Origin of the sequence: Micromonospora solifontis, assembly GCF_003725545.1 — a bacterium.
In the GTDB taxonomy this organism is placed as follows: Bacteria; Actinomycetota; Actinomycetes; order Mycobacteriales; family Micromonosporaceae; genus Micromonospora; species Micromonospora solifontis.
The window spans coordinates 1-55,498 of sequence record NZ_RJLN01000028.1 but is presented as its reverse complement, the minus strand read 5'-3'; the positions used below and the strand labels follow the sequence as shown (position 1 = coordinate 55,498).

At 74.4% G+C, this 55,498-nt stretch carries 56 protein-coding genes and 1 pseudogene; 10 read left to right on the top strand and 47 right to left on the bottom strand.

Annotated features, from left to right (window positions below; genetic code table 11):
• Nucleotides 1-175: 175 nt before the first annotated feature.
• The 3 genes from trpA to trpC are packed head-to-tail and all read right to left on the bottom strand — an operon-like array spanning nt 176 to nt 3,060.
• Nucleotides 176-979 (bottom strand): tryptophan synthase subunit alpha, encoded by an 804-nt coding sequence (trpA, locus tag EFE23_RS12590; protein WP_123241092.1) that lies wholly within the window; start codon nt 977-979, stop codon nt 176-178.
• A 4-nt stretch (nt 980-983) separates the two neighbouring features.
• Complete coding sequence (trpB, locus tag EFE23_RS12585; RefSeq protein WP_123241091.1) at nt 984-2,219, bottom strand: tryptophan synthase subunit beta; 1,236 nt, start codon at nt 2,217-2,219, stop codon at nt 984-986.
• Nucleotides 2,220-2,256: 37 nt separating this feature from the next.
• Entirely contained in the window at nt 2,257-3,060 is an 804-nt protein-coding gene (trpC, locus tag EFE23_RS12580) for an indole-3-glycerol phosphate synthase TrpC (protein ID WP_199737043.1), read from the bottom strand.
• Nucleotides 3,061-3,504: 444 nt separating this feature from the next.
• Here trpC and EFE23_RS12575 point away from each other — a divergent pair, with 444 nt between their 5' ends.
• Entirely contained in the window at nt 3,505-3,792 is a 288-nt protein-coding gene (locus tag EFE23_RS12575; protein ID WP_123241104.1) for a hypothetical protein, read from the top strand.
• Here the strand turns inward: EFE23_RS12575 and EFE23_RS12570 are convergent.
• From EFE23_RS12570 to EFE23_RS12550, 6 genes and pseudogenes are all read right to left on the bottom strand, one after another.
• Complete coding sequence (locus tag EFE23_RS12570; RefSeq protein ID WP_123241089.1) at nt 3,785-4,339, bottom strand: Trp biosynthesis-associated membrane protein; 555 nt, start codon at nt 4,337-4,339, stop codon at nt 3,785-3,787. The genes EFE23_RS12575 and EFE23_RS12570 overlap by 8 nt on opposite strands.
• Nucleotides 4,336-5,889: an anthranilate synthase component I gene (locus tag EFE23_RS12565; protein ID WP_123241088.1), complete on the bottom strand. Its 1,554-nt coding sequence runs from the start codon at nt 5,887-5,889 to the stop codon at nt 4,336-4,338. Before EFE23_RS12565 ends, EFE23_RS12570 begins: the two co-directional genes overlap by 4 nt.
• Nucleotides 5,886-6,320 (bottom strand): phosphoribosyl-AMP cyclohydrolase, encoded by a 435-nt coding sequence (gene hisI / locus EFE23_RS28855; protein WP_373684007.1) that lies wholly within the window; start codon nt 6,318-6,320, stop codon nt 5,886-5,888. Before hisI ends, EFE23_RS12565 begins: the two co-directional genes overlap by 4 nt.
• Nucleotides 6,321-6,506: 186 nt before the next feature.
• A pseudogene (locus tag EFE23_RS28850) lies at nt 6,507-7,193 on the bottom strand (phosphoribosyl-AMP cyclohydrolase); the annotation flags it as partial.
• 152 nt (nt 7,194-7,345) lie between these two features.
• Nucleotides 7,346-8,350, bottom strand: coding sequence for an aldo/keto reductase (locus EFE23_RS12555; RefSeq protein ID WP_123241087.1), 1,005 nt, complete (start codon nt 8,348-8,350; stop codon nt 7,346-7,348).
• Entirely contained in the window at nt 8,347-8,739 is a 393-nt protein-coding gene (locus EFE23_RS12550) for a MerR family transcriptional regulator (RefSeq protein WP_123241086.1), read from the bottom strand. Before EFE23_RS12550 ends, EFE23_RS12555 begins: the two co-directional genes overlap by 4 nt.
• A gap of 109 nt (nt 8,740-8,848) precedes the next feature.
• Between EFE23_RS12550 and EFE23_RS12545 the strand changes: the two genes are divergently transcribed.
• The 3 genes from EFE23_RS12545 to EFE23_RS12535 are packed head-to-tail and all read left to right on the top strand — an operon-like array spanning nt 8,849 to nt 10,986.
• Nucleotides 8,849-9,586 (top strand): ABC transporter ATP-binding protein, encoded by a 738-nt coding sequence (locus EFE23_RS12545; protein ID WP_123241085.1) that lies wholly within the window; start codon nt 8,849-8,851, stop codon nt 9,584-9,586.
• Nucleotides 9,587-9,631: 45 nt separating this feature from the next.
• Nucleotides 9,632-10,387 (top strand): ABC transporter permease, encoded by a 756-nt coding sequence (locus EFE23_RS12540; RefSeq protein ID WP_123241084.1) that lies wholly within the window; start codon nt 9,632-9,634, stop codon nt 10,385-10,387.
• Nucleotides 10,387-10,986: a TetR/AcrR family transcriptional regulator gene (locus EFE23_RS12535; RefSeq protein WP_123241083.1), complete on the top strand. Its 600-nt coding sequence runs from the start codon at nt 10,387-10,389 to the stop codon at nt 10,984-10,986. The genes EFE23_RS12540 and EFE23_RS12535 overlap by 1 nt, the downstream gene beginning before the upstream one ends.
• Before the next feature lie 222 nt (nt 10,987-11,208).
• Here EFE23_RS12535 and EFE23_RS12530 read toward each other — a convergent pair whose 3' ends face one another.
• Nucleotides 11,209-12,996, bottom strand: a complete 1,788-nt coding sequence (locus EFE23_RS12530) for an ABC transporter ATP-binding protein (protein WP_373684006.1) — start codon at nt 12,994-12,996, stop codon at nt 11,209-11,211.
• The gene (locus tag EFE23_RS12525; protein WP_199737040.1) at nt 12,993-14,867 is read right to left on the bottom strand and encodes an ABC transporter ATP-binding protein; all 1,875 of its coding nucleotides are present in this window, start codon (nt 14,865-14,867) and stop codon (nt 12,993-12,995) included. The genes EFE23_RS12530 and EFE23_RS12525 overlap by 4 nt, the downstream gene beginning before the upstream one ends.
• 114 nt (nt 14,868-14,981) lie before the next feature.
• On the opposite strand from EFE23_RS12525, the gene EFE23_RS12520 reads away from it, so the two are divergent.
• The 3 genes from EFE23_RS12520 (at nt 14,982) to EFE23_RS12510 (ending at nt 18,632) form a co-directional block, all read left to right on the top strand.
• Nucleotides 14,982-15,611 (top strand): TIGR03085 family metal-binding protein, encoded by a 630-nt coding sequence (locus EFE23_RS12520; protein WP_123241102.1) that lies wholly within the window; start codon nt 14,982-14,984, stop codon nt 15,609-15,611.
• Nucleotides 15,612-15,734: 123 nt separating this feature from the next.
• Nucleotides 15,735-16,685: a terpene synthase family protein gene (locus tag EFE23_RS12515; RefSeq protein WP_123241080.1), complete on the top strand. Its 951-nt coding sequence runs from the start codon at nt 15,735-15,737 to the stop codon at nt 16,683-16,685.
• A gap of 120 nt (nt 16,686-16,805) precedes the next feature.
• Entirely contained in the window at nt 16,806-18,632 is a 1,827-nt protein-coding gene (locus EFE23_RS12510) for an AMP-dependent synthetase/ligase (RefSeq protein WP_123241079.1), read from the top strand.
• A gap of 78 nt (nt 18,633-18,710) precedes the next feature.
• Here the strand turns inward: EFE23_RS12510 and EFE23_RS12505 are convergent, their stop codons facing one another.
• Both EFE23_RS12505 and yczR read right to left on the bottom strand, forming a co-directional pair.
• The gene (locus EFE23_RS12505; RefSeq protein WP_199737039.1) at nt 18,711-20,024 is read right to left on the bottom strand and encodes a low temperature requirement protein A; all 1,314 of its coding nucleotides are present in this window, start codon (nt 20,022-20,024) and stop codon (nt 18,711-18,713) included.
• 50 nt (nt 20,025-20,074) lie between these two features.
• Nucleotides 20,075-21,532 (bottom strand): MocR-like transcription factor YczR, encoded by a 1,458-nt coding sequence (gene yczR, locus EFE23_RS12500; protein ID WP_123241078.1) that lies wholly within the window; start codon nt 21,530-21,532, stop codon nt 20,075-20,077.
• 58 nt (nt 21,533-21,590) lie between these two features.
• Here yczR and yczE point away from each other — a divergent pair, with 58 nt between their 5' ends.
• Nucleotides 21,591-22,253 carry a membrane protein YczE gene (gene yczE, locus EFE23_RS12495; protein ID WP_123241077.1) on the top strand — a complete coding sequence of 221 codons (663 nt, stop codon included), beginning with the start codon at nt 21,591-21,593 and terminating at the stop codon, nt 22,251-22,253.
• A gap of 304 nt (nt 22,254-22,557) precedes the next feature.
• Complete coding sequence (locus EFE23_RS12490) at nt 22,558-23,019, top strand: hypothetical protein (RefSeq protein WP_123241076.1); 462 nt, start codon at nt 22,558-22,560, stop codon at nt 23,017-23,019.
• A gap of 39 nt (nt 23,020-23,058) precedes the next feature.
• Here the strand turns inward: EFE23_RS12490 and hisF are convergent, their stop codons facing one another.
• The 12 genes from hisF to hisD all read right to left on the bottom strand — a co-directional run bounded on the left by hisF (nt 23,059) and on the right by hisD (nt 31,235).
• A complete protein-coding gene (hisF, locus tag EFE23_RS12485; protein ID WP_123241075.1) occupies nt 23,059-23,826 on the bottom strand; it encodes an imidazole glycerol phosphate synthase subunit HisF in 768 nt (255 codons plus the stop codon).
• Nucleotides 23,827-23,898: 72 nt separating this feature from the next.
• Nucleotides 23,899-24,897, bottom strand: a complete 999-nt coding sequence (locus tag EFE23_RS12480; RefSeq protein ID WP_123241074.1) for an NADP-dependent oxidoreductase — start codon at nt 24,895-24,897, stop codon at nt 23,899-23,901.
• Nucleotides 24,894-25,319: an organic hydroperoxide resistance protein gene (locus tag EFE23_RS12475; RefSeq protein WP_123241073.1), complete on the bottom strand. Its 426-nt coding sequence runs from the start codon at nt 25,317-25,319 to the stop codon at nt 24,894-24,896. The genes EFE23_RS12480 and EFE23_RS12475 overlap by 4 nt, the downstream gene beginning before the upstream one ends.
• A gap of 5 nt (nt 25,320-25,324) precedes the next feature.
• Nucleotides 25,325-25,771, bottom strand: coding sequence for a MarR family winged helix-turn-helix transcriptional regulator (locus tag EFE23_RS12470; RefSeq protein WP_123241072.1), 447 nt, complete (start codon nt 25,769-25,771; stop codon nt 25,325-25,327).
• 81 nt (nt 25,772-25,852) lie between these two features.
• A complete protein-coding gene (locus EFE23_RS12465; RefSeq protein ID WP_123241071.1) occupies nt 25,853-26,266 on the bottom strand; it encodes a RidA family protein in 414 nt (137 codons plus the stop codon).
• A complete protein-coding gene (priA, locus tag EFE23_RS12460; RefSeq protein WP_123241070.1) occupies nt 26,263-26,991 on the bottom strand; it encodes a bifunctional 1-(5-phosphoribosyl)-5-((5-phosphoribosylamino)methylideneamino)imidazole-4-carboxamide isomerase/phosphoribosylanthranilate isomerase PriA in 729 nt (242 codons plus the stop codon). The genes EFE23_RS12465 and priA overlap by 4 nt, the downstream gene beginning before the upstream one ends.
• A gap of 16 nt (nt 26,992-27,007) precedes the next feature.
• A complete protein-coding gene (locus EFE23_RS12455; protein WP_123241069.1) occupies nt 27,008-27,331 on the bottom strand; it encodes a hypothetical protein in 324 nt (107 codons plus the stop codon).
• Nucleotides 27,324-27,950, bottom strand: a complete 627-nt coding sequence (hisH, locus tag EFE23_RS12450; protein WP_123241068.1) for an imidazole glycerol phosphate synthase subunit HisH — start codon at nt 27,948-27,950, stop codon at nt 27,324-27,326. The genes EFE23_RS12455 and hisH overlap by 8 nt, the downstream gene beginning before the upstream one ends.
• Entirely contained in the window at nt 27,950-28,120 is a 171-nt protein-coding gene (locus EFE23_RS28480) for a CG2302 family histidine operon protein (protein ID WP_199737037.1), read from the bottom strand. Before EFE23_RS28480 ends, hisH begins: the two co-directional genes overlap by 1 nt.
• 58 nt (nt 28,121-28,178) lie before the next feature.
• The gene (gene hisB / locus EFE23_RS12445) at nt 28,179-28,790 is read right to left on the bottom strand and encodes an imidazoleglycerol-phosphate dehydratase HisB (protein ID WP_123241067.1); all 612 of its coding nucleotides are present in this window, start codon (nt 28,788-28,790) and stop codon (nt 28,179-28,181) included.
• A 55-nt stretch (nt 28,791-28,845) separates the two neighbouring features.
• Complete coding sequence (locus EFE23_RS12440; RefSeq protein WP_123241066.1) at nt 28,846-29,916, bottom strand: histidinol-phosphate transaminase; 1,071 nt, start codon at nt 29,914-29,916, stop codon at nt 28,846-28,848.
• On the bottom strand, nt 29,913-31,235 hold the full coding sequence (gene hisD, locus EFE23_RS12435; protein ID WP_123241065.1) for a histidinol dehydrogenase: 1,323 nt from the start codon (nt 31,233-31,235) through the stop codon (nt 29,913-29,915). Before hisD ends, EFE23_RS12440 begins: the two co-directional genes overlap by 4 nt.
• Before the next feature lie 107 nt (nt 31,236-31,342).
• Between hisD and EFE23_RS12430 the strand changes: the two genes are divergently transcribed.
• Nucleotides 31,343-32,047 (top strand): LON peptidase substrate-binding domain-containing protein, encoded by a 705-nt coding sequence (locus EFE23_RS12430; protein ID WP_123241064.1) that lies wholly within the window; start codon nt 31,343-31,345, stop codon nt 32,045-32,047.
• On the opposite strand, the gene EFE23_RS12425 is transcribed toward EFE23_RS12430, so the two are convergent.
• From EFE23_RS12425 to EFE23_RS12320, 22 genes are all read right to left on the bottom strand, one after another.
• Nucleotides 32,013-32,981, bottom strand: a complete 969-nt coding sequence (locus tag EFE23_RS12425) for a DUF2567 domain-containing protein (protein WP_123241063.1) — start codon at nt 32,979-32,981, stop codon at nt 32,013-32,015. The genes EFE23_RS12430 and EFE23_RS12425 overlap by 35 nt on opposite strands.
• 48 nt (nt 32,982-33,029) lie before the next feature.
• Entirely contained in the window at nt 33,030-34,505 is a 1,476-nt protein-coding gene (locus EFE23_RS12420; RefSeq protein ID WP_123241062.1) for an AAA family ATPase, read from the bottom strand.
• Nucleotides 34,506-34,645: 140 nt separating this feature from the next.
• Complete coding sequence (locus tag EFE23_RS12415) at nt 34,646-35,506, bottom strand: hypothetical protein (protein WP_123241061.1); 861 nt, start codon at nt 35,504-35,506, stop codon at nt 34,646-34,648.
• A gap of 27 nt (nt 35,507-35,533) precedes the next feature.
• Nucleotides 35,534-36,478 (bottom strand): RluA family pseudouridine synthase, encoded by a 945-nt coding sequence (locus EFE23_RS12410; RefSeq protein ID WP_123241060.1) that lies wholly within the window; start codon nt 36,476-36,478, stop codon nt 35,534-35,536.
• The gene (gene lspA / locus EFE23_RS12405; RefSeq protein WP_123241059.1) at nt 36,475-37,077 is read right to left on the bottom strand and encodes a signal peptidase II; all 603 of its coding nucleotides are present in this window, start codon (nt 37,075-37,077) and stop codon (nt 36,475-36,477) included. The genes EFE23_RS12410 and lspA overlap by 4 nt, the downstream gene beginning before the upstream one ends.
• Nucleotides 37,078-37,143: 66 nt before the next feature.
• Nucleotides 37,144-37,563, bottom strand: coding sequence for a TraR/DksA family transcriptional regulator (locus EFE23_RS12400; protein WP_018785248.1), 420 nt, complete (start codon nt 37,561-37,563; stop codon nt 37,144-37,146).
• A 221-nt stretch (nt 37,564-37,784) separates the two neighbouring features.
• Nucleotides 37,785-39,287, bottom strand: a complete 1,503-nt coding sequence (locus EFE23_RS12395) for a potassium/proton antiporter (RefSeq protein WP_123241058.1) — start codon at nt 39,285-39,287, stop codon at nt 37,785-37,787.
• Between the two features lie 22 nt (nt 39,288-39,309).
• Nucleotides 39,310-39,618 (bottom strand): DUF167 domain-containing protein, encoded by a 309-nt coding sequence (locus tag EFE23_RS12390; protein ID WP_123241057.1) that lies wholly within the window; start codon nt 39,616-39,618, stop codon nt 39,310-39,312.
• Nucleotides 39,612-40,268 carry a hypothetical protein gene (locus EFE23_RS12385; RefSeq protein WP_123241056.1) on the bottom strand — a complete coding sequence of 219 codons (657 nt, stop codon included), beginning with the start codon at nt 40,266-40,268 and terminating at the stop codon, nt 39,612-39,614. Before EFE23_RS12385 ends, EFE23_RS12390 begins: the two co-directional genes overlap by 7 nt.
• A 70-nt stretch (nt 40,269-40,338) precedes the next feature.
• Nucleotides 40,339-41,142, bottom strand: coding sequence for a DivIVA domain-containing protein (locus tag EFE23_RS12380; RefSeq protein ID WP_123241055.1), 804 nt, complete (start codon nt 41,140-41,142; stop codon nt 40,339-40,341).
• A gap of 41 nt (nt 41,143-41,183) precedes the next feature.
• On the bottom strand, nt 41,184-41,489 hold the full coding sequence (locus EFE23_RS12375; RefSeq protein WP_123241054.1) for a YggT family protein: 306 nt from the start codon (nt 41,487-41,489) through the stop codon (nt 41,184-41,186).
• 28 nt (nt 41,490-41,517) lie between these two features.
• On the bottom strand, nt 41,518-42,213 hold the full coding sequence (locus tag EFE23_RS12370) for a cell division protein SepF (protein ID WP_123241053.1): 696 nt from the start codon (nt 42,211-42,213) through the stop codon (nt 41,518-41,520).
• A gap of 195 nt (nt 42,214-42,408) precedes the next feature.
• Nucleotides 42,409-43,155: a YggS family pyridoxal phosphate-dependent enzyme gene (locus tag EFE23_RS12365; RefSeq protein WP_123241052.1), complete on the bottom strand. Its 747-nt coding sequence runs from the start codon at nt 43,153-43,155 to the stop codon at nt 42,409-42,411.
• Nucleotides 43,156-43,164: 9 nt separating this feature from the next.
• On the bottom strand, nt 43,165-44,280 hold the full coding sequence (gene ftsZ, locus EFE23_RS12360; RefSeq protein ID WP_123241051.1) for a cell division protein FtsZ: 1,116 nt from the start codon (nt 44,278-44,280) through the stop codon (nt 43,165-43,167).
• A 240-nt stretch (nt 44,281-44,520) separates the two neighbouring features.
• Nucleotides 44,521-45,339 (bottom strand): cell division protein FtsQ/DivIB, encoded by an 819-nt coding sequence (locus EFE23_RS12355; protein WP_123241050.1) that lies wholly within the window; start codon nt 45,337-45,339, stop codon nt 44,521-44,523.
• Nucleotides 45,336-46,826, bottom strand: a complete 1,491-nt coding sequence (murC, locus tag EFE23_RS12350; RefSeq protein ID WP_123241049.1) for a UDP-N-acetylmuramate--L-alanine ligase — start codon at nt 46,824-46,826, stop codon at nt 45,336-45,338. The genes EFE23_RS12355 and murC overlap by 4 nt, the downstream gene beginning before the upstream one ends.
• A gap of 31 nt (nt 46,827-46,857) precedes the next feature.
• Complete coding sequence (gene murG / locus EFE23_RS12345) at nt 46,858-47,964, bottom strand: undecaprenyldiphospho-muramoylpentapeptide beta-N-acetylglucosaminyltransferase (RefSeq protein WP_123241048.1); 1,107 nt, start codon at nt 47,962-47,964, stop codon at nt 46,858-46,860.
• Entirely contained in the window at nt 47,964-49,379 is a 1,416-nt protein-coding gene (locus tag EFE23_RS12340) for an FtsW/RodA/SpoVE family cell cycle protein (protein ID WP_199737041.1), read from the bottom strand. The genes murG and EFE23_RS12340 overlap by 1 nt, the downstream gene beginning before the upstream one ends.
• A gap of 239 nt (nt 49,380-49,618) precedes the next feature.
• The gene (mraY, locus tag EFE23_RS12335) at nt 49,619-50,743 is read right to left on the bottom strand and encodes a phospho-N-acetylmuramoyl-pentapeptide-transferase (protein WP_123241046.1); all 1,125 of its coding nucleotides are present in this window, start codon (nt 50,741-50,743) and stop codon (nt 49,619-49,621) included.
• Nucleotides 50,740-52,137 (bottom strand): UDP-N-acetylmuramoyl-tripeptide--D-alanyl-D-alanine ligase, encoded by a 1,398-nt coding sequence (locus tag EFE23_RS12330; RefSeq protein ID WP_123241045.1) that lies wholly within the window; start codon nt 52,135-52,137, stop codon nt 50,740-50,742. The genes mraY and EFE23_RS12330 overlap by 4 nt, the downstream gene beginning before the upstream one ends.
• On the bottom strand, nt 52,134-53,696 hold the full coding sequence (locus EFE23_RS12325) for a UDP-N-acetylmuramoyl-L-alanyl-D-glutamate--2,6-diaminopimelate ligase (RefSeq protein WP_199737035.1): 1,563 nt from the start codon (nt 53,694-53,696) through the stop codon (nt 52,134-52,136). Before EFE23_RS12325 ends, EFE23_RS12330 begins: the two co-directional genes overlap by 4 nt.
• 52 nt (nt 53,697-53,748) lie before the next feature.
• Nucleotides 53,749-55,498 (bottom strand): peptidoglycan D,D-transpeptidase FtsI family protein (locus tag EFE23_RS12320; RefSeq protein WP_233600954.1); only part of this gene is annotated, 1,750 nt, incomplete at its 5' end.

The following is a 55,498-nucleotide window of genomic DNA, read 5'->3' as shown; positions in this document are numbered from 1 at the left end:
GGACGGTCGCCGGGGCCACCCGGGCTGATGTCGCAGACGACTCAGCTCGACAGGCGCTCAGCAGCAAGGTGGGTGCCGGGACGGCGCCTCGACGGACATCCGCCGGCACACGCAGCCGGGCGGGACAGCGGCCGGGGCGGGACAACGGCCGGGGCGGGACAGCGGCCGGGGCAGGTCAGCGGGCCGGGTTGCGGACGCCCTCGGCGAGTTCGGCGCTCAGCGCGCGCAGAGCGGCCAGGCCGGCGGCCTGGTCCGGGGCGTCCAGCACGCAGCGGACCAGCGCGCTGCCGACGATGACGCCGTCGGCGTAGCCGGCGACGGTGCCGGCCTGGGCGCCGGTGCCCACGCCGAGGCCGACGCCGACCGGCAGGTCGGTGACCTCACGCACGCGGGAGACCAGGACCGGGGCCGCCGCGGAGGTCTGCGCCCGGGCCCCGGTGACGCCCATGATCGCGGTGGCGTAGACGAAGCCGCGGCAGTGCTCGACGGTCATCCGCAACCGCGCGTCCGTCGACGACGGGGAGACCAGGAACGTCCGGTCCAGGCCGTACGCCTCGGAGGCGGCCAGCCACTCGTCGGCCTCGTCGGGGATCAGGTCCGGGGTGATCAGGCCGGTGCCGCCGGCGGCGGCCAGGTCGCGGGCGAAGGCGTCCACGCCGTACTGCTCGATCGGGTTCCAGTAGGTCATGGTGACCACCTGGGCGCCGGTCGCCGCGACCGCCTCGATGACCCGCAGCGTGTCGGCGGTCCGTACGCCGCCGGCCAGGGCGATGTCGCTGGCCTTCTGAATGACCGGGCCGTCCATCACCGGATCGGAGTACGGGATCTCCACCTCGATGACGTCCACGCCCTCGTCGACCATCGCCTTCATGGCGGCGATGCTGCCCTCGACGGTGGGGAACCCGGCCGGCATGCAGCCGACCAGCACGGCCCGCCCGTCGGCGCGGGCCTTGTCGAAGGCGACCCCGATCCGGCTCACGATCTCACTGCTCCTTGTCGAGGATGCCGAAGTATCCGCCGGCGGTGTGCACGTCCTTGTCGCCCCGGCCGGAGAGGTTGACCACGATGACCGGTTCCCGGCCCAGCTCGGCGGCGAGCCGCGGGGCGATCTTCAGCGCCCCGGCGAGGGCGTGCGCGCTCTCGATCGCCGGGATGATCCCCTCGGTGCGGCAGAGCAGCTCGAACGCGGCCATCGCCTCGTCGTCGTCGACCGGCAGGTACGTCGCCCGGCCGCTGTCGTGCAGCCAGGCGTGCTCCGGCCCGACGCCCGGGTAGTCCAGGCCGGCCGAGATCGAGTGCGACTCGATCGTCTGGCCGTCTTCGTCCTGCAGCACGTACGTCCGCGTGCCGTGCAGCACGCCCGCCCGGCCGCCGGTGATGCTGGCCGCGTGCCGGCCGGTCTCCACACCCTCGCCGCCGGCCTCGAAGCCGTACAGCCGCACCCCGGTGTCGGGGACGAAGGCGTGGAAGATGCCGAGGGCGTTCGAGCCGCCGCCCACGCAGGCCGCGACCGCGTCCGGCAGGGCGCCGGTCAGGTCGAGGCACTGCCGGCGGGCCTCCTCGCCGATGCCCCGGACGAAGTCCCGGACCAGCTCGGGGAACGGGTGCGGGCCGGCGGCGGTGCCGATCAGGTAGTGGGTGGTGTCGACGTTGGCCACCCAGTCCCGCATGGCCTCGTTCATCGCGTCCTTGAGGGTCCGCGAGCCGGTGGTGACCGGGACCACGGTGGCGCCGAGCATCCGCATCCGGGCCACGTTGAGCGCCTGCCGCTCGGTGTCCACCTCGCCCATGTAGACCACGCACTCGAGGTCGAACAGGGCGGCCGCGGTGGCGGTGGCGACGCCGTGCTGGCCCGCCCCGGTCTCGGCGATCACCCGCCGCTTGCCCATCCGCTTGGTGAGCAGGGCCTGGCCCAGCACGTTGCGCACCTTGTGCGCGCCGGTGTGGTTCAGGTCCTCCCGCTTGAGCAGGATCCGCGCGCCGGCCCGGGCGGAGAACCGCCGGGCCTCGTAGAGCAGCGACGGGGTGCCGGCGTAGTCGCGCAGCAGGGCGTCGAACTCGGCGAGGAAGTCCTCGTCGGTCATCGCCTTGCGGTAGGCCACGTCCAGCTCGTCCAGCGCGGCGACCAGCGCCTCGGGGACGAACCGGCCGCCGAACCGGCCGAAGTGCCCGGCGGCGTCGGGGAGCCGACCGGCGGGGGCCGCGGCGTCTGCGCTCATCGCGGGTGTCCTCTCCAGAGGTGTCGGGACCCGGCCGTCAGCGCACCGGGCGGGGCGTGGCCGGGTGGTTGCCGGCGTTGACCAGTTCGGCGACCGCCTCGCGGGGGCTCTTCTGGGTGACCAGGCCCTCGCCCACCAGCACCGCGTCGGCGCCGGCCGAGGCGTACCGGATCAGGTCGTGCGGGCCGCGCACCCCGGACTCGGCGATCTTGACGACGCTGCTCGGCAGGCCGGGCGCGATCCGCTCGAACACCGAGCGGTCGACCTCCAGGGTACGCAGGTCACGGGCGTTGACCCCGATCACCTGCGCGCCGGCCGCCAGGGCCCGGTCGGCCTCCTCCTCGGTGTGCACCTCGACCAGCGCGGTCATCCCGAGCGACTCGATCCGCTCCAGCAGCCCCATCAGGGCGTTCTGCTCCAGCGCGGCGACGATCAGCAGCACCAGGTCGGCGCCGTGCGCCCGCGCCTCGTGCACCTGGTAGCTGGAGACCACGAAGTCCTTGCGCAGCACCGGGATCCGCACCGCGGCCCGGACGGCGGCCAGGTCGTCCAGCGACCCGCCGAACCAGCGCCCCTCGGTGAGCACGCTGATCGCCCGGGCGCCCCCGGCGGCGTACTCACCGGCCAGGTCGGCCGGGTCGGCGATCTCGGCCAGCCGCCCCTTGGACGGCGAGGAGCGCTTGACCTCGGCGATCACGGCCACGCCGGGCCGGCGCAGGGCCGCGTACGCGTCCATCGGCGGCGGCGCGGCGGCGGCCAGCTCCCGGATCCGCTCCAGCGGAACCTGCTCCTGTCGCCGTGCCACGTCCTCGCGGACGCCGGCCAGGATCTCGTCGAGCACGCTTGCGGACGCCGCCGATCCGGCGTCGTCCCCCTCCGCGTGCGCATGCTCAGCAGTCACCAACGGACTCCCCTCTCCGGGTGTCATGGGCCGATGCTAGGTGGCGCCACCTGGCGACAAGTCCCGGGGGTATGGCGCTCCTCACGAAATGGGCTGTGGCATCATGGCGGACTTCTGGTGAACGCGGTGTCACGCAGCGCCACCGCTCCCATCGATCGCCGCGCATGCCCTATCTCATCACGGCCGCCCCGGCCGCGCAGGACCGCGATGGCTCTCGATGCTGTGACCAAGCTCAAGGACGAACGGCCCTGCCCAGGTCGGGTCCGCTGCCGCACAGTTGACCCGTACGTCACGGCGGCGAAACGCGAGTCGGGAAGCATTCTCCTCGGGCAGACTCGACGAGGCGCCTGCCAACCGTCGCCAACGATCTCGTACGGGGTGACCATGAGCACCAACGGGCCGCACCAGACCATCGGACTCACCACCATCTCCCGGACGGTCGCGTCGCTCGCCGTCGGCGTGGTGGAGACCCTCGAACGCGCCATGGCCGGCGACGGCCGGCTGCGGACCGCCCAGGGCAACGCCTGGGAGGCGGTCTGCGCCGACCGGGCCCGAGCCGCGCAGCGCCGCGAACTGGACCGCCTGGTGGCCGAGCTGGCCGCCGCCCGCGCGGCGGCCGGGGCCGCCGTCCGCGAGCGGCGCGACACGCGGGACACCCAGCCGGTCAGCTGACCGTCGGGTCCTCGCCCCGGTCCAGCGCCTCCCAGGCGTCCCGGGTGCCCCGCTCCACCGCGGGCCGGGCCGGGCCGGCCGGCTCCGCCGAGCGGGCCGCCGGCCGGTCGTACCGGGCCCCCATCGCCGGCCAGCCGCCGCCACGCCACCCGGTGAACGCCCCGCCGGCCGCCGCGAGCAGGCCGCCGGCCAGCACCAGCGCCGGCCACTGCCGGCTCACCCCCGCCTCGGTCAGGCCGTAGCCGCCGCCGGCCGCCACGGCCAGGCCGACCAGGGTGAGCAGGCCGCCGAGCAGCCGCCGGACCCGGCCCCGGGTGGCCAGCACCGCACCGCCGCCGGCCAGCCCGACCAGCGCCAGCGCGGAGACCCACGGGAGCAGGTCCGCGCCGGTGCGGGAATGCCGCGTCGGGGGCAGCGATCCCCGGGCGGTCAGTTCGACCGACCAGGTTCGGGTGACCGCCCAGAGGGCCAGGCCCGCGCCGGCCAGGCAGAGCAGCAACGCGTACGTCAGCTCGCGCCGCCCCCGTGCGGGCGGTGACCCGGTCATCGGGCCGGCCGCAGGGTCTCGGCGGCGGCGATGGCGGCGAGCACCGCGGCGGCCTTGTTCCGGGTCTCCTGGTCCTCGGCGGCGGGATCGGAATCGGCCACGACACCGGCCCCGGCCTGGACGTAGGCCCGGCCGTCGCGGATCAGCGCGGTCCGGATGGCGATGGCCATGTCCAGGTCACCGCCGAAGCCGAAGTAGCCGACGGTGCCGCCGTAGAGGCCGCGCCGGACCGGCTCCAGTTCCTCGATGATCTCCATGGCCCGCACCTTGGGCGCCCCGGAGAGGGTGCCGGCGGGGAAGGTCGCGGCCAGCGCGTCGAAGGCGGTGCGGTCCTCGCGCAGCTCCCCGACCACGGTGGAGACGATGTGCATGACGTGGCTGTACCGCTCGATGGTGGCGAACTCCGGCACCTCGACCGTGCCCGGACGGCAGACCCGCCCCAGGTCGTTGCGGCCCAGGTCGACCAGCATGACGTGCTCGGCGCGCTCCTTGGGGTCGGCGAGCAGCTCGGCGGCGAGCCGGGCGTCGGCCTCCGGGGAGCCGCCGCGCGGCCGGGTGCCGGCGATCGGGTGCAGCAGCGCCCGCCGCTGCCCGTCCGCGCCGGCGCTCACCTTGAGGTGCGCCTCCGGCGAGGAGCCTACGATGTCGAACCCGTCGAACCGCAGCAGGTACATGTACGGGCTGGGGTTGGTGGTGCGCAGCACCCGGTAGACGTCGAGCGGATCGGCGTGGGTGGCCCGCTCGAAGCGCTGGCTGAGCACGATCTGGAAGCACTCGCCGGCCCGGATCGCCTCCTTGGCCGCCTCCACCGCCTTCGGATAGCCGCCCTCCTCGGTCCGGCTGACGACCTCGCCGACGCCGGGCCGGGCGACCGTGGAGATCATGGGCGGAATCGGTCGGGACAGCGCGGTGGTCATCGCGTCCAGCCGCCCCACCGCGTGGTGGTACGCCGCCGCGACCAGCTCCGCCCGGTCGGGCGCGTCGAGCGGGGGCAGGACCGCGTTGGCGACCAGGATCGCCGAGCCGTCGTAGTGGTCGAGCACCACCAGGTCGGTGGCGAGCATCATGCCCAGCTCGGGCACGTTCAGCTCGTCCTCGGTCAGCTCCGGCAGCCGCTCGAAGCGGCGGACCAGGTCGTAGCCCAGGTAGCCGACCATGCCCCCGGTCAGCGGCGGCATCCCGCTGGCCGGGTCCCAGGCCGGGCCGGCCAGGGCGGCGACGGTCTCCCGCAGCACCGCCACCGGATCGCCGGTGGCCGGTACCCCGGCCGGCGGCGCGCCGGCCCAGACCGCCGTGCCGTCCCGCTCGGTGAGCGTGGCGGCGCTGCGGACGCCGATGAACGAGTAGCGGGACCAGGCCATCCCGGCCGAGCCGACGCCCTGCTCGGCCGACTCCAGCAGGAAGGTGCCGGGGCCGCCGGCGAGCTTGCGGTAGACCCCGACCGGGGTCTCCGCGTCGGCGAGCAACCGGCGGGTGACCGGCACGACCCGCCAGCGGGCCGCCAGGTCGGCGAAGGTGTCCTGGTCCGGGCTGACCGTGCCGTCCGTCATGAGGTGGCCTCCGGGGAGCTGACCGGCAGCTCGGTGAAGAAGCAGGTGTGGTGCCCGGTGTGGCAGGCGGCGCCGACCTGGTCGACGCTGACCAGCAGCGCGTCCCCGTCGCAGTCCAGGGCCACCGAGCGGACGTACTGGTGGTGGCCCGAGGTGGCGCCCTTGACCCAGTATTCCTGGCGGCTGCGCGACCAGTAGGTGGCCCGGCCCGTGGTCAGCGTGCGGTGCAGCGCCTCGTCGTCCATCCAGGCGACCATCAGCACCTCGCCCGAGTCGTGCTGGCGGACGACCGCGGCGACCAGGCCGTCGGGGGTACGGCGCAGCCGGGCGGCGATCTCGGGGTCGAGGCGGGAGGGGCGGGCCGGGCCGGAGGCCACGGCGCCGCCGGGGCTGGCGGAGGCGCCGGTCACCGGCGCGTCAGAGGCGGGCACGGTTGCCCATTCTCCCGCACGGGGCACCGGCACCGCCGCCGCGTCCCGGGAGACGGGCCCGGGGGCCTCCAGCGCCCGGGTCAACTGCGCCAGGTAGCGACCCAACCGGCCGTCCAGCAGCGCGTCCGCCAGGTCCGCGCCGGCCACCGCGGCGATCTCCTCGGCGTACGGCCGGATCAGCGGGACGGTCCCGCCGACCAGCCGGCCGGCGGCGGCCGCCACCTCGGCGGTGACGCCGGGCCGCAGCCCGAGGCAGAGCAGCATGTCGTCGCGGTATCCGGGTGGGGCGACCGGCAGCTCCAGCGCGGCGGCCAGCGCGGCCCGCCGGGAGGCCACCCGGACCGACGGGTTGGCCAGCCGCAGCACCGACGGGCAGAGCCGGGCCAGGTCGGCGGCGGCCAGCCGGACGCCCACGGTGTCGCGGGCCCATCGGGCGCCGGCGACCTTGCCGAGGGTGGCGATCAGCTCCTCCAGCCGGGGTTCGTCGGCGGGCTGGCAGAGCACCGGCAGGTCGATCCGGCGCCGCCACTCGGGCACCGCCCAGATCAACCGGGCCGGCGCGGTGACCGGCAGCCCGAACGCCCAGTCCGCCGGCTGCCCGAGCCGGCGCACCCAGGACCGGATGTCCCGGGCGGCCACGGAGACGTGCACCAGCCGGCCGGCGAACTCCGCGAGGTAGGCCCGCCGGGTCGCGTACGGGCCGCCGGCCACCCGCTCGCGGCCGGCGTCGGGAGGACCCGCCGGGCCGGGCGGCGACGCGGCGGGCCCGCCCGATCCGGCGGCCGGATGCTGCTCCTCGGTCGCGAGCAGCACGTCGACGTCGACGTCGCTGTGCTCGGTGGCGGCCCGTCGGGCGTGACTGCCCCGGAGCATGATGCCGACGACGGGCCGGTCGGCGGCCTGCCGCAGGCGGGCGGCCCACTCCTCCAGGAAGGCGTCCTCCGGCAGCGGAGCGTGATCCACTGCGTCATCGTGCCGGACGTCCCATGAGTGTGGCAATGACCGTTGCCGGACCCGGTGTCCGCCTAGTGCCCGACGGTTCGCATTCCTGCCTCGGTATACCTTTCCCCGGCGACCGCCCCCGCCGGCACCGCCTCGCGCAGCCGGCGCTGCTGCTCGGGGGTCAGCCGGACCTCGCCGGCGGCCACGTTCTCCGCCAGGTAGCGGACCCGCTTCGTGCCGGGGATGACCAGCACGTCCTCCCCCTGGTCCAGCACCCAGGCCAGCGCCGCCTGGGCCGGGGTGCAGCCGATCTCGGCGGCCACCTCGCGGACCGCCTCGACCAGCTTGAGGTTGGCGTCGAGGTTGCCCTCGGCGAAGCGCGGCACGGTGCGCCGCCAGTCGTCGTCGGCGAGCTGTTCCCGGCTGGTGATCGCGCCGGTGAGCAGTCCCCGCCCGATCGGCGAGTACGCCACCAGGGACACCCCCAGCTCCCGGCAGGTGGCCAGCATCTCCCCCTCGACGTCCCGGCTGAACAGCGAGTACTCCATCTGCACCGCCGAGATCGGGTGCACGGCGTGGGCCGCGCGCAGGGTCCGCGGGCTGACCTCGGAGAGGCCGAGCAGCCGCACCTTGCCGGCCCGGACCAGGTCGGCCATCGCGCCGACGGTCTCCTCGATCGGGGTGGCCGGGTCGCGCCGGTGCAGGTAGTACAGGTCGATCGTCTCCACCCCGAGCCGGCCCAGCGAGGCGTCGCAGGCCTCGCGGGCCCAGGCCGCGCTGCTGTCCACGTACGCGCCCGGGCTGCCGGTGCCGCCGAAGCTGTCGCCGCGGGTGCGGTTGCCGAACTTCGTGGCGAGGAAGACCTCGTCCCGCCGCGCCCGCACCACGGGGGCGAGCAGCCGTTCGTTCGCGCCGAAGCCGTACATGTCGGCGGTGTCGAGGTGGTCGACCCCGAGGTCGAGGGCCCGGTGCAGGGTCCGCGTCGACTCGGCGTCGTCGGCGCCGCCGTACGCGAAGCTCATGCCCATGCAGCCCAGGCCGATCGCCGAGACCGCCGGGCCGGTCGCGCCCACGCGTCGCTTGATCATCGAAGCTCCTCCTCCTCCGCCCTGCGGTACGCGTCGATCTTGTAGTCGAGCACCTTGAGGTCCTCCTCCAGCTCGGCCATCCGGGCCAGCACCCGGGCGCGGTGCGCCTCGAAGAGCGCCCGTCGCGCGCCGAGCGTCCGGTCGCCCTGGCGGGCCAGTTCGGCGTAGCGGCGCATGTCCCGTACCGGCATGCCGGTACGGCGCAGCCGGGTGAGCAGGAACAGCCAGTTGACGTCGGACTCGGTGTAGCGCCGGCGACCCGAGGAGTCCCGCCCGACCGGGGCGACCAGACCCTCCTGCTCGTACCAGCGCAGCGTGTAGGTGGTCAGGCCGACCCGTTCCGCCGCCTCACCGACGGTGAGGCTCATCTCCCGCGTGCTGATGTCCACGTCCCCCAGGCTTCCAGTTCGAGCGCACTCGAAGTCAACCATTGCCCGCGGGGCGGTAACTCAACTACCGTTGAGTTCAACAGTTGATGAGTTTTCCGGGAGGTGGGGCATGGACGACGCGGTGTCGGTCCGTGACCTGGTGGTCGACCGGGGCCGGCAGCGGGTGCTCCAGGGCATTTCCTGCGTGGTGCCGCGCGGCGCGGTCACCGGGCTGCTCGGGCCCAGCGGCAGCGGCAAGACCACGCTGATGCGGGCCATCGTCGGGGTGCAGACGGTCTCCTCGGGCACGGTCACGGTGCTCGGCCGGCCGGCCGGCGCCGCCGAGCTGCGCCACCGGGTCGGCTACCTCACCCAGGCGCCCAGCGTGTACGCCGACCTGACGGTCCGGGAGAACGCGCGCTACTTCGCCGTGCTGCAGGGCCGGGGTCGGGCCGACGCGGACCGCGCGGTGTCCGACGTCGGCCTGGCGAAGGCCGCCGACCAGCTCGTCGGCACCCTCTCCGGCGGGCAGCGCAGCCGCGCCTCGCTGGCCTGCGCCCTGGTCGGCGAGCCCGAGCTGGTCATCCTCGACGAACCCACCGTCGGTCAGGACCCGGTGCTCCGCGCCGACCTGTGGGCCCGGTTCCACGCGATGGCCGCCACCGGCACCACCTTGCTGGTGTCCAGCCACGTGATGGACGAGGCGGCGCGCTGCGACCGGCTGCTGCTGATCCGGGACGGCCGGCTGGTCGCCGACGACACCCCGGACGCGGTCCGCGCCACCACCGGCGTCGACGACCTGGAGGAGGCCTTCCTCCGGCTGATCCGGGCGAGCGAGCAGGAGGGCGCCGGTGAGCGCGAGGAGTGAGCCGGGGTTGCGAGCCCCGCAGTCGCGAACGAAGGAGAGACCAGCGTGAACCCCCGCATCCTGGCCGCCACCACCGGGCGGATCCTGCGTCAGCTGCGGCACGACAAGCGGACCGTGGCGCTGCTCGTCGTGGTCCCGACCGTGCTGCTCACCCTGGTCTACTTCATGTACGTCGACCAGCCCACGCCGCCGGGACGGCCCAGCGTCTTCGACCAGGTGGCCCTGATCATGCTGGGCTTCTTCCCGTTCATCATCATGTTCCTGGTGACCAGCATCGCCATGCTGCGCGAGCGCACCACCGGCACGCTGGAACGGCTGCTCACCACCCCGCTGGGCAAACTCGACCTGCTCTTCGGCTACGGCATCGCGTTCGGCCTGGCCGGCGTGCTCCAGTCCACGATCGCGTCGCTGGTGGCGTACCGGGTGTTCGGGTTGGACACCGCCGGCAGCCTCTGGCTGGTCGTCATGATCGCCGGGGTGAACGCGGTGCTGGCGGTGGCGCTCGGCCTGTTCTGCTCGGCGTTCGCCCGGACCGAGTTCCAGGCCGTGCAGTTCATGCCGGTGGTGGTGCTGCCGCAGCTGCTGCTCTGCGGGCTGTTCGTGCCGCGGGGCGAGATGGCCGGCTGGCTCCAGGCGATCAGCGACGTGCTGCCCCTGTCGTACGCCGTCGAGGCGCTGCAGGAGGTCGGCGCGCACGCCGACCCGACCGGGACGATGTGGCGGGACGTGGCGATCGTCGGCGGGGCGGCGGTGGCGGCGCTGGTGCTCGCCGCGGCGACGCTGCGCCGGCGCAGCGGGTGATGGCGCGGCGCACCGGCCGGCGGCCCGGCAACCCGGACACCCGCGAAGCCATCCTCGCGGCGGCGCGGGCGACGTTCGCCGAGCGCGGCTTCGACGCCGCCTCGATCCGGGCGATCGCCGCCGCCGCCGGGGTGGATCCGGCGCTGGTGCACCACTACTTCGGCACCAAGGAGGAGCTGTTCCGGGCCACCGTGTCGATCCCCGTCGACCCGGCCGAGCTGGTGCCGGGGGTGCTGGCCGGGGGCCGGGACGAGGTCGGCGAGCGGCTGGTCCGCACCTTCCTGGCGGTGTGGGACTCCCCGGTCGGCACCGCCGCGGTGGCCCTGCTCCGCTCGGCGGTGAGCAACCAGTGGACCGCGCGCCTGCTGCGCGAGTTCCTGGTCACCCAGGTCCTGCGCCGGGTCGTCGACCAGCTCGACCTCGACCCGGCCGAGGTGCCGCTGCGGGGCGCGCTGGTGGCCACCCAGATCGCCGGCCTGGCCATGATGCGGTACGTGATCCGCCTCGAACCGGTCGCCACCGCTTCCCCGGACACCCTGGCCGCCACGATCGGCCCCACCATCCAGCGCTACCTCACCGGCCCGCTCGACGCGGGCTGAGGTCCCTGGCGGCGGGCGGTCCCACCGTGCCGCCCGTCGAGCTGACCTCACCAACGACTCGCGGGGCCGCGTCGGCTGCCCGCGCCCGGCGTGAGTCGTTTCTGACGTCAACTCCAAAGGCGGACAGCAGACAACTCCCGCCCGTGTCGGCGACGGGCCGGCGGGAATCCGCTGGCACCCGCCGCCCGCGGCGCCGGGGCGGGCCGGGAGCGGCGGGGTGCGTCAGCGGGTCTGCTCGAGCCAGGAGGCGTACAGCAGGGCGTAGACGGAGTCCGGGTCGCGGAGCAGCTCGTCGTGCGGGCCGCGCTGGACGATCCGGCCCCGGTCCACCACGATCACCTCGTCGGCCGCCTGGGCGGTGGAGAGCCGGTGGGCGATGGCGAGGGTGGTCCGGCCCCGGGTCACCGCGTCCAGGGTGCGCTGCAGGCGTACCTCGGTGGCCGGGTCGACGGCGCTGGTCGCCTCGTCGAGCACCAGCAGGTCGGGGTCGGCGACGTACGCCCGGGCCAGCGCCACGAGCTGCCGCTCGCCCACGCTGAGCGCCTCGCCGCGCTCCCCGACCGGGGTGTCCAGCCCGGCCGGCAGCCCGTCCAGCCAGTCGGCCAGGCCCAGCTCGACGAAGGCGGCGGTGAGCTGCGCGTCGGTCAGCTCCGGTCGGGCGAAGCGGACGTTCTCCCCCACCGTGGTGTCGAAGAGGAAGCCGTCCTGCGGCACCATCACCACGCGGGAGCGCAGCGAGTCGAACCGCACCTGCCGCAGGGACACGCCGGAGAGCAGCACCTCGCCCTCGGTGGGGTCCATCAGCCGGGTGAGCAGCTTGGCGAAGGTGGTCTTGCCGCTGCCCGTCTCACCGACCACCGCCACCCGGCTCTTCGCCGGGATGTCCAGGGTCACGCCGTGCAGCACCGGCGGCCCGCCCGGGTAGGCGAAGGTCACCCCGGCGAACCGGATGTCCAGCGGACCGGGCGGCAGCTCCCGCCCCTGCTCCCCCGGGTCGGCCACGTCCGGCGCGACATCCAGCACGTCCAGCACCCGCCGCCAGCCGGCGATCGCGTTCTGCGCCTCGTTGAGCACCTCGGTGGCGATCTGCACCGGCTGGATGAACAGCGTCACCAGGAACAGGAACGCGGTGAGCTGGCCGATGGACAGGGTGCGGTCCACGCCGAGGTTGACCCCGACCACGACCACGCCGGCCAGGGCCAGGCCGGCGGCCAACTCCCCGACCGAGCTGCCCATGATGCTGATCCGGATGGCCTTCTGCTGGGCCTGCCGCTGCCCCTCGATCGCCGCGTCCAGCCGCCGGGCGGTCCGCCCGGCGATCCCGTACGCCCGGATCACCGGCGCGCCCACCACGCTCTCGCCGATGGTGCCGAGCAGGGTGCCCATCCGCTGCCGGACCAGCCCGTACGCGCCGGCCAGCCGGCGCTGGAGCAGCCGGATGACCAGCACCGCCGGGGCGAACGCGACGAGCACCACCAGGGTGAGCTGCCACGAGTACGCGAGCATCACCGCGGTGGTGACCACGAGCTGGCCCAGGTTGACGATGAGGATCACGCCGCCCCACTGGAGGAACTGGGTGATCTGGTCGACGTCGCTGGTGACCCGGGAGACCAGCGAGCCGCGCCGCTCGGACTGCTGGTGCAGCATCGACAGGTCGTGCACGTGCCGGAACGCCCGGGTGCGTACCCCGGCGAGGGCCGTCTCGCTGACCGTGAAGAGCCGGCGCATCATCAGGTAGCCGCAGGTGGTGGTGACCACCAGCACGGCGGCGGTGACCACCACGGTCAGCGAGACCACGTCCAGGTCGAGGCCGCCGACGATGCCGTGGTCGATGCCGCGCTGCACGGCCACCGGCACGGCGACCCGGCCGACCATGTAGACCAGCGCCAGCGCCACCGTGCCGGCCAGCCCGGTCCTCAGCTCCGGCGAGAGCGCCAGCCCGCGGCGCAGTGTCCGCCAGGTCGACTCGGTCGCCTCGGCCGGCGGGGCGGCCTCCACACTCGCGCTCACCGGTCAACCTCGACTTCCAGGCCGGAGGTCAGCGGGGTGACCTCGTCGTACGTGCGGGTCTGCTCGCGCTCCTGCTCGGCCTGTTCGTACGCGGTCACCAGGTCGGCGTAGCCGGGCACGGTGGCGAGCAGCTCGGGGTGGGTGCCGCGGGCCACCACCCGGCCGTGCTCGACGTAGATGACCTCGTCGGCGAGCGCGATGGTGGCCCGCCGGTACGCGACCACCAGGATCGACGCGGGCGCCACCCCGTCATCCGGGGCGCGCAGCCCGGCCAGGATGGCCGCCTCGACGCGCGGGTCGACGGCGCTGGTGGCGTCGTCGAGCACCAGCAGCCGGGGCCGGCCGGCGAGCGCCCGGGCCAGGGTGAGCCGCTGCCGCTGCCCGCCGGAGAGCGAGGTGCCCCGCTCGCCGACCACGGTGTCCAGCCCGTCGGGGAGGGCGGCGACGAAGCCGTCCGCCTCGGCCAGCCGCAGCGCCGCCCAGACCTCCTCGTCGCCGATGCCGGGCCGGTCCAGGGCGATGTTGGCCCGGACGGTGTCGTCGAAGACGAACGGCACCTGGGCGACCAGTGCCACGGTCGAGGCGAGCGAGGCGGCGGCCAGCTCCCGGACGTCGACGCCGTCCACGGTGACCGCGCCGGAGTGCGGGTCGACCAGGCGTACGGCCAGGGAGGCGATGGTGGACTTGCCGGCGCCGGTCGGCCCGACCAGGGCGACCGTCTTCCCGGCGGGCACCGTGAAGGTCACCTCGCCGAGCACCTCCGTGCCGGGCAGGTGCGCCTCGGCCGGCTCGTACCCGAAGTGGACGTCGTGGAAGGCGAGGGTGGCCGGCGTCGGGGTGGCCGGGTCGAGGGTGGTGTTCCCGTACGGCATCTCGCCGGTGGCGTCGAGGACCCGGCGCACCCGGTCCCAGCCGGCTACGCTGCGCGGCAGCTCGGCGAGCACCCAGCCGATCGCGCGCACCGGGAAGGCCAGCACGGTGAAGAGGAAGGCGACGCTGACCAGCTCGGTCACGTCGATCGCGCCCTGGCGCAGCCGGAGCGCGCCGACCACCAGCACGGCCAGGGTGCCCAGGCTGGGCAGGGTCTCCAGCATCGGGTCGAAGACGCCGCGCAGCTTGCCGACGGAGATCAGCGCGTCGCGCAGCTCGCCGGCGCGGGCGGCGAAGCGGGCGGTCTCCTGCGCCTCGCGGCCCATCGTCTTGACCACCAGCGCACCGTCGAAGCTCTCGTGGGCGATGCCGCTGACCTCGGCCCGCAGCCGCTGCGCGCGGGCCTGGCGGGGGGCCATCCGCCGGGAGTAGACCACGTTGAGCGCGAACAGCGCCGGGAAGACCGCCAGGCCGACCAGGGCGAGCGCCCAGTCGGTGAGGAAGAGCGAGACCACCGCGCCGACCAGCATCACCACCGTGCCGACCGCGAAGGGCAGCGGGGCGATCGGGTACCAGGCGGCCTCCACGTCGGAGTTGGCGTTGGAGAGCAGGGTGCCGGTGGCGTTGCGGTGGTGCCAGGCCAGCGGCAGGTCGAGGTAGCGGCGGGTGACCCGGCGGCGGTAGGCGGCCTGGAGCCGGTACTGCATGTAGCCGGCGCCGAGCCGGCGGCCGAAGATGCCGACCACCCGCAGCACGCTGATCCCGAACAGCGCGGCGGCGGCGAGCGCGAGCGTGCCGGTGGCCACCGAGCCGCGGGCGACGGCGGGGACCACCACCTTGCCGACCACCCGGCCGACGACGAACGCGCTGGCGATCACCATGAGGCCGAAGAGCACGCTGCCGGTCACCGCGACCGCGAAGATCCTCGGCTGTTCCCGGATGGCCCGGCCGAGCACCCGCAGCCCCCTGCCGAGGACGTCCCGACTTGTCCCGCTCGCCAACGCACTCCCCCGCCGTAAGCCGCATTTTTCTCCCTCATCCTTACCGCTCGGCGCCAGCTCTGCCGACCCGCCCGGGATATGTCCAGCGTCACGTCCGCGGCCTACCATCGACTGATGCCGCGGTACGCCCGATCGGAGCGCGAGGCGCTCGCCGACCTGCTGCTGGAACTGGGACCGGACGCGCCGACGGTCAACGAGGGGTGGACCACCCGGGACCTGGCGGCACACCTGCTGGTGCGGGAGCGCCGGCCGGACGCCGCGGGCGGCATCCTGCTGCCACCGCTGCGCCGCTACGCCGAGGGGGTCCGCCGCCGGGTGGCCGCCGGGCCGTACGCGGAGCTGGTGGCCCGGGTCCGCCGCCCGCCGCTGTGGAGCCCGCTGAGCAACCCGCTCACCGACGAGCTGGCCAACACCGTGGAGTTCTTCATCCACCACGAGGACGTGCGCCGCGCCCGATCGGGCTGGCTGCCGCGCGACCTGCCGGCCGGGCTGCAGGCGGTGCTGTGGAAGCGGACCGCGCTGCTGGCCCGGCTGGCGCTGCGCCGCTTCCCGGCCGCCCTGCTGGTGCAGGCCCCCGGGTTCGGCGAACTCGCCGTCGGCCGGGGCGGCGAACGGCTGCGGCTGGTCGGCGCGCCCGGAGAGCTGACTCTGTTCCTTTCCGGCCGGCAGCGGGTGGCCCGGGCGCAGGTGGACGGGGCGGCCGCGCCCGCCGAGCGGTTGCGGACGGCCGACCTGGGCTTCTGACCGAGTGTGCGGAATCGGTCACGCCGGGGATGTGAAACGGGATTCACCCAGCGACGGCAGCCGATCGCTGGTGCCGTACGCTCCTGCCCGCCGCCACACCTCGGGCGGCGGACAGGGAGCACGATGCGGAGCTTCGCCGTCTCGGCACTGCGCGAACCCCCCTTCCCGGCGCGCCGGCACGCCGCCGCCGACCTGGTCGCCACCGAGAGCGCCGGTTGGGTACGGGGACTGCGCCTGCTCGACACCCCGGCCGCGCTGCGCCGGCTGAGCGGCGCCAACCCGGCCGAACTCGCCGCCCGGGCCTGCCCGGACGCGCCGGTGGAGCGGCTGCGCCTGCTCGCCGACCTGATCTCCTGGCTGTTCGTGATGGACGACGCCTGCGACGAGGACGGGCTGGGCGCCAGCCCGACCCGGCTCGCGCCCACGGTGGCGCGCCTGCTGGACGTGCTCGACCGGCACGGCGACCCGGACGTCCCGGTGCCGGCCGACGCCGGACCGCTCGGCGTCGCGCTGGACGACCTCTGCCGGCGGGTCCGCGCCCGGCAGCGACCGACCCTGCTGCTGCGCCTGGTCAGCCAACTCCGGGAGTATCTGCTGGCGCTGCTCTGGGAGGCGGCCAACCGGGAGCACGGCCGGGTGCCCGGGGTGGCCGAGTACGTGCAGATGCGCCGGCACACCGGCGGGGTGCGGCCCAGCTTCACCCTGACCGACCTGGCGTACGACGGGCTGCCGGGGGCGGGCCGGCGGGCGGAGCCGGCGCTGGCCGCCCTGGACGCCCTCGCCGCCGACCTGGTCTGCTGGTGCAACGACCTCTTCTCCTACGGCAAGGAGCGGGACCGCGCGCCGGACGCGCACAACCTGGTCGCCACGCTCATGGGCGAGGGCGGGCCGGACGAGGAGGCCGCGCTGCGGGCGGCGGCCGCGCGGTTCAACGACGGCCTGGCCGCGTACGCGCAGCGGGAGGCGGAGTTCGCCGCGACGGGTGACGAGGGGGTCCGCGCCTTCCTGACCACCCGGCGCAACTGGATCCGGGCCACCTACGACTGGTCGCTCCAGGCAACCAGATACGCCTGACCTGCCCGATCCCGGCACAGTGAGGGCTAGCCGCTCCCCGGGTGCAGGCAATACTCTTCGGTAACCGCAAAAAGCCGTGACCCCCGTCACGTTCCCCCACCGTTGAAGGCGGCTGCAACGATGGCTCTCGATGTACCATACCGTTCCATCCCCGACATGTTCCTCAAGCGCGTGGCGGAGACCCCCGACCGGCCCGCGTTCGCCCACCCCGCCCCGGACGACTCGGGACCGGTCTGGCTGAGCTGGGAGCAGGTCGGGCGGCGCGCCAAGGCGGTCGCGGCCGGGCTGCACGGCCTCGGCGTCGGCCTGGAGGATCCGGTGGCGATCCTGGCGAACACCCGGCTGGACTGGGTGATCGCGGACTTCGGCATCATGTGCGCCGGCGGGGCGACCACCACCGTCTACCCGACCACCGAGCCGGAGGACGCGACGTACATCATCGCCGACTCCGGGTCGACGGTGCTCTTCGCGGAGAACCCGACCCAGGCGGCGAAGATCGCCGGCGCCACCCTGCCGGCGCTGACCCACGTGGTGCTCTTCGACGGCGAGCCCGACCCGGCCGCCGCCGTCCCGCAGCTGACCCTCGCCGAGCTGGAGGAGCGGGGCACTCGGGCGCTGGCGAACGAGCCGGACCTGATCGACATGCTGGTCGCCGGCATCGGCCCGGACCACCTGGCCACGCTGATCTACACCTCCGGCACCACCGGCCGGCCCAAGGGCGTCGAGCTGCTGCACGGCGGCTGGTGCTGGGAGGGGGTGGCGCAGGCCGAACTGGGCCTGCTGCACGCCGACGACCTGCAGTACCTCTGGCTGCCGCTGTCCCACTCCTTCGGCAAGACGCTGCTCTGCGGCGCCACCCACGTCGGGCTGCCCACGTACGTCGACGGCCGGGTGGACAAGCTGGTCGACCTGCTCGGGGTGGTCCGGCCGACGCTGATGTGCGGCGCTCCCCGGGTCTTCGAGAAGGTCTACAACAAGGCGGTCACCACGGCCCAGGACGCCGGTGGCGCGAAGGCGAAGATCTTCGCCTGGGGGGTCGCCGTGGGCAAGGAGAAGGTCGCGCTGGAGCAGGCCGGCAAGCCGGTACCGGCCGGGCTGCGGCTGAAGTACTCGGTGGCCGAGAAGCTGGTCTTCAGCAAGCTGCAGTCCCGGCTCGGCGGCCGGATCCGGGTGCTGGTCTCCGGGGCGGCGCCGCTGAGCAAGGAGATCGCCACCTTCTTCGCCGCCGCGAACCTGCCCATCTCCGAGGGGTACGGCCTCACCGAGACCAGCGCGGGCAACTTCGTCAACCCGCCCGACGGGCTGCGCATCGGCACGGTCGGCAAGGCGATGGGCGACCTGGAGTGCCGGATCGACAGCGACGGCGAGATCCTGGTCCGCGGCCGCCCGGTCATGCGCGGCTACCACAACCTGCCGGAGGAGACCGCCGCCGCGTTCACCGAGGACGGCTTCTTCCGGACCGGGGACATCGGCAGCCTCGACGACGACGGCTACCTGCGCATCACCGACCGGAAGAAGGACCTGGTCAAGACCTCGGGCGGCAAGTACATCGCGCCGTCGCACATCGAGGGCATGTTCAAGGCCATCTGCCCGTACACCTCGCAGGCGGTGGTGGTCGGGCAGGCCCGCAACTACTGCACCATGCTGGTCACCCTGGACCCGGACGCGATCAAGGGCTGGGCCGCCGGCGGCCCGCTGGAGGGCCGGGACTACGCCGACATCGTCAGCTCGCCGGAGGCGCGGGAGATGGTGGAGGGCTACGTGGCGGAGCTCAACGCCAAGCTCAACCGCTGGGAGACGATCAAGAAGGTGGCCATCCTTCCGCGCGACCTCACCATCGAGGACGGCGAGATCACCCCGTCGCTGAAGATCAAGCGCCGGAGCGTGGAGAGCAACTTCGCCGCCGAGATCGAGGAGATGTACGCGGGCACCCTCGCCGAGCTGTAGCGGTCCGCCCGGCGGCCGTGCCCCACCGTCCCGGGGCACGGCCGCCAGCGCGTACCGGACCGCCGGCCGCCCTGCCGGTCACAGGTGCTCCCGGCGCCACCGGCTCTGCTCCTCCTCGACGTCGAGCTGCTCCTCCAGCGCGAGCTGCCGGACCTGCCGCCGCCGGCCGTTCTCGCTGAGCGTCTCGGCGGTGATGGCGGCGACGGTGAGGACCGCCAGCACGGCGAGCGCGGCCAACTCGGGCAGCCGGGCGGCCAGCGGGGCGACGCCGACCAGCACCACGACCGCCAGCAGCAACGGCCAGCGCACCGTCCGCAGCGCCAGGTACGCGCAGGCGGCGACGCTGAGCAGGTGCAGGGCCACCCCGCCGTAGAAGACGCTGATCCAGAAGCCGCCCAGCGGCACGCCCCACGGCGGGCTGCCCGGCTCGGCCGCCTCGGCGAGCAGGTCCTTGAGGGCGAGGGCGAAGAAGATGATCCCGGCGATCATCGGCAGGTGCAGGAAGGTGTACGCGTCCCGGGCCAGGTGCAGCCGGGTGGCCGGGTCGCGGGCGTGGTGCAGCGCCTGCTCGAGGGCGAACGCGAGGGTGTCGAAGTACGCCCACCAGAGCATGGCGGTGACCACGATGCCGAGCACGGCGGCCACGGCCACCGGCAGGGTCAGCGGCAGGTCGGTGAAGAACCGCGCGCCCAGGCCGAGCGCGATGATCGTCTCGCCGAGCGCGATCAGCACCATCAACGCGTGCCGTTCCGCCCAGTGCCCGGCCGACACCACCACCCACCAGATCCGGGCCAGGATCACCCCGGCCACGTACTCGACCAGCAGTGCCATCGTCCAGAGGGCGAGCTGGAGCAGGGCGGCCGGCGTCCCGCTGGCCACCCGCTGCGGCACCGTGCCGGCCACCACCAGCAGCGCCGTGGCGGTCATCGGCACCATCAGCCGTGGCAGCAGCGAACGGCGCCGGGCCGGGTTGCCGCGCTCCACCGAGATGAAGATGGCGAGCTGGACGCCCCGGATCAGGAAATAGCAGCCGGCGAAGACCAGCGGCCCGTCCAGCCCGCCCGGACGGTCGACGAACGCCCCGGGGATGCTCAACACCAGCAGGAAGATCGCGGCGACGGTGACGAAGCCGAGCACCGGCAGCAGGCCCTGATCGGTGCGGACCGCGTTGCCGACCCGGGCGAAGCCGGTCCAGCACCACCAGAGCAGCGCCAGCACCAGCAGACAGCGGTACAGGTTCAGCGGGGTGGGCGTGGTGGCGGTCAGGCTGGTGACGTTGATGAACGCGAAGACGAAGACCAGGTCGAAGAAGAGTTCCAGCCGGGTGGTCCGGGAGCCCGGCGCGCCGCGCTGGACCAGGTTCGACCAGCGGCCCCCGGCACCGTTCCCCACCCGGGCAGTCTGTCAGCCGCCGGGCCGGTCCCGAGGGGGATCGGCGCAGGTCAGGCGATGACCGACGGCTCCCGCCACTGCGGGCGACCGGCCCGGTCCAGGTCGTAGCGGACGGCGGCGAGGCGCCCGACGGCTTCCACCAGGTCCGCGGCGGGCAGGGTGAAGGGCAGTCGGAGGAACCGCTCCAGGGTGCCGTCCAGGCCGAACCGGGGTCCGGGCGCCAGGCGTACGCCGACCTCCTCGGCGGCCCGCGCGAGGGCGCTGGAGACCGGGCCGTCCAGCTCCGCCCAGAGCGTGACGCCGCCGCGCGGCGCGGTGACCCGCCAGTCCGGCAGCCGCTCGGCCAGGGCGCCGACCAGGGCGTCCCGCTGAGCGGCGAGCTGCGTGCGACGGGCCGCCACGATGGCCGGCGCGTCGGCGAGCAGGTGCACCGCGACGAGCTGGTCCAGCACCGGGCTGGCCATGTCGACGCCCACCCGGGCGGCGGCCAGCCGCTGCACCTGCGGCGCGGACGCGCGCACCCAGCCGATCCGCAACCCACCCCAGTACGGCTTGCTCATCCCGCCGATGCTGATCACCCGGGAGTGCCGGTCGAAGGTCGCGACCGGCGGCGGCAGCTCGGTGCCGTCCAGCGGCAGGTCCACGAAGGACTCGTCGATGACCAGGTCGGTGCCGGCCGCGTGGGCGGCGCCGACCAGCCGCTCGCGCAGCTCGGCCGCCATCAGGTGGCCGGTGGGGTTCTGGAACTCCGGGATCAGGTACGCCAGCTTGGGCCGGCCCTGCCGGATGCTGCCCAGCAGCAGGTCCGCGTCCCAGCCCACGCCGTCGGCGGCGAGGCCGTGGGTGGTGATCCGGGCCCGGCGGGCGGCCAGCGCGGCGAGCGCGTTGGGGTACGTGGGCGACTCGACCAACACCCCGCCGCCCGGCGACAGGGCCAGCCGCAGCACCAGGTCCAACGCGTGCTGGGTGCCGCTGGTGACCATGATCTGTTCCGGACTGGTCGGCAGGCCGCGCTCGGTGTACGAGCGGGCCACCGCCTCGCGCAGCTCGATGATGCCGGTCGGGTGGTATCCGGCCCCGCCCAGGTAGCGCGGCAGGTCCTCGGTGGCCGCCCGGGCCGCCGGCACCAGCTGCGGTGGTGCGGCGAGCGCGGCCACCCCGAGGTCGATCATGTCCCGGTCGTCCAGCGGGGTCCAGAGGCCGGTGCTGGCCACCCGGTGGGTGCCCGGGAGCATGGTCCAACTGCCGGCGCCCCGCCGGCTGGCCAGGTGGCCGGTCTCGCGCAGCTCCCGGTAGGCGGCGGTGACCGTGGTCCGGCTGATCCGCAACGCCTCCGCCAGCTCCCGCTCGGCCGGCAGGCGTACGCCGAGCGGCAGCCGCCCGTCGGCGAGCAGGCCGCGGACCGCGCCGGCGAGCGCGGCGTAGTCGGGGCTGCGCCGGCGGCCGGGGAGGGCGTGCCACTGACCGAGGAGCCGAGCCAATTGGACGCCACGTACCTGGCTCGTCATGGCCACCCCTCCTAAATTGGCTCTGTCCCGGTCGAGATTGGCTCCTAGAGTGGCATGCATGGCACCGATTGGCAATCTCTGGTACCGGCCCGCCCGACGGCTGACCCAGCTCTACGCCGGGCTCACCCTCTACGGCGTCAGCATGGCGCTGATGGTCCGGTCCGGGCTGGGCCTCGACCCGTGGGACGTCTTCCACCAGGGCGTGGCCCGGCAGACCGGGCTCACCATCGGCACGGTCACCATCGCCGTGGGCGCCCTGGTCCTGCTGCTCTGGATCCCGCTGCGGCAGCGGCCCGGTCTCGGCACGGTCAGCAACGTCGTGGTGATCGGCCTGGTGGTGGACGCCACCCTGGCCCTGCTGCCGGACGGGGGCGGGCTGCCGGTCCGGGTCTGCCTGCTGGTGGTCGGGATCGTCGCCAACGGCGCCGCCACCGGCCTCTATCTGGGTGCCGCGCTCGGCCCCGGTCCGCGCGACGGCCTGATGACCGGGTACGTCGCCCGTCGACCCGGGCGCTCGATCCGGCTGGTCCGGACCGCCATCGAGGTGACGGTGCTGGCCCTCGGCTGGCTGCTCGGCGGCACCGTCGGCGTCGGCACCGTCGCGTACGCGCTGGCCATCGGACCGCTCGCGCAGCTGTTCATCCCGCTCTTCGCGGTGCCGGCGCGGCCGGCCGAGCCGATCGTGGCCGGTGTCCCGCGCCCGACCGGCGAGGCCGCCTGACCAGGGCTCCCCCGCTGGCCCGAGCAACTCCCACCGGACTTGCGGCACACTACGAACTTGATGACGTGAACGGATCGCGATCAACTCCACGCCGAGTCATCCACGTCATCAAGTTCGTAGCCGCTCAGGACTCCACCCTCGTCGAGGGGATCCGCCGCCGACAGCGGTCTTCCGGCACGCAGCGTCACCGTCGGGGCAGCCCACCGCCACGGGATGGGACGGGCCGCACCGCGCTGAGCTGCGACGACGGCCTGGGGCGAAACCGGGTGTTTTCTCCACGGTCGACGCCGGGCATCATTCCTGCATGGGGGAGAACGGATGGCGCTGGACCGACGCCTGGATCTTCGTCTCGCTGGTGATCGCCAGCGGTGCCGGCCGGCACCGCCGGTCGGCCTCCACGCGCCGGCCGGAGGGCGTACGCCTGGCCGACGTCCTCTCCACCGCCGACCACCTCAACCGGGCCATTCCGGAGCGGCAGGAGCTGGAGACGGCGGTCCGCCGGCTGGTCGGCGCCGGCCTGGTCAGCGTCTCCGACGGCTGGTTCCGGATCACACCGGACGGCGAGCGGCTCTGGCGTAGCCGGCCCAGCGCCGGGGTGGGGACCATGGTGGAAACCCTGCAGGGCGTGCTCAGCCGGCAGCACGTGCCCGGTGAGTCCGACTGGAGCCTGGCCGAGGACGACCACGCCGCCGCGGTGCAGGAGTACGTGGTCCGCTCGATCCCCATGCCGCGCCGCGCCCCCGAGGGCCACTCCGGCCGCCCCTGACCCGCCGGCCCCCCGGGGCGGGAGCGAGCAGGGGTCGGGTCAGCGGACCGGGTGACCGGCGCCGCGCAGGGCGTCCTTGACCTCGCCGACGGTCAGCTCACCGAAGTGGAACACGCTGGCCGCGAGCACCGCGTCGGCGCCCGCGCCGATGGCCGGCGGGAAGTGCGCCACCTCGCCGGCGCCGCCGCTGGCGATCACAGGCACGTCCACGACCCGCCGGACGGCCTCGATCAACGGCAGGTCGAAGCCGGTCTTGGTGCCGTCGGCGTCCATGGAGTTGAGCAGGATCTCCCCCGCGCCCAGCTCGGCGCCGCGTGCCGCCCACTCCACCGCGTCGAGGCCGGTGCCCCGGCGCCCGCCGTGGGTGGTCACCTCGAAGCCGCTGGGCGTGGCGCCGGCCGGGGCCCGCCGCACATCCAGGGAGAGGACCAGCACCTGACGGCCGAACCGGTCGGCGATCTCGGCGATCAGCTCGGGGCGGGCGATCGCGGCCGTGTTCACCCCGACCTTGTCCGCGCCGGCCCGCAGCAGCGTGTCGACGTCGGCCACCTGGCGGACGCCGCCACCGACGGTGAGCGGGATGAAGACCGACTCCGCGGTGCGGCGGACCACGTCGAGCATGGTCCCCCGGTCGCTGACGGAGGCGGTGACGTCGAGGAAGGTCAGCTCGTCCGCGCCGGCCCGGTCGTACGCCGCGGCCAGCTCGACCGGGTCACCGGCGTCGCGCAGGTCGAGGAAGTTGACCCCCTTGACCACCCGCCCGGCGTCCACGTCCAGACACGGGATCACCCGTACCGCCACCGTCATGCCGCGAGCCTATCCAACCCGGCGGGCCCGGCGGCCGGCCCGAGGGCCGGCCGCCGGGAACGGTGTCCGGGGTCACACCCGGACGAGCATCTTGCCCAGGTTCTCGCCGCGCAGCATGCCGAGGAACGCCTCCGGGGCGTTCTCGATGCCGTCGACCACCGTCTCGTCGTACGAGAGCTTCCCGTCGCGCAGCCAGCCGGCCATCTCCTGGACGAACTGCTCGCGCAGGTGGCCGTGGTCGCCGACCAGGAAACCGCGCAGGGTGAGCCGCTTGCCGATCAGCAGCGCCAGATTGCGCGGCGCGGCCGGCGGCTCGGTGGCGTTGTACTGCGCGATCATGCCGCAGATGGCGGCCCGGCCGTGCAGGTTCATCGCGCCGATGGCGGCCTCCAGGTGCTCGCCGCCGACGTTGTCGAAGTACACGTCGATCCCGTCCGGGGCGGCCGCCTTCAGCGCGTCCCGCACCGGGCCGTCGTGGTAGTCGAAGGCGGCGTCGAAGCCGAGGGCGCGGAGCCGCTCGACCTTGGCGGCGGACCCGGCGCTGCCCACCACCCGGGCCGCGCCGCGCAGCTTGGCGATCTGGCCGACCATGCTGCCCACCGCGCCGGCCGCGCCGGAGACGAAGACCGTCTCGCCCGACTTCATGGCCGCCACGTCCAGCAGGCCGGCGTACGCGGTGAGCCCGGTCATGCCGAGCACGCTCAGGTACGCGCTCACCGGCGCCAGGTTCGGGTCGACCGTACGGGCCCCCTTGGCGTCCACCAGCGCGTACTCGCGCCAGCCGAGGCCGTGCAGGACCGTGTCGCCGGGCTTGAAGCCGTCCGCCTCGCTCGCCACCACCTCGCCGACCGCGCCGCCGTCGAGCGGGGCGTCGAGCTGGAACGGCGGCACGTACGACTTCACGTCGTTCATCCGGCCCCGCATGTACGGGTCGACCGAGATGAACCGGTTGCGGACCACGATCTGGCCCGGCCCCGGGGTGGGCACGTCGGTGGTGACCAGGCGGAAGTTGTCCGCGGTCGGCCAGCCCTGCGGGCGGGAGGCCAGGTGGATCTCACGATTGACGGTCACTGCGCCTCCCGGACGGTGAGCGCGACCTCGATGTTGCGCCGGGTCGCGTTGGAGTACGGGCAGACCTGGTGGGCTGCCTCGACGAGCTGCTCGGCGGCGGTCCGCTCGACGGCGGGCAGGTCCACCACCAGGGTGACGGTCAGGCCGAAGCCGCCGGTGCCGTCCGGGCCGATGCCCACCTCGGCCTCGACGACCGAGCCGGAGACGTCGGCCTTCGCCCGGCGGGCGACCAGCCGCAGCGCGGAGTGGAAGCAGGCCGCGTAGCCGGCGGCGAAGAGCTGCTCCGGGTTGGCCGCGGCGCCGGCGCCACCCATCTCCTTCGGGATGGCCAGGTCCAGGTCGAGGGTGCCGTCCGAGGTGCGGACGTGGCCGTCCCGGCCGTCCCCGGTGGCCCGCGCGGACGCGGTGTAGAGCACCTGCATGGGGGTCACTGCTCCTTCTGTCGGTGGATCGTCTCGGTGACCCGGGTGAGGGTGTCGCGCAGGGCGACCAGCTCGGCCTCGGTGAGGCCGGTGGCGCGGGCCACCCGCAGCGGCACCTCGTCCATCCGCTCCCGCAGGGCCCGGCCCTGTGCGGTGAGGCCCACCTCGACCCGGCGCTCGTCCCGGGCGGCGCGGGTACGCCGCACGAAGCCGGCCGCCTCCAGCCGCTTGAGCAGCGGGGAGAGCGTGCCGGAGTCGAGCCGGAGCCGGGCGCCGAGCTCGGAGACGGTGGGTGCGTCGTCGCCGCGCTCCCAGAGCACCAGCAGCACCAGGTACTGCGGGTAGGTCAGGCCGTGCTCGTCGAGGATGGGCCGGTAGACGTCGGTGAGGGCGCGCGACGCCGCGTAGAGGGCGAAGCACACCTGCCGGCGCAGCACCAGGTCATCGGTCACTCCTGAACCGTAGCGCCCAATTAAGTTGTGCACAATCTATCTGCTCCGTGGCGTGACCACCCACACGCTCCGGAACGCGGGTCAGCGCTCGGGGAGCCACGCCTCCAACTCGACCTCCACCAGGTGGTCGGGGTCGAGCAGGCCGGCCACCACCACCATGGTCGCCACCGGGCGGACCGCGCCGAACACCGCGTTGTGCGCCCGGCCCACCTCGTCGGCGTACATCCGGTCGGTCACGTACATCCGGGTCCGGATCACGTCGGCCGGCTCCGCACCCACCTCGGCGAGCGCGTCGAGGCCGATCCGCAGCGCCTGGGCGGTCTGCGCCGCCGCGTCCCCGACGTGCGCCACCCGCCCGTCGACCGTGGAGGTGCAGCCGGCGGTCATCGCCAGGGGCCCGACCCGGACCACCCGCGAGTAGCCGTACACGGCCTCCCAGGGGCCGCCCGAGCCGAGGCGGGTGACGGCCCCGCCGTCACCCGCGAGGGTGGTCACGCCGCGTCCCGCAGGGTGGCCAGCGCCTCCGCGACGGTGAACGCGCCCGCGTAGAGCGCCTTGCCGGCGATCACGCCCTCCACGCCGACCGCCTCCAGGGTCGCCAGGGCACGCAGGTCGTCCAGCGTGGAGACACCGCCCGAGGCGATCACCGGCGCGTCGGTGCGCGCGCAGACCTCGCGGAGCAGGTCCAGGTTCGGCCCGCGCATGGTGCCGTCCTTGGTGATGTCGGTGACGACGTACCGGGCGGCACCGGCCTTGTCCAGCCGCTCCAGCACCTCGTACAGGTCGCCGCCGTCGCGGGTCCAGCCGCGCGCGGAGAGGGTACGGCCCCGCACGTCCAGCCCGATCGCCACCCGGTCGCCGTACTCGCCGCAGACCCGGTCGCACCACTGCGGGTTCTCCAGCGCGGCGGTGCCGATGTTCACCCGGGCCGCCCCGGTGCCCAGCGCGGCCTGCAACGACTCGTCGTCCCGGATCCCACCGGAGAGTTCGACCTTCACGTCGAGTTGCCGGACCACCTCGGCGAGCAGGTGGGCGTTCGAGCCGCGGCCGAACGCGGCGTCCAGGTCGACCAGGTGGATCCACTCCGCGCCGTCGGACTGCCAGGCGAGGGCCGCCTCGATCGGGTCGCCGTACGCGGTCTCGCTGCCGGCGGCGCCCTGCACGAGCCGGACGGCCTGGCCGTCGGCGACGTCCACGGCGGGCAACAGGGTGAGGCTCAACGCTCTTCTCCTCGGTTCAGGTCCGACGGTCCAGGGCGATCACCACGATCGCCGGCAGGACCAGCAGCAACAGCACGACCAGCGCCAGCCGCAGCGCCAGATCGTCGACGAAACTCCAGATGCCGGCCAGCGCCACCCCGGTGAGCAGCACGATCGCCGTGCGCTCGCCCCGGGTGTGCCGGCTCAACCGGCCGGTTCGTCCCCGGCGCAGCTTCGGGGTCAGCCGGCGTACCACGGCGCGGCGCCGCTCCCGGCGGGCCACCCGGCGCAGCCGCACGGCGCGCTCCGCCGCCAGCCGGGCCTCGCGGGCCGCCCGGCGGCGGGCCCGGTCCTTACTCAAGCGTGCCCAGCCAGTTGCGCAGCAGCGCGGCGCCGGTGTCGGCCGACTTCTCGGGGTGGAACTGGGCCGCGGAGAGCGGACCCCGCTCCACCGCCGCGACGAAGCCCGTCCCGTGCTCGGCGGTCGTCACCGCCGCGCCCGCGGCGGCCAGCCCCGTCAGGTCGGTCACCCCGTAGGAGTGGACGAAGTAGAACCGGGCATCCGCCGGCAGGCCGGCGAAGAGCACCGAGCCCGCCGGGGCCTGCACGGTGTTCCAGCCCATGTGCGGCAGCCGCCGCGCGGGCAGCCGCGTCACCCCGCCGGGCAGCAGGCCCAGCCCCTTGGTCACCACGCCGTGCTCGTCGCCGTGCTCGAAGAGCACCTGCATGCCGACGCAGATGCCGAGCACCGGGCGGCCCGCGGCGACCCGCTCGGCGATGACCGGACCGGCGCCGAGCGCCTCGATCCCGGCCATGCAGGCGGCGAACGCGCCCACCCCCGGCACCACCAGGCCGTCGGCCTCGGCGGCGGCGGCCAGGTCGTCGGTCACCGTGACATCGGCGCCGGCCCGCTCCAGGGCCCGCTCGGCCGAGCGCAGGTTGCCCGAACCGTAGTCGAGCACCACGACCCGCTTGCCCATCATCCCTCCCCGGGTAGCAGCCGGAGCAGCCCGCCGACGGTGGCCAGCACGGCCAGCAGGCCGGTGATCACCACCGCGGCCCGCGGGGCGCCCTGCTTGTGCAGCGACCACGTCCCCCCGACCAGCACGCCGGCCAGGATCAGCAGCAGCGTGGGCAGCGCCGCCCCCATCAGAGCCCCCTTCCATTCGCGACTGCGGGGCTCCGCTTCGCTGCACTCCTCGCGCTCATCAGAGCGCGCCCTTGGTGCTCGGCACCACGCCGGCGCTGCGCGGGTCGATCCCGACGGCCTCGCGCAGCGCGCGGGAGACGGCCTTGAACTGCGCCTCGACCACGTGGTGGGCGTCCGGGTGGCCGCCCGGACGGGCCGCTCGCAACACGTCCACGTGCAGCGTGATCCGGGCCGCCTGGCCGAAGGACTCCCAGATGTGCCGGGTCATGCTGGTCGGGTAGACCGGCCCGATGTACGGCGCGAGCGGCGGCTCGTCGTGCACCACGTACGGCCGCCCGGAGAGGTCGACCGCGGCCCGGACCAGCACCTCGTCCATCGGGACGGTGGCCGAGCCGTACCGGCGGATGCCGGCCTTGTCCCCCAGCGCCTGGTCGAACGCGGCGCCCAGGGCGAGCGCGGTGTCCTCCATGGTGTGGTGGGCGTCGATCTCCAGGTCGCCGACGGTGTGCACGGTCAGGTCGAAGCCGCCGTGCCGGGCGATCTGGTGCAGCATGTGGTCATAGAAGCCGACCCCGGTCTCGATGTCGGCCTTGCCGGTGCCGTCGAGGTCGATCTCGACGAGGACCTTGGTCTCCTTGGTGATCCGCTCCACCCGGGCGGTCCGGCTCATTGCTCGCCTTTCGGTCGCGACTGCGGGGCTCGCACGCTCACTCCCCGCGCTCCCACTACAGCTCCTCCATTGCAGACAAGAAGGCGTCGGTCTCGGCGGGGGTGCCGGCGGTGACCCGCAGCCAGCCGGGCAGGCCGACGTCACGGACCAGCACGCCGGCGTCGAGCAGGCGGCGCCAGGCGACGGCCTGGTCGCCGCCGACCTCGAAGAGCACGAAGTTGGCGTCGCTGTCGGCCACCCGCTGACCCCGGGCGCGCAGCTCGGCGACGATCCGGTCGCGCTGCGCCATGATCTCCGCGACCGTGCCGAGCAGGGCGTCACGGTGGGCGAGCGCCGCGCGGGCGGCGGCCTGGGTCAGCGCCGAGAGATGGTACGGCAGCCGGACGAGCTGCACCGCCCGCACCACCGCCGGGTCGGCGGCCAGGTAGCCGAGCCGCCCGCCGGCGAAGCCGAACGCCTTGCTCATCGTCCGGGTGACCACCAGCCGGGGGTGGCCGGGCAGCACGGCGAGCGCGCTGACCGTGCCGGGCCGGGCGAACTCCGCGTACGCCTCGTCCACGACCACCATGCCGGGCGCCTCGTCCAGCACGGCGGCGACCACGGCCGGGTCGAGCGCCGTGCCGGTGGGGTTGTTCGGCGAGCAGAGGAAGACCACGTCGGGCCGGTGCGCCCGGACCTGGGCTACCGCCTCGGCGGCGGTGAGGCCGAAGTCGACGCCCCGGGCCGCCGGGATCCAGCCGGTGCCGGTGCCGAGGGCCAGCAGCGGGTGCATCGAGTAGGACGGGGTGAAACCGAGCGCGGTGCGGCCCGGGCCGCCGAACGCCTGAAGCAGCTGCTGCTGGATCTCGTTGGAGCCGTTGGCCGCCCAGACCTGGTCGACGGTGAGCCCGTGGCCGAGGTATTCCGCCAGGTCGGCGCGGAGCGCCACGGCGTCCCGGTCCGGGTAGCGGTTGAGATCGCGCAGCTCGGCCGCGAGCGCCTTGCCGATCGCGTCCACCACGGCGTCGGGCACCGGGTAGGAGTTCTCGTTGGTGTTCAACCGCACCGGCACGTCGAGCTGCGGCGCCCCGTAGGGGGTCAGGCCCCGCAGGTCGTCCCGGATCGGCAGGTCGTCGAGGGTGGTCACGGGCGGACCCCCGGGAAGCGCGCGCTGACCGCCTGGCCGTGCGCCGGCAGGTCCTCGACGCCCGCCAGGGTGACCACGTGCGGGGCCACCTCGCGCAGCGCCTCCTCGGTGTATTCGACCAGGTGGATGCCGCGCAGGAAGGACTGCACGGACAGCCCCGAGGAGTGCCGGGCGCAGCCGCCGGTGGGCAGCACGTGGTTGGAGCCGGCGCAGTAGTCGCCGAGCGACACCGGCGACCAGGCGCCCACGAAGACCGCCCCGGCGTTGCGCACCCGCAGCGCCCACGCCCGGGCGTCCTCGGTCTGGATCTCCAGGTGCTCCGCCGCGTACGCGTCGACCACCCGCAGCCCGGCCTCGAGGTCGTCGACCAGGACGACGCCGCTCTGCTCGCCGCCCAGCGCGGTGGCGATCCGCTCGGTGTGCTTGGCCGCCGGCACCTGCCGGGCCAGCTCGGCGTCGACCGCGTCGGCGAGCGCCACCGACGGGGTGACCAGCACGCTGGCGGCGAGCGGGTCGTGCTCGGCCTGGCTGATCAGGTCGGCGGCGACGTGCGCCGGGTCGGCCGTGTCGTCGGCGAGGATGGCGATCTCGGTCGGGCCGGCCTCGGCGTCGATGCCGACCACCCCGCGCAGCAGCCGCTTGGCGGCGGTGACCCAGATGTTGCCCGGGCCGGTGATCATGTCGACCGGGTCGCAGCGCTCGGCGCCGGCCGGGTCGACGGTCGAGCCGAACGCCAGCATGGCGACCGCCTGGGCGCCGCCGACCGCGTAGACCTCGTCCACGCCGAGCAGCGCGCAGGCCGCGAGGACCCGCTGGTCGGGCAGGCCGCCGTTGTCCTTCTGCGGCGGGCTCGCCACCACCAGCGAGCGCACCCCGGCCGCCTGGGCGGGGACCACGTTCATCACCACGGTCGACGGGTACATGGCCAGGCCGCCGGGGACGTACAGGCCGACCCGGTCGACCGGCACCCAGCGCTCGGTCACCGTGCCGCCGGGCACCACCTGGGTGGTGTGGTCGGTGCGGCGCTGGTCGGCGTGGACCTTGCGGGCCCGGGTGATCGACTCCAGCAGCGCGGCCCGGACCTGCGGGTCGAGCGTCCCCTCCGCCTCGCGGATGACCTCCACCGGCACCCGCAGGTGCTCCGGGGAGACGCCGTCGAACCGTTCGCTGGCCTCCCGGATCGCCGGGTACCCATGCTCCCGGACCGCCTCGACGAGCGGGCGGATCCGCTCGACGGCCACGGAGACGTCGAGCTGGGCACGGGGCAGCAGGCGGCGCGGGTCACGGGCCCCGCCGCGCAGGTCGATCCGATTCAGCACCCTTGCGAGTCTAGGCGGCCGGCCCGCGAGCCGGCCCGCGCCGCCCGTACGCCGGGACGGTGAGCCGGGACACGCCGCCCGACCGAGATCGGGATACGCTCGGACCCGTGACCGCACGGCTGCCGGTGTTCCCGCTGGGGACGGTCCTCTTCCCCGGGCTGGTCCTCCCGCTGCACATCTTCGAGGAGCGCTACCGGGCGCTGGTGCGCCACCTCGTCGGGCTGCCCGAGGGGGCGCCCCGCGAGTTCGGGGTGGTGGCGATCCAGGCGGGCTGGGAGGTCGCCCCGGGCGGGCCGCCGGGCCGGCCGAGCCTGGGCGGCGGGGAGGTCACGCTGCACGAGGTGGGCTGCACCGCCGAGCTGCGGCAGGTCACCGAGCTGGCCGACGGCGGGTTCGACATCGTGACCGTGGGCCGGCGCCGGTTCCGCATCGCCGAGGTCGACTCCGGCACCGCGCCGTACCTGACCGCCGAGGTGGAGTGGCTGCCCGAGCCGGCCGGCCCGGACGAGATGGCCGGCCTGCTGGCGGCCCGGGTGATCTCGGTGTTCCGGCAGTACCTGAGCCTGATCCGGCCGGACCCGCAGGAGATCTCCGAGCAGCTGCCGGAGGACCCGACCGTGCTGTCGCACCTGGTCGCCGCGACCGCCGCGCTGACCGTCGCCGACCGGCAGCGGCTGCTCGCCATCGACGACACCGCCGCCCGGCTCCGCGCCGAGCTGCGGCTGCTCAACCGGGAGGCGGCCCTGCTGCGCCAGGTCCGGGCCGTCCCGGTCCCGCTCAACGAGCTGGCTGGTCCCCCGGCGCCGAACTGATCCCCGGCCCGGGCGGCCAGCCGCCGTCGGGCCCCGGACCGGGCCAGCCGCCGTCGGGTCCCGGACCGGGCCAGCCGGCGCCGAGTTCCGGCTCCGGGCGCAGCGACGGCCACCGCGACCAGCCGGCCAGCAGGGTGTACATCACGGCCGCGCCGAACGCGGGCAGCAGCAGGTTGCCGTGCGGCACGGGCAGCAGCGCGTACCAGTCGATCCCGCCGGCCCGCAGGTCGGCCGGCTTGGTGAAGGCCGTCCCGTCCGGCGCGGTGGCCAGCAGCCGGTGGTACGTGCCGAGCCCGATCCGGCGGCCCACCTGCCAGGCCGCCACCGCCGCGCCGATCCCGCCGAGCACCCCGGCGAGCAGGCCGACCGGCCCGCGCCGGCGGCGCAGCAGCACCCAGAGCGCGATCGCGACGAGCAACCCGAAGCCGAGCCCGAGCAGGCTGAACCAGCCGTCGGCGGCGACCGGCTGTTCCGGCTGCGGGGTGGCGTAGATCGCACCCTCGGCGGTCTTCCGCACCGGGGTGCCCGGTGCCACGGCCGCCCAGAGCACGCCCAGCGGCGCGCCCAGCACGCTCACCAGCAGCGCGACGGCCAGGGTGAGGCCGACCGCGCGGAGCCGGTCGGTGGGCCGGTCGGTGGCGGGCGGCCAGCCGGCTGCCCCGCCGACCAGGCCCGGGTATCCGGCGAGGGGGTCCGCGCCCGGCGGGTGCCCGGCGTCGAGCGGCGCGAAGCCCTCGGCCGGTCCGTCGACCCCGGCGGCGCCGGCGGTCCCGGCCCGGGTCGGGCCGTCGGCCGGCCCGGCGCTCGTCCCACCGGAGCCGGCCGGGGCGTCACGAGACGGCCGGTCGGGACCGGACGGGGGGCGGGCGGAGGTCTCCGGCCGGCCGGACGGGCGGTCGGCGGCACGCTCGGGATCAGGGGTGTCCGGACTCACCCGGTGATCCTCTCAGGCGGCGGGCCGCCGCGGGGGCGGCGGTGGCGGTCAGTGCGCGAACGGTTCCAGCATCACCGCGGCGGCCTTGAGCCACGCCTGCCGGGTCTCCGCCTGGAGCTGGTGGTACTCGATCGAGGAACCGGTCTCCAGGGCCGGGTCGTACGGCACCACCGCCACCGCGCGGGTGCGGGTGGCGAAGTGCCGCTCCAGGTCGTCCTGGAGCGAGCTGCGCCCCGGTGTCGGGCACGAGATCAGGGTGACCGCGTTGTCGGCCAGCTCGCCCATGCCCACCTCGTGCAGCAGGTCGAGCATCCAGTCCGCGCTGAACGCGGCGTCCTCGCGCGGCACGGTGGTCACCACGAGCTGGTCGGCGGCCTGCATGACGGTCCGCCAGTTCGGGCTCTCCACGTTGTTGCCGGTGTCCACGCAGACCACGTCGTGGGTCCGCCGCAGCAGCTCCAGCACCCGCTTGACGGTGAACTGGTCCAGCCGCTGGGCGAAGCGGGGGCTCTCCTCGCCGGCGAGCACGTCGTACGAGCCGTCCGAGGCGTGCCGCAGGTAGTCGTCGAGGTGCTCCAGCAGCGTGTTGCCCTCCAGGATCTCGATCTGCGCGAGGTCGTGGACCAGGTGCCGGATGGTGCGGGCGTGCCGGGCACTGCCGGCGCGCAGGCCGAGCGTGCCGCGCAGCTCGTTGTCGTCCCAGGCGAGCACCCCGCGGCCGCGGACGCTGCCCACGGTGGCGGCGGCGAGCACGGTGGCGGTGGTCTTGTGCACCCCACCCTTCGGGTTGGCGAACGCGAGCACCCGCGGGCTGCCCAGCTCCCGCCGGAGCACCCCGGCGGCCCGCTCGAGTTCGCTCTCCGGTTCCGGGGCGCGCCACTCGACCCGGGCCGGCTCCACCCGGGCCGGATAGCCCTCGGCCGCCGCCGGGTACGCCGGGCCGGGCACGATCGGCTCCGGGTAGGCCGGCTCGGGCGCCGGGTGGGTGTCCGGCCGGTAGCGGCCGCGTTCCAGCAGCGCGTACCGGGACTCCGCCGGAGGCGGCTCGGGCCGGTAGCCGTTGTCGAGCAGCGCGTACCGCGAGTCGACGGCCGCGGTGCCCCGGCCACGCACCTCGGGCTCCGGATGGTCCTGCGGGTAGGCCGGCTCGGCCCGCCACGCCGGCTCGGCGCGCGGCTCCGGCTCGGCGCGGTACGCGGGCTCCGCCCGGTAGGCGGGTTCGCCGTACCCGGGTTCGAGCCGGTAGGCCGGCTCCACCCGGTAGGTCGCCTCGACCCGGTAGGACTGCTCGGCGCCGTACGCCGGCTCGACCGGCTGCCCGGGCGGCTGCGCCCGACCGGTCCAGCCGGTGCCGGCGGCGCGCCGGGGCAACGGCTCGGCGGCCGGCGGCCGGCGTTCCTCCGCCCGGCGGTCCGCCTCAGTCTGCTCTCCGCCGCGTCCGCCGAGCCGCGCCCGGTCGAGCAGCGCCCGCCACCGTGGTGCCGGCTCAACCTGCCGACCCCAGCCGGTCTCGCTGCCGTCCAAGGCTTCGCCCTCCCCCAGCCCATCGATCTCCGCCTGACAGGCTACGAACGAAACCCTATTCGGACCACACCCCGGTTCGCACATCCCCTGGTGGGTCTCCTCACGGCCGGGTCCGGTCGGGGGTCGTCACCGGGCGTGTCTCAGGAGGTGGGAGCGGGATTGGGCGGCCGGGCGGCCGCCGGCGGCCGGTCACCGGGCGGTGAGGATCCGCTCACCGTCGGTGCGGCTTCCGACGAATCGCCCATACCGGGACCCGGGGTCGGAGCGGCCAGTCCGTTGTCGGCCGGCGGCCGGGCCACGTCCCGCTGCTCGGGCAGCGGCGGAGTGAACACCGTGCGGTCCAGGCGGCCCACCTCCGGCGCGGGGTCCACCCCGCGTACGCCGGGACGGGCGGCCAGGGCCCGCAGCGCGTCCGGGGCGTCCCGCACCACCGCGGCGTACACGCAGGCGCAGGCCGCCCGGTAGGCGGCCGCCTCCCGGGCCGCGACCGCGGCACCGGTGTCGTACACCCGGCGCAGCCCGGGTTCGGCGGTGGCCGCCAGGGCGGCGGCGCGCGCCCGGTAGTCGGCGGCCTCCCGGTCCTTGCGGGCGGCCACCTCGGCCATCCCGGCGACCACGTCGTCGGGCAACCGCAACGCGGCGAGCCGGACGATCTCGGTCTGCCGCCCGGGCAGGGGCACCCGGGCGACCACCGCCGAGACCGGCGTGCCACCGAGCGCGGCGGCCGCCTGCGCGGGGGTCAGGTACGCGTCGAACGACACCAGGGCCCAGGCGCCGGGCGCCGGGGCGGCGAGCCCGGCCAGCTCGCCGGCGGCGGTGCGCAGGTAGGCCGGGATGTCGTCGCCGTCGGCCACGCCGACCCGGGTGACCTCCCCGACCGTCCGGTCCCCCACCGGCTCGTCCCGCCGCTGCGCCACGGCGACCACCAGCACCACCGCCGCGCAGGCGAGCGCGATCCAGCTGAGAGCTCGCGCGGAACGGGCGGCGGGCACGCTTGTCATCCCTCGTCGGACGGTCGGTGGGGCGGTTCAGGCGCCGAGGATCTCCAGCGCCCGGGCCAGGTCGTCCGGGTACTCGCTGACGAACGTGACCTCCTCGCCGGTGCGCGGGTGCAGGAAGCTCAACGACCGGGCGTGCAGCCACTGCCGGGCCAGCCCGAGCCGGGCCGCGAGGGTCGGGTCGGCGCCGTAGGTCAGGTCGCCCACGCAGGGGTGGCGCAGGCTGGAGAAGTGCACCCGGATCTGGTGGGTACGCCCGGTCTCCAGCCGCACGTCGAGCAGGCTCGCCGCCGGGAACGCCTCGATTGTGTCGTAGTGGGTGATGCTCGGCTTGCCGCCGGAGACCACGGCCCAGCGGTAGTCGTGGTGCGGGTGCCGGTCGATCGGCGCGTCGATGGTGCCGCGCAGCGGATCCGGGTGGCCCTGCACCACGGCGTGGTAGCGCTTCTCCACCTCGCGGTACTTGAACGCCCGCTTCAACGCGGTGTACGCCTGCTCGCTCTTGGCCACCACCATGATGCCGGTGGTGCCCACATCGAGCCGGTGCACGACGCCCTGCCGCTCGGCCGCGCCGCTGGTGGAGATCCGGTGGCCGATCGCGGCCAGCCCGCCGATCACCGTCGGGCCGGTCCAGCCGGGGCTGGGATGGGCGGCCACGCCGACCGGCTTGTCCACCACCACGATGTCGTCGTCGGCGTAGACCACGGTCAGGCCCGGCACCGCCTGCGGCACCACGGTCGGCGGGGCGGCCGGCGCGGGCAGCGTGACCTCCAGCCAGGAGCCCGCCTTGACCTTGTGCGAGTTGGGCCGGGCCGCGCCGTCCACCAGCGCGTCCCCGGCGTCGACCAGCGCCGCCGCGGCGGTCCGGGAGAGCCCGAAGAGCCGGGACACCGCCTGGTCGAGGCGCATGCCGTCGAGGCCGTCCGGGACGGGCAGGGAGCGGTGGTCGCCGCCGGCGGCGAAGACGGAGGTCACGCCCGCTCCCGCTGGTCGGCGGGCAGCGCGTCACCGGACCGCTCGGCGGTGGCCCGGGAGCCGTCCCGCTGCCGGCCGGTGAGTTCCAGGAACACCGCCAGCACCACCCCGCAGACCAGCGAGCTGTCGGCCAGGTTGAACACCGGCCAGACCTGCCCGTACGGGTCGAAGAGGCTGACCATGTCGACCACGTGGCCGACGAAGTGCCCGGGCGCCCGGAAGACCCGGTCGGTCAGGTTGCCCAGGGCGCCGCCGAGCACCAGGCCGAGCGAGACGGCCCAGGGCAACGAGCGCAGCCGCAGCGCCATCCAGGCGATCCAGCCGATCACGGCGACGGTGATCAGCGGGAAGACCCAGGTGTGGTCGGAGCCGATGCTCCAGGCCGCGCCGCTGTTGCGGGTCAGGGTGAGGTAGACGGCGCCGCCGAGCAGCGACACCGGGCCCCGGCCGGTGAGGGACGACAGGGCCAGCTGCTTGGTCACCAGGTCGGCGACGAGGGCGGCCACGGCGACGCCGAGGAGAACCCCGACGGCCTTACGGCGGGGCGTGCCGCCGGTCGACTCAGCGGTGCCGGACCCGGCGGGCGGTGCTGCGGTCATCTGCTCCCCATCGACGCTCCCGACGGCGCTGGCGCGCCGTCCGACCAAGGCCGCCGGGGAGCGGTCTCAGCGCCGCTCCTCCAGCTGCTTGCAGGTCACGCAGAGGGTGGCCGACGGGAACGCGGCGAGCCGCTCCACCGGGATCGGGTTGCCGCACCGCTCGCACCAGCCGTACCCGCCCTCGTCGAGCCGCTCCAGGGCGCGCTCGACCTGCGTGATCCGCTCTTTGATGCTGTTGGCGAGGGAGATCTCCTGCTCGCGCTCGAACGTCTTGGTGCCGGTGTCGGCCTGGTCATCCCCGGCCGAGTCGGTCAGCCGGTCGCGCTGCAGCTCGGTGATCTCGCTCAGCGTCTGATCGTACTCGGCATTCAGTTCGTCCCGCCGCGCCGCCAGCGCGGCCCGGATCTTCTCGGTCTCCGCCGCGCTGCGGGTGGCCTTCGCCACCGGCTTGCGGCCGGCGGTCCTGGTGTCGGCTGGCTTCGCCATCGTCAGCTCCCTCAGCCGCGTACCGCGGCGGTCGACGGTCCCTGGGCAGGGTCACCGGTATCGGTACCCCAGGTACGAAACGGGCGCGCGGCCAGCACGACCGCGCACTCCGGAGGGTGGCAAGAATACGGAACGTACAGGCGTCCGACAACGTGCCGCACCGTCGCACCGCGATTCAGCCACGAATAGCCACCAATTGGGGCAAAGGGAACGTTAGCAGATCAATCGCCCCGGTCCTCGCCGTACTCGCCAAACCACCGGGCCAACCGACCCCGCCGGCTGACCGCACGCAGCCGGCGCTCGGCCTCGTCCCGCGTCTCGGCGGTGGCCACGATGAGCAGGCTGTCGCCGACCTTGAGCCGGGTGTCCGGGCCGGGTACGAAGCCCGCGCCGTCGCGCAGCACCAAGGTCACCGACGCCCCCACCGGCAGCCGCAGCTCGTCCACGTGCACCCCGCTGAGCCGGGACCCGGGCGGCACCTCCAACTGGAGCAGGTCGGCCCGCATCCGTTCCAGCGGGGCCGTCTCGACCCGCACCTCGGCCGCCTCGGCCGGCGCGGTCACCCCGAGCCGCCGGGCCGCCGGGGCGAGCGTCCCGGCCTGGAGCAGGGTGAAGATCACCACCAGCACGAAGACCGCGTCGAAGAGCCGGTCCGCGCCGGGCACCCGCAGCGAGAGCGGAATGGTGGCCAGCACGATCGGCACCGCCCCGCGCAGCCCCGCCCAGGAGAGGAAGAGCTGCTCCCGGCGGGGGAAGCGGAACGGCAGCGCGGAAACCGCCACCGACAGCGGCCGGGCGAGCAGCAGCAGGGCCAGCCCGGTCACCACGGCCGGCAGCACCGCGGCCGGCAGCCGGCCCGGCGACACCAGCAGGCCCAGCAGGACGAACAGGCCGATCTGGGCCAGCCAGGCCAGGCCGTCGGCGAACCCGAGGATCGCCTGCCGGTGCGGCAGCCGGGCGTTGCCGAGCAGCACCCCGGCGACGTAGACGGCGAGGAAGCCGGAGGCGTGCAGCACCGAGCCGGCCGCGTACGCCAGCACCGTGAAGCCGACCACCGCGATCGGGTAGAGGCCGGCGGAGGGCAGCGCGGCCCGACGCAGGGCGTACCGGCCGGTGATGCCGGCGGCCACCCCGACGGCCGCCCCGACGCCCAGCTCGTAGCCGACCAGGAGCACCTCGAACCACCACGGGTGGGCGAGTTCCGTGCTGCGGGAGAGCAGCACCACCACGATCACCGCCGGGGCGTCGTTCATGCCGGACTCCGCCTCCAGGGTGGCCACCAGGCGCGGGGGCAGGCGCAGCCGGCGCAGGGTGGCGAAGACGGCCGCCGCGTCGGTGGAGGAGAGCACCGCGCCGTAGAGCAGGGCCAGCCGCCAGTCGAGGCCGAGCGCCAGGTGCACGACGAGGCCGACCACCGCGATGCTGACCACCACGCCGACCGTGGAGAGCGCGGCGGCCATCCCGAGCACCGGGCGCAGGGTGCTCCACCGCGCGCTCAACCCACCCTCGGCGATGATCACGATGAGCGCGCAGAAGCCCAGCACCCGGGTCAGCTCGACGTCGTCGAAGCGGATGCCCAGCCCCGCCTCGCCGATCGCCACCCCGAGCGCCAGGTAGACCAGGAGACTCGGCACGCCGAGCCGGGTGGAGAAGCGCACCGCGCCCACCGCCACGAGCAGGACGGCCGCGCCGAGCAACAGCGCGAGATCCAGCCCAGGGGTCATCCGCTACCGGCCCGCGCGGTCCTCACTCGGCCGATCCGTCACGCAGCCGGCGCAGCACGTCGGCCAGGCCGGCGGCCGGGCGATCGACCAGGAAGAGCTTGTCCCGGCTGGCCGCGCCGGCGCGCAGCGAGACCGCCGCCGGCCGGACCCCGAGGGCGTCGGCCAGGGCGCGGCGGGCCGCCTCGGTGGCGCGCCCGTCCACCGCGGGCGCGGTCACGGCGATCACCAGGGCCGGCCCGTGCGGACCGTCGAAGCGGCCGCCGACCCGGGCCCGCGAGACGCCGGGCTTCACCCGTACGGCGACGGTGAGCGTGTCGTCCATGGTCACCATGATCGGCCCAGGGGCGGGTCGGCGAGCAGGGCGGTGGCCGGCGCGCAGCCGGCGCACGGGGTGAAGCCGAGGTCGACCGCCTCGGCGACGGGCAGCGGCTCGTCGGCCCGGCCCACCAGGTGGGGGCAGTCGGGCAGGTGGAACCGGGGGTGGCCGTCGACCACCCGCACCTCGTCGTCCAGCCCCGCCAACCGGGCCAGCTCCGCCGCCGACAGCGGCTGGGCGGGCGGGTCGCCGTCGAACGGGCCGTCGGCGGCCGGCGAGGTGGGCGCGGGGGCGTCGGCCCGCGGATCGACCCCGTCGGGGAACGCCGCCGGGGAGAGCGGGTCGGCCGCCGGCGACCCGGGTGGTTGCCGCCACCCGGGTACGCCGGCGCCGTCCGTCGTCGGGATGTGCTGGACCGGGATCTCCGGCTCACCGGGCGGGACGCCGTACGGCGGGTCACCCGGTGCGGTGCGGTCCCGCGGCCGGTCGCCCCGGTCCGCCGCGTTCCGGGTCGAGGCCGCCTGGCGGGCGCCCGCGACGAGGGCCACGGCAGCCAGCAGGCTGGCCGCGATGGAGGTGATCAGCAGCGGGCTGGAGCCACCGGCCAGCCCGGCCACCAGGAGCACGACCGCGACGAGGATGAGCAGGATGCTGGCGACTATCACGGCTCACCCCCGCCGCGTCGTGTGGGTCAGCGTCGCCGGCGGCCGTCCGGGACGACCGCCGACGGCGGGATCAGCGACCGGACTCGAGCGAGTTCGAGCGGCCGCCTCCGTAGGAACCGGCGAGGCCGGCGGCGGCCAGGCCGTTGCTGCCCCCGCCGGAGCGGTTGCCCTCGACCCGGGTCATCTCGGCCTCCAGGCCCTGGCCGCGGCCGTCGAGGTCGCGCAGCTGGCTCTCCAGGTAGGCCTTGAGGCGGGTGCGGTACTCGCGCTCGAACTGCTTGAGCTCCTCGATGTGCTTCTGCAGCGCGGTGCGCTTGGCGTCCAGGCCGCCCATGGCCTCCTGGTGCCGCTGGCGGGCGTCCCGCTCGAGGGCGTCGGCCTTGGCGCGGGCCTCGCGGGTGACCTCCTCGGCCTTCGACCGGGCCTCGGACAGGAGCTGGTCGGCCTCCCGGCGGGCGTCCGACACGTGGTCGTCGGCGGTCCGCTGGGCCATCATCAGCACCCGCAGCGCCTGCTGCTCGCCGTCGGCGCCGGTGGCCGGGCCACCCTGGGCGCGAACCTGCTCCAGCTCGGCCTGCATCGCGCGGGCCGCCTGCTCGGCGGCCGCCTTGTCGCGCTGCACCCGGTCGAGCTGGGCCTTGACGTCGTTGAGCTCCGCCGCGAGGCGGGCGTCGCCACCGGGGCCGGCGGGGGCGCCCCCACGGCCACCCCGCTCCACCTGGGCGCGCAGCTCGTTGTTCTCCTCGATCAGACGGGCGAGCTCGCGCTCGACCTCGTCCAGGAAGGCGTCGACCTCCTCCTCGTCATACCCCCGCTTACCGATCGGCGGCTTTTTGAAGGCGACGTTGTGCACGTCGGCCGGGGTCAGCGGCATCGAAACTCCTCGGGTCAGTTGCGGCCGCGAAAGCGCGCTGGTCAGGCAAAAGCCAAGATCAGCGGCGTTAACACAAACCTCATCAGCACGAACAGGATAACCAGGAGCACAAGAGAGGCCAGGTCGACGCTCACGCTACCAATTCGCAGTGGTGGGATCACACGCCTCAACGCGCGCAGGGGCGGATCAGTGACGCTCCACACGGATTCCAATGCGGCCGATGCCCCGCGTCCCGGTTGCCAGCGGCGACCATAGGCCAGAACCGCACCGAGGACAAATCGGGCCAACAACACAATCAGGAACAGGAACACGACCAGGTAGAGCACCTGGAACACGATCGACAACACGGCAGGCGACGTCCCTCGGTCGAGCGGGCTAGCTCAGGCTGAAAAAGCCGCCCTCAGCGATCTTGGCCTTGTCCTCCGCGGTGACCTGGACGTTGGCCGGTGAGAGCAGGAACACCCGGTTGGTCACGCGCTCGATCGTACCGCGCAGACCGAACGCGAGCCCGGCGGCGAAGTCCACCAGCCGGCGGGCGTCCGCCTCGTCCATCTCGGTGAGGTTGATGATCACCGGCACCCCGTCGCGGAAGTGCTCGCCGATGGTGCGCGCCTCGCGGTAGGTCGTCGGGTGCAGGGTGGTGATCTGGTAGCGCTGCTCGTCCTCGGCGGCCACCGCCCGCTCCCGCGGCTGCACCTGCGGGGCCAGGGCGAGGTTGTCCCGGGTGTGGTAGGTCAGCGCGCCGGAGGTCTCGCCGGCCCCGGACCGGGTGATCGAGCGCACACTGGACCGCTCGGCCCGCTCCGGACGCTCCACCTCGGCCCGCTCGGTCTCGGCGAGCCGGCTCGACGCGCGCTCGCTCAGCCGCCCCCGGTCGCCGACCCGGGTACGGCTCGCGGGCGGCTCCTCGGACTCCTCGTCGTCCTCGTCGGCGAACTCCTCCGAGTACCGGCTCGACCGGTAGCGCGAGTCCCGGTAGCCACCCTTGTCGTAGCCACCGTCCTCGTACGCCCGCTCGTCATCCTCCTCGACGAGTCCGAGCCAGACCCCCGCCTTGCGCAGTGCACCCATCCCCGCGCCCTTCCGTCCGCCGTGCGGCACGCGCCCCCGTGCCGTGTCGCTTGATCACGAGTGGACAACGAATGCCCACCGGACCGGATCGGCAATCCCCTGGCGAGCGATTCGCGGTCCGCTCGCCACGGCCCCCGGCTACGGGAACGCCGTTCCTGAACAACACTGATGTAATTTGCTTCTTTCGCGGTCAGGCTACCGCAGCGTGGGGCGCATTCCGAGCAACGCGCTGCCGACGCGGACATGTGTCGCGCCGTACCCGATCGCGATTTCCAGATCCCCGCTCATTCCGGCGGAGAGCACGGTCGCCTCCGGGAACCCGTCCCGGAACCGCCGGGTCACCTCGGCCAGCCGGGCGAAGGCCCGTTCCGGCTCCCAGCCCAGCGGCGCCACCGCCATCAGGCCGGCCAGCCGCAGCGCCCCGGCCCCGGCCACCGCCTCGGCCACCGGGTCGAGCCCGCGATCCGGGTCGGCCGACCCCGGCAGCGCCCCACCGCGCGCCGGGTCGCCGTCGATGCTCACCTGCACCAGCACGTCCAGCGGCCGGTCCCGGCCGGCCGCCGCCGCGGCGTCCAGGGCCCCGGCCAGCCGGACGCTGTCGACCGACTGGACCACGTCGGCGTACCGGACCACCGAACGGCACTTGTTGCGCTGCAGCTGACCGATGAAGTGCCAGCGCGGCGTCGCCCCGGCCGCGGCCGCCTCGGCGGCCTTCGGGGCCGCCTCCTGGTCACGGTTCTCCCCGACGTCGGTGACCCCGAGCCCGGCGAGGGCCACCACGTCGCCGGCCGGGTAGGTCTTGGTCACCGCGACCAGGGTGACCTCGCCCCGGTCCCGGCCGGCCGCCGTGCAGGCGTCGGCGATCCGGGCGCGCACCCGGGCGAGCCCGGCCGCGAGCTCGGCGCGACGATCCGGTCGCACCGTGGCGGAAGTGTCGGTCATCGGCGCGGCTCAGGACCCGTTCTTGAGGAAGTCGGGCACGTCGACGTCGTCGAAGAGCACCCGACGCGGCGACTGCTGCGGGGGCGGCATGGTGGCCGGCGGGGTGACCGGCGCGGTGGCCTGGGCCGGCTGGTTCTGGTTGCTCTTGCGGGCCGGCTCCACCGCCTTGTACGCGGGCGCGCCCCCGTCGAACCCGGCCGCGATCACCGTCACCCGCACCTCGTCGCCGAGCGCGTCGTCGATGACCGCGCCGAAGATGATGTTGGCGTCCGGGTGGGCGGCGTCGGTGACCAGCTGCGCGGCGTCGTTGATCTCGAACAGGCCGAGGTCGGAGCCGCCGGCGATGGAGAGCAGCACGCCGCGCGCGCCGTCCATGCTCTGCTCCAGCAGCGGGCTGGAGATGGCCGCCTCGGCCGCCTCGACCGCACGGTTCTCGCCGCGGGCGCTGCCGATGCCCATCAGCGCGCTGCCGGCGCCGCTCATCACGCTCTTGACGTCGGCGAAGTCCAGGTTGATCAGACCCGGCGTGGTGATCAGGTCGGTGATGCCCTGGACACCGGAGAGGAGCACCTGGTCGGCGGTCCGGAAGGCGTCCATCATGGAGATGTTGCGGTCGCCGAGGGCGAGCAGCCGGTCGTTGGGGATCACGATGAGCGTGTCGCACTGGTTGCGCAGCTCCTCGATGCCGGACTCGGCCTGCACCTGGCGGCGCTTGCCCTCGAACGAGAACGGCCGGGTGACCACACCGATGGTGAGCGCGCCGAGCTTGCGGGCGATGTTCGCCACCACCGGCGCCCCGCCGGTGCCGGTGCCGCCGCCCTCGCCGCAGGTCACGAAGACCATGTCGGCGCCCTTGAGCACCTCCTCGATCTCGTCGCGGTGGTCCTCGGCGGCGTTCTTGCCGACGTCCGGGTTGGCCCCCGCGCCCAGCCCCCGGGTCAGCTCGCGGCCGACGTCGAGCTTGACGTCGGCGTCGCTCATCAGCAGCGCCTGCGCATCGGTGTTGATCGCGATGAACTCGACGCCCTTGAGCCCAACCTCGATCATCCGGTTGACGGCGTTGACGCCGCCGCCCCCGATGCCGACGACCTTGATGACCGCCAGGTAGTTGTGCGGAGGTGTCATCTCCGGTCCTTTCCCTTCGAGATTGGCATGGGCCGACCCCACACGGCTTGGCCAGACCAGCGGCGGAGCATTTCCCGGCGGGTCCCACTGCCGAAACCCTCACCCTCTACTAGAGGCTTAGGGCGATGTCAACCACTGATCTCTTCGGGGCAACGTATGCGCCGCCGCGCGATGAGCCAAGGACCTTTCCGGCGTGTCGCCGGCCGGAGCGGGCCGGGTCACGTCCCACTGACCGGCGGATCACTGGTAGGTGACCACGTCCGGGGCGCTGACGTCGATCGTGTCGGCCTTCCGACCGAGCAGCGCGGTGGCCACTTCGGACTTCTTCGGCCCCTGGGTCGCGTCGCCCCAGAACACCGTCCGGTCGCCGCGCAGCCGCAGGGTGATCCGGGCCAGCCCGGCCACGTCCACGGCGACCAACTCCGCCCGCAACCGGGGGCTGAGCGCGGCGAGCACCGCCAGGCCGGCCCGGGTGCCCGGGTCGTCCGGGGCGGGCCGGCCCACCCGGATCACCGGCAACCCGTCGGGAGCGCGGGGCACGTCCTGGAAGACCACGCCGGCGCGGTCGACCACGGCGAACCGGTCCCCCTGCGGCACCACGGCCACCGGGGTCCGCTCCACCACCCGGATCACCAGCGTTCCCGGCCAGTCCCGCGCCACGGTGGCCCGCTCGACCGGGGCGAGCCTGCCGACCCGACGGGCGGTCGCGGCGAGGTCCACCCGGGCCAGCGGGGCATCGTCCACCACCGCCGCGGCCTCCCGGACCTCGACGGGAGTGACCAGCTTCGCGCCGACCACCCGCACCTCGCGGACGCCGAACAGGCCGGTGCCGAGCACGGTCCAGGCGATCAGCCCGGCGAGCGCCAGCACGCCGGCGGCCACCGCCCAGGGCAGGGCCGCGCGCATCCGGCGCTGCCGGGCCCGGGCCATGAACCGCCGGGTGGACGGCGGAACGGCGTCCGCGCCCGCCCGGACCAGCTGCCACTGCCGTACCGGGTTGCGCCGGCCGGCCCCGCCGTCCTGGCCGCGGGTCCGGCCACGGGCCGGGCCGGGACTCATCCGGCCGCGGCCGCCGCGCCGTCCGGGCCGACACCGGTGCCGATCGCCGCCGCGCCGCCCGGCTCGCCGGTTCGGGCCAGCAGGGCGTCGAGCAGCTGGTCGCCCATCAGCGAGATCGGCGGCGCGCCCATGGTCACCACCACGTCGCCGGGCCGGGCCCGGCGGGCCACCTCGGCCGGCACGTCGTCCCACGCCTCGACGAAGACCTTCCGCTCGGCGGGCAGCGGCACCGCCGCGATCAGCGCCGCCGCGCCCTCGCCAGGCTGGCGCAGCTCGCCCGGCCCGAAGACCTCCAGCAGCACCAGCTCGTCGGCGATGGCCAGGGCGGCGGCGATCTCCGCCTGCAGGTCCCGGGTGCGGTAGAGCCGGTAGGGCTGGAAGACCACGATCAGCCGGCCCTCGCCGGCCACCTCGCGCAGCGTCTGCAGGGCCAGGGTCATCGAGGTCGGGTGGTACGCGTACTCGTCGTAGACCAGCACGCCGTCGGCCACGCCCTTGCGCTCGAAGCGCCGCCGCACCCCGGGGAACGCGCCGAGCGCCGCCTCGGCCGCCGTCACCGGCAGCCCCAGCAGGTACGCGGTGAGCACCGCGACCGCGCTGTTGAGCGCCATGTGCCGCCCCGGCACGGGCATCCGGATCTCGCCCAGCGACCGGCCCTCGATCGTGGCCAGGTAGCGCACCCCCTGCGCGGAGGACGCCATGTCGCTCAGCCGCAGGTCGGCGTCGGCCGACTCGCCGTACGTCCAGACCCGGCGCCCCTCGGCGCGCAGCGTCTCGGCCAGCCGCCGGCCGCCCGGGTCGTCGGCGCAGGTGATGATGAAGCCCTCGGGGTCGGTGAGCCGGGCGAAGTCGGCGAAGGCGGCCTCCAGGCTGGCCAGGTCCCCGTAGGTGTTGAGGTGGTCCGCCTCGATGTTGGTGATGACCGACACGAACGGGCGGTAGATGAGGAACGAGCGGTCGCTCTCGTCCGCCTCGACCACGAAGTACTCACCCGTGCCGTGGTGTGCGCCCGAGCCGACCTCGGAGATCTCCCCGCCGATCACGAAGGACGGGTCGGTGCCGGCCTGCTGGAGCACCATGGTGACCATCGAGGTGGTGGTGGTCTTGCCGTGCGTGCCGGCGACCGCCACCGTCCGCCGGCCGGTCATCGCCGCGGCCAGGGCCTCGGAGCGGTGCAGCAGGCGCAGGCCGCGCCGGCGCGCCTCGACCATCTCGAGGTGGTCCTGCGGGATGGCCGAGGAATAGACCACCGTGTCCACCCCGTCGAGGTTGGACGCCTCGTGGGTCATGTGGATGGTGCCGCCCAGCGCCCGCAGGCCGGCGAGCGACGGCCACTCCCGCAGCTCGCTGCCGGAGACCGGCAGGCCCCGGGTGAGGAAGAGCCGGGCCAGGCCGCTCATGCCGACGCCGCCCACCCCGATCAGGTGGATCCGGCCCAGGTCCTCCGCGGTCGTCGTGCCGGCGGGGGTGAACTGCGCGGTGTTCATGAGCGGTACCTTCCGTTCGCGGCCGCCGACATCAGTGGCTCACCGCCTCGTAGACGAAGTTCAGCAGGGCGACGTCACCGTCCCGCCGGCCGTACGCGGCCGCGGCGGCGCCCATCGCGGCGAGCCGCTGCGGGTCCCGGATCAGCGGGATCACCGTGCGCTCCAGCCAGTCCGGGGTCATCTCGGCGTCGTCGACGAGCAACCCGCCGCCGGCCTCCACCACGGGCAGCGCGTTGCGCTTCTGCTCCTGGTTGCTGTGCGGGTACGGCACGTAGATGGTGGGCAGCCCGATCGCGGCCACCTCGGCGCAGGTCATCGCGCCGCCCCGGCCCAGCATCAGGTCGGCCGCGGCGTACCCCAGCTCCATCTCGGACAGGTAGGGCAGGGTCACGTACGGCACCGGCAGGTCGGTGGGGACGGAGATGGGCTCGTTCCGGGCGCCGATCACGTGCAGCACCTGTACGCCGTTGCGGGCCAGCTCCTTGGCCGCCCCGGAGACCGCCAGGTTGATCGAGCGGGCGCCCTGCGAGCCGCCGGCGACGAAGAGCACCGGCAGGTCGGGGCGGAGTCCGAAGTGGGCCCGGGCGGCGTCGCGCATGGCGGCCCGGTCCAGGCCGGCGATGCCCCGGCGCAGCGGCACGCCGACCACCCGGGCGTCGCGCAGCGCCTCGGCCTGCGCCGGCTGGTGCGGGAAGCCCACCGCGACATGCTTGGTGAACTTCATCCCGAGCCGGTTGGCCACGCCCGGCGGCACGTTCACCTCGTGGATGACGATCGGCAGTTCCCGCCGCCAGGCGGCCAGGTAGCCGGGGACGGAGACGTACCCGCCGAAGCCGACCACCACGTCGGCCTGCACCTCGTCGATCACCTTGCCAGCCGCGCGGGCCGCCTTCCACATCCGGTCCGGGGTGCGGACCAGACTCATGTTGACCGAGCGGGGCAGCTGGTAGGCGGGGATCTGCCGCAGGTCGTAGCCGGCCGGCGGGATCAGCTCGTTCTCCAGGCCCTTGGGTGTGCCCAGGCAGGTGATCCGGACGCTGGGGTCGTGTCGGCGCAGGCAGTCGGCGAAGGCCAGCAACGGGTAGATGTGCCCACCCGTACCCCCTCCGCAGAGCACCACCGAACGCAGCGGACCCATCAGCGCCTCCTCTCGCTCGCCGTGCCGACGCGCGTCCGGCCGGGCCGGGCGCCGCGGGTCGCGGCCTGGTCGTCCTCCCGCCGCGACCGGGACCGGGGTACGGACCCGCGGTCCGCCCCGGGCGACGCCGGTCGGCGACGCCGGCCGGGAAGCGGCGGCAACGGGGCCCAGACTAGTCGGACCCATCGGGCCGGCGGACGGGCATGCAGGGCTCGGGCCGCGTCCGGCTCGGCGCGGGCGAAGGAAGCGAGCATCCCGACCGCGGCCAGGGTCACCACCAGGGCGCTGCCGCCGTCGGAGATGAACGGCAGCGGTACGCCGGTCAGCGGCAGCAGCCCGGTCACCCCGCCGATGTTGATCACGGCCTGGCCGACCAGCCAGGCGGTGACCCCGGCGGCGGCGAGCCGGCGGAACGGGTCCTCGACCCGCCGGGCGATCCGTAGCCCGCTGTACGCCAGCACGGCGAAGAGCACCAGGATCACGGTGCAGCCGACCACGCCCAACTCCTCGGCGATGATCGCGAAGATGAAGTCGTTGTGCGCCTCGGGCAGCCAGTTCCACTTCAGGGTGCTCTTGCCGAGCCCGACCCCGAACCAGCCGCCGTGCTGCACCGCGTACCGCGCCTGCACGAGCTGGTAGCAGCCCTCCAGCTTTTCCTGGAAGCAGGTCTTCGGGTCGGGCGGGTCGAGGAACGAGGTGAGCCGGGTCAGCCGATAGTTGTCGGCGTCCCGGGAGCCGGAGCCGGCGCCCAGCGAGGCGGCGGCGACCAGCAGGCCGACGCCGGCCAGGCCGACCGCGGAGAGCGCGGCGAACACCTGCAGCCGGACCCCGGCCGCCCAGAGCATCCCGACCACCAGCGCCAGCAGGCAGAGCATGCTGCCCAGGTCGTTGTAGCCGACCAGCACGAAGAGCAGGCCGACCACCGGGAACAGCGGGGTGGCCAGCTCCTTCCACCAGCCCAGCGCGGCGCCCTTGCGGGCCAGCACGTGCGCGCCCCACAACACCAGCGCGAACTTGGCCACCTCCACCGGCTGCACCGAGATCGGGCCGAGGTAGAGCCAGAGCAGTTGGGCCTTGAGCGGGCCGATCGCCTTCACCCGGAACAGCGCCTCCAGCGCGACCAGCAGGTTGAGGACCAGCAGCAGCACCACGGCCACGCCCAGGAACGGCCGGCTGACGGCGCGGAAGGTGCGGGCGGGCAGCCGCTGGCAGGCCCAGAACGCCCCGATGCCGATCACCGCGAAGACGGTCTGTTTGGTCAGCGACGCCGCGGCGTCGCCGTCCTGCGCGAAGTCCCGGACGCTGGTGGCCGAGAAGACCATGGTCAGGCCGATGAGCAGCAGCAGGCCGGCGCTGGAGAGCAGCAGGTAGTAGGAGGCCAGCGGGCGGGCCAGCAGGCCGCGCAGCGCGGCCAGCCCGCCGGCGGCGTCCAGCCCGAGCAGCGGGCCCGGCGGGTCGGCCGGCCGCGTCGCGGCGGGCGGCCGCCGGGCCGGCGTGTCGGTCGTGCCCTCGGTGTCGCGTCCCTCCCCCACGTGCCCATCATGCTGGCTGAGCCCGCCCGTCCGTGGCGCAACCGCCCGCTCGGCGTGTCGGAAGCGAAAGGAGGGGCCCCTTTTTAACAGACGTCTGTTAAAAAGGGGCCCCTCCTTGCATCTCAGGTGACGGCGGCGAGGAACTCGCTGTAGAACAGGCCGAGCCCGATGGCCACGCCGATGCCGGCGATGATCCAGAACCGGACCACGATGTTGACCTCGCTCCAGCCGGCCAGCTCGAAGTGGTGCTGCAGCGGCGACATCCGGAACACCCGCTTGCCGGTGGTCCGGAACGAGATGATCTGGATCACCACGGACATCGTGATGATCACGAACAGCCCGCCCAGGATCGGCAGCAGCAGGATGGTCCGGGTGGACATCGCCATGCCGGCGATCAGGCCGCCCAGGCCCAGCGCGCCGGTGTCGCCCATGAAGATCCGGGCCGGCGAGGTGTTCCACCAGAGGAAGCCGACGCAGGCGCCGGCCGCGGCCCCGGCGATCAGCGCGATCTCCAGCGGGTCCCGGACGGTGTAGCAGTACGCCTCGGTGTAGTTCGGGTCGGCGCACCAGTGCCGGTACTGCCAGAAGGCGATCAGGCCGTACGCGGCCAGCACCATCACCGAGGCGCCGGTGGCCAGGCCGTCCAGGCCGTCGGTGAGGTTCACCCCGTTGGTCGCCGCCATCACCACCATGATGATCACGATGATCGCGCCGATCTTGCCGATCTCCAGCGCCGGGATGTCCCGGATGAAGCTCAGCGTGGTGCTGCCCACCGTCTCGGTGTTGGTCGCGTTGCCGCGGACGTCGGTCATGCTGCTCGGGAAGTAGAGCGCCACGACGCCGAAGATCGCACCGACCAGGATCTGGCCGGCGAGCTTGCCCCGCTTGTTCAGACCACCGCTGTGCCGCTTGCGGACCTTCAGGAAGTCGTCGATGAAGCCGACCGCGCCGGAGAACACCATCAGCCCCAGCAGCACCAGCGCGGTGATGGTCGGCTCGACCTGGGCGATCTGCGCGTCCGGCAGGGTGGTCAGCGCCAGGTGGCCGGCGACGTACGCGATCACCGTGGCCAGGATGAAGACCACGCCGCCCATCGTCGGCGTGCCCTTCTTGCCCTGGTGCATGGCCGGGCCCTCGGCCCGGATCGGCTGGCCGGCCTTGAGCCGGGTGAACACCTTGATCGCGATCGGGGTGCAGAACAGCGAGATCAGGAAGGCCACCCCGATGGCGACGATGACCGCCCTCATGCAGCGCCGTCCTTGTCAGCCTCCGCGCGCAGCGCGTCGGCCACCTCCCAGGTGCGGTACCGGGAGCCCTTCACCAGCACCACGTCCCCCGGACGTAGCTCCCTGCGCAGCACCTCGACGGCCGCCGCCTGATCGGTGAGCAGCACCGACTCTCCTCCCCAACTACCTACCGCTGTCGCGCCCTGGTGGATCGGCGCCGCCGGCTCACCCACCACGAGCAGCCGGTCGACACCCAGCTCGGCCGCGAGCCGGCCGACCTGCTGGTGTCCCTCCGTCTCGAAGTCGCCCAACTCGGCCATGTAGCCGAGCACCGCGACGGTACGCCCCGTGCCGCGCATGCTCGCCAGCGCCCGCAGCGCGACCGCCGTCGACGCCGGGTTGGCGTTGTACGAGTCGTCGATCACCGTGACCCCGTCGGCGCGTTCGAACACGTCCATCCGGCGGGTGGAGACCAGGCCCAGCTCGCCCAGCGCGGCGGCCAGGTCGGCCAGCGGCATCCCGAGCTCGCGGGCGACCGCCGCGGCGGCGAGCGAGTTGGAGACCTGGTGCCGCCCGGTCAGCCCGAGCCGCACCGGCGCGCTCCCCTCCGGCGTGACCAGGGTGTACGACGGGCGCCCCCGCCCGTCGACCGTCACCTCGACCGCCCGCACGTCGGCCCGCTCCGACTCGCCGTAGCGGACCACCCGGGCCCGCGTCCGCGCCGCCATCGCGTCGACCAGCGGGTCGTCGGCGTTGAGCACGGCCAGCCCGTCCGCGGGCAGCGCCTCGACCAGCTCCCCCTTCGCCAGGGCGATGGTCTCCACCGAGCCGAACTCGCCGATGTGCGCCACCCCGACGTTGAGCACCACGGAGATCCGCGGCGGCACCACGTCGCACAGGTAGCGGATGTGGCCCACCCCCCGGGCGCCCTTCTCCATCACCAGGTAGCGGGTCTCCGGGCCGGCCTGCAGCGCGGTGTACGGGTGGCCCAGCTCGTTGTTGAACGAGCCGGGCGGCGCCACCGTCGGGCCGAGCCGGACGGCGAGCTGGGCGATCAGGTCCTTGGTGGTGGTCTTGCCGGAGGAACCGGTCAGCCCGATCACGGTCAGCCCGGGCAGCCGGTCGACCACCGCGCGCGCCAGCCGGCCCATCGCGTCGAGCGCGTCGGCGACCAGCACCATCGGCACGCCGGGCACCTCGCGGGTGCCGAGCACGGCCACCGCGCCCGCGGACACCGCGCCGGCGGCGTAGTCGTGCCCGTCCACCTTCTCGCCGGGGAAGGCGACGAATAGGCCGCTCGGGGTGACCTTGCGGGAGTCGAACTCCACGGTGCCGGTGACCCGGGCGTCCGGGTCGGCGGCCACCAGCCGCCCGCCGACGGCCGCCGCGACCTCGGCCAGGCTCAGCGCGATCATCGCTGCCCCACCAGGTCACCGAAGCGGGCGCGCAGCGCCGCCGCCAGCTCCACCCGGTCGTCGAAGGGCAGCACCTCGCCGTTGATCTCCTGGCCGCGTTCCTGCCCCTTGCCCAGCAGCGCCACCACGTCCCCCGGTTCGGCCACCCGCACCGCCTCCTCGATCGCGGCCCGCCGGCCGGGCACCTCGATGATCCGCGCGGCGGTGTTCCCCGCGTACGCGCCGGCCAGCACCTCGGCCCGGATCGCGGCCGGGTCCTCGGTGCGCGGGTTGTCGTCGGTCACCACGACCACGTCGGCGCCCTGCGCCGCGGTGGCGCCCATGACCGGCCGCTTGCCCCGGTCGCGGTCGCCGCCGGCGCCCACCACGCAGATCAGCCGGCCGGCGGTCAGGCCGCGCAGCGCCAGCAGGACCGCCTCGATGGCGTTCGCCTTGTGCGCGTAGTCCACCACGCCCCGGACCGGCGCGTCCCCGCTGACCAGCTCCAGCCGGCCGGGCACCCCGCCGCAGGCGGCCACCCCGGCGGCGGCCGTGGCCGGGTCGACCCCGGCGGCCACCAGGATCGCGATGGCCAGCAGCGCGTTGGCCACGTTGTGCCGGCCGGGCAGCGCCACCCCGGTGGCCAGGCTGACCCCGTCCGGGCCGTGGACGGTGAACCGCTGCGCGTAGCCCTCGCCGTCGACCCCGTCGGCCCACCAGGTGGCGGCCCGGTCGCCGGCCGCCGAGTAGGTCACGGTGGCCGGCTTGCGCAGCGGCCGCAGCGCCGGGTCGTCGTGGTTGAGCACCTCGACCTGGCAGCGACCGTCGAAGAGCTTCGCCTTGGCCGCGAAGTAGTCCGCCTCGTCGGCGTGGAAGTCCAGGTGGTCGGAGCCGAAGTTGGTGTAGCCGCCCACGGTGAACCGCACCCCGCCGACCCGCCCCATGGCCAGGGCGTGGCTGGACACCTCCATGACCACCGCGTCGACCCCGCGCTCCCGGGCCACGGCGAGCATGGCGTGCAGGTCGGTCGCCTCCGGGGTGGTCCGCACGCTGTCGATCACCAGGTCGCCGAGGCGGGTTTCCACCGTGCCGATCAGCCCGGTGGTGTGCCCGGCGGCGCGCAGCCCCGACTCGATCAGGTAGCTGGTGGAGGTCTTGCCGGCGGTGCCGGTCACGCCGATCACCAGCAGGCCGGCGGTGGGGTCGCCGTAGACCGTGGCGGCGATCTCGCCGAGCACCGCCCGGGGGTCGTCCACCACCAGCAGGGGCAGGCCCGCCGCGGCGGCCAGCTCCACCCCGGCCGGGTCGGTGAGCACGGCCACCGCGCCGGCCTCGGCCGCGCCGGCGGCGAACTCGGCGCCGTGCCGGCGGGCGCCGGGCAGCGCCGCGTACAGGTCGCCGGGGCGGACCTCCTGGCTGGCGTGGGTCACCCCGGTGACGGCCACCTCGGCGGCACCGTCGGGCGCCGGGACGGCCACGCGACTGGCGAGGTCGCCGAGCCGGACGGGATTCACGGTTCGGGGACGTGGATTGCCGGGCACGGCGTCAGACCCTACCCGGTCGTCCGGTTCCGACCGCACAGCCGCCCCGGTGGTTCGTCGCCACTCACCGATGATGTCCCGCCGTCCCCGTTCAGTGCGGAAAGACCTCGAACTTCGGGGACCGGTCGGTCGCCGACGGCGGCACCCGGTAGTGCCGGAGGGTGAAGCCCATCATCTCCCGGAAGGCCGGCGCGGCCACCGCGCCGCCCTCGCCGCCGGGGCTCCACACGAAGACCGCCACCACGTACCGGGGGTGCTCCGCCGGGGCCATCCCGATGAACGAGCCGACCTCGCCGGGCTGCTGCTCGCCGTTGTCGTACCGCAGGCCGGTGCCGGTCTTGCCGGCCACCCGGTAGCCGGGCACGGCGGCGGCCAGGCCGGTGGCCCGCCCGTCGGGGCCGTCGACGGTGGTGACCGCCTCCAGCATGGTGCGCAGCGCCGCCGCGTTCTGCGGGCTGAGCACCGAGCGGGTGACCGGCGGCGGGGACGCCTTCTTCTTCCCGTTCGCGTCGATCACGCTCTTGATCAGGTGCGGCTGGACGTAGGTGCCGTTGTTGGCGATCGCGTTGTACGCGGCGGCCATCTGCAGCGGGGTGGCGTCCACGCTGTGCCCGATCGGCACCGACCCGTACGAGGAGCCGCTCCACTGGTCGGCGGGGAGCAGCCGGCCGGGGGCCTCCCCGGGCATCCCCTCGCCGGTGGCCTGGCCGAGCCCGAACCGTTTCTGGTAATCGATCAGCCGGTCCCGGCCCAGCTTGTCGGCGATCTCGATGGTCCCCACGTTGGAGGAGAAGGCGAGCATCCCGGGGATGCTCATCTTCCGCCCGTTGGCCGGGTGGGTGTCCCGGAACGGCACGCCGCCCTTGACGATCGTGTTGGGGACTGGGAACGTCGTGTCCGGGGTGATCACGCCCTCCTGGAGGGCGGCGCCGTAGGTGATCGCCTTGTGGATCGAGCCGGGGTCTACGATGAAGCTGGTGGCGGCGTCCTCCCGGTCGCTCGGCGAGTTGACCTTGCCCGGGTCGGCGGCGTTGTAGCCGGGGTAGCTCGCCTGGGCCAGCACCTCGCCGGTCGGCACATCGATGATCACCGCGGCGCCGACGCTGCCCCTGGTCTGGGCCATCTGGTTGGACAGGATCCGCTGGGTCATGAACTGCAGGTCACGGTCGATGGTCAGCTCCAGCGACCCGCCGGGCTTGGCCGGGGTGGTCAGGCTGTAGCCGCCCGGGATCGGCGCGGCCAGGTCGCCCTGCCCGACCTCGTACGTCTTCTTGCCGGGCTGGCCCTCCAGCAGGTCGTCGTACTTGGCCTCCAGGCCCTCCAGTCCGACCATGTCCTGGCTGACGAAGCCGATCAGGTTGGCGGCCAGGTCACCGCCGGGCACCTCGCGCCGCTCGTCCCGGTGCACGCCGATGCCGGCCAGGTCCAGCGCCATGATCTGCTTGGCCTTGTCGATCTCGACACCCCGCGCCAGGTAGGCGAACTGCAAGGGGGTGCTGGTGCCGGGCAGGGTGTGCGGCTTCATCCGGTCGGCCAACTCGGAGACCGGGACCCCGAGCAGCGGCGAGAGCAGCTTGGCGGCGGCGAACCGGTCCTTGACCAGGGTCGGGTCGGCGTAGACGTACCGGGCCTCCACGCTGTGCGCCAGCGGGGCGCCGGTGCGGTCGTAGATGGCCCCGCGCGGGGCCGGCAGCTCGACCGTGGCGAGCCGGCTGGGCAGCCCGCCGTCGGCGTACGCCGGGGTGGTGACGGTCTGCAGGAAGACCAGCCGGACGCCGATGGCGGCGAAGAGCGTCAGGGCCAGCAGCGTGCCGAGCCGCAGCCGGCGGCGCGAGTCGGCC

Excerpts from the sequence above, each read along its gene's own strand:
- EFE23_RS12400 (WP_018785248.1), bottom strand. The coding sequence starts at position 37,563 with ATGGCGAAGCCAGCCGACACCAGGACCGCCGGCCGCAAGCCGGTGGCG.
- EFE23_RS12355 (WP_123241050.1), bottom strand. The coding sequence starts at position 45,339 with ATGAGTCCCGGCCCGGCCCGTGGCCGGACCCGCGGCCAGGACGGCGGG.
- EFE23_RS12390 (WP_123241057.1), bottom strand. The coding sequence starts at position 39,618 with ATGGTGACCATGGACGACACGCTCACCGTCGCCGTACGGGTGAAGCCC.
- EFE23_RS12515 (WP_123241080.1), top strand. The coding sequence starts at position 15,735 with ATGCGGAGCTTCGCCGTCTCGGCACTGCGCGAACCCCCCTTCCCGGCG.
- hisH (WP_123241068.1), bottom strand. The coding sequence starts at position 27,950 with ATGGGCAAGCGGGTCGTGGTGCTCGACTACGGTTCGGGCAACCTGCGC.
- trpB (WP_123241091.1), bottom strand. The coding sequence starts at position 2,219 with ATGAGCGCAGACGCCGCGGCCCCCGCCGGTCGGCTCCCCGACGCCGCC.
- EFE23_RS12535 (WP_123241083.1), top strand. The coding sequence starts at position 10,387 with ATGGCGCGGCGCACCGGCCGGCGGCCCGGCAACCCGGACACCCGCGAA.
- EFE23_RS12395 (WP_123241058.1), bottom strand. The coding sequence starts at position 39,287 with ATGACCCCTGGGCTGGATCTCGCGCTGTTGCTCGGCGCGGCCGTCCTG.
- EFE23_RS12365 (WP_123241052.1), bottom strand. The coding sequence starts at position 43,155 with ATGACCGACACTTCCGCCACGGTGCGACCGGATCGTCGCGCCGAGCTC.
- EFE23_RS28480 (WP_199737037.1), bottom strand. The coding sequence starts at position 28,120 with ATGGGGGCGGCGCTGCCCACGCTGCTGCTGATCCTGGCCGGCGTGCTG.
- EFE23_RS12475 (WP_123241073.1), bottom strand. The coding sequence starts at position 25,319 with ATGCAGGTGCTCTACACCGCGTCCGCGCGGGCCACCGGGGACGGCCGG.
- EFE23_RS12565 (WP_123241088.1), bottom strand. The coding sequence starts at position 5,889 with ATGACGGACGGCACGGTCAGCCCGGACCAGGACACCTTCGCCGACCTG.
- EFE23_RS12330 (WP_123241045.1), bottom strand. The coding sequence starts at position 52,137 with ATGATCGCGCTGAGCCTGGCCGAGGTCGCGGCGGCCGTCGGCGGGCGG.
- EFE23_RS12415 (WP_123241061.1), bottom strand. The coding sequence starts at position 35,506 with ATGACAAGCGTGCCCGCCGCCCGTTCCGCGCGAGCTCTCAGCTGGATC.
- EFE23_RS12520 (WP_123241102.1), top strand. The coding sequence starts at position 14,982 with ATGCCGCGGTACGCCCGATCGGAGCGCGAGGCGCTCGCCGACCTGCTG.
- EFE23_RS12555 (WP_123241087.1), bottom strand. The coding sequence starts at position 8,350 with ATGATCAAGCGACGCGTGGGCGCGACCGGCCCGGCGGTCTCGGCGATC.
- murG (WP_123241048.1), bottom strand. The coding sequence starts at position 47,964 with ATGGGTCCGCTGCGTTCGGTGGTGCTCTGCGGAGGGGGTACGGGTGGG.
- yczR (WP_123241078.1), bottom strand. The coding sequence starts at position 21,532 with ATGACGAGCCAGGTACGTGGCGTCCAATTGGCTCGGCTCCTCGGTCAG.
- hisB (WP_123241067.1), bottom strand. The coding sequence starts at position 28,790 with ATGAGCCGGACCGCCCGGGTGGAGCGGATCACCAAGGAGACCAAGGTC.
- EFE23_RS12490 (WP_123241076.1), top strand. The coding sequence starts at position 22,558 with ATGGGGGAGAACGGATGGCGCTGGACCGACGCCTGGATCTTCGTCTCG.
- EFE23_RS12510 (WP_123241079.1), top strand. The coding sequence starts at position 16,806 with ATGGCTCTCGATGTACCATACCGTTCCATCCCCGACATGTTCCTCAAG.
- EFE23_RS12370 (WP_123241053.1), bottom strand. The coding sequence starts at position 42,213 with ATGGGTGCACTGCGCAAGGCGGGGGTCTGGCTCGGACTCGTCGAGGAG.
- murC (WP_123241049.1), bottom strand. The coding sequence starts at position 46,826 with ATGAACACCGCGCAGTTCACCCCCGCCGGCACGACGACCGCGGAGGAC.
- EFE23_RS12575 (WP_123241104.1), top strand. The coding sequence starts at position 3,505 with ATGAGCACCAACGGGCCGCACCAGACCATCGGACTCACCACCATCTCC.
- EFE23_RS12570 (WP_123241089.1), bottom strand. The coding sequence starts at position 4,339 with ATGACCGGGTCACCGCCCGCACGGGGGCGGCGCGAGCTGACGTACGCG.
- EFE23_RS12380 (WP_123241055.1), bottom strand. The coding sequence starts at position 41,142 with ATGCCGCTGACCCCGGCCGACGTGCACAACGTCGCCTTCAAAAAGCCG.
- mraY (WP_123241046.1), bottom strand. The coding sequence starts at position 50,743 with ATGAGGGCGGTCATCGTCGCCATCGGGGTGGCCTTCCTGATCTCGCTG.
- ftsZ (WP_123241051.1), bottom strand. The coding sequence starts at position 44,280 with ATGACACCTCCGCACAACTACCTGGCGGTCATCAAGGTCGTCGGCATC.
- lspA (WP_123241059.1), bottom strand. The coding sequence starts at position 37,077 with ATGACCGCAGCACCGCCCGCCGGGTCCGGCACCGCTGAGTCGACCGGC.
- yczE (WP_123241077.1), top strand. The coding sequence starts at position 21,591 with ATGGCACCGATTGGCAATCTCTGGTACCGGCCCGCCCGACGGCTGACC.
- hisF (WP_123241075.1), bottom strand. The coding sequence starts at position 23,826 with ATGACGGTGGCGGTACGGGTGATCCCGTGTCTGGACGTGGACGCCGGG.
- EFE23_RS12545 (WP_123241085.1), top strand. The coding sequence starts at position 8,849 with ATGGACGACGCGGTGTCGGTCCGTGACCTGGTGGTCGACCGGGGCCGG.